At 64.0% G+C, this 57,671-nt stretch carries 46 protein-coding genes (2 of these 46 cut by a window edge); 24 read left to right on the top strand and 22 right to left on the bottom strand.

The window, feature by feature from the left end:
- Positions 1-62 carry the 3' end of a D-alanyl-D-alanine carboxypeptidase/D-alanyl-D-alanine endopeptidase gene (gene dacB / locus GIB19_RS18170; RefSeq protein ID WP_027596661.1) on the top strand. The gene continues 1,396 nt to the left of window position 1, outside the view, so only the last 62 of its 1,458 coding nucleotides appear in the window; the start codon falls outside the window, past its left edge; the stop codon is at positions 60-62.
- Between the two features lie 123 nt (positions 63-185).
- Here the strand turns inward: dacB and GIB19_RS18165 are convergent, their stop codons facing one another.
- Together GIB19_RS18165 and rlmKL are read right to left on the bottom strand one after the other, a co-directional pair.
- Positions 186-2,591 (bottom strand): sensor domain-containing diguanylate cyclase, encoded by a 2,406-nt coding sequence (locus GIB19_RS18165; protein ID WP_274887441.1) that lies wholly within the window; start codon positions 2,589-2,591, stop codon positions 186-188.
- Between the two features lie 94 nt (positions 2,592-2,685).
- Positions 2,686-4,878: a bifunctional 23S rRNA (guanine(2069)-N(7))-methyltransferase RlmK/23S rRNA (guanine(2445)-N(2))-methyltransferase RlmL gene (gene rlmKL, locus GIB19_RS18160; protein WP_099430058.1), complete on the bottom strand. Its 2,193-nt coding sequence runs from the start codon at positions 4,876-4,878 to the stop codon at positions 2,686-2,688.
- 561 nt (positions 4,879-5,439) lie between these two features.
- On the opposite strand from rlmKL, the gene rmf reads away from it, so the two are divergent.
- Positions 5,440-5,655 carry a ribosome modulation factor gene (gene rmf, locus GIB19_RS18155; protein ID WP_003248687.1) on the top strand — a complete coding sequence of 72 codons (216 nt, stop codon included), beginning with the start codon at positions 5,440-5,442 and terminating at the stop codon, positions 5,653-5,655.
- Between the two features lie 96 nt (positions 5,656-5,751).
- Here rmf and GIB19_RS18150 read toward each other — a convergent pair whose 3' ends face one another.
- Positions 5,752-6,777: a quinone-dependent dihydroorotate dehydrogenase gene (locus tag GIB19_RS18150; RefSeq protein ID WP_274887427.1), complete on the bottom strand. Its 1,026-nt coding sequence runs from the start codon at positions 6,775-6,777 to the stop codon at positions 5,752-5,754.
- A gap of 139 nt (positions 6,778-6,916) precedes the next feature.
- On the opposite strand from GIB19_RS18150, the gene GIB19_RS18145 reads away from it, so the two are divergent.
- From GIB19_RS18145 to cobA, 5 genes are all read left to right on the top strand, one after another.
- Positions 6,917-8,131: a CmpA/NrtA family ABC transporter substrate-binding protein gene (locus GIB19_RS18145; RefSeq protein WP_274887426.1), complete on the top strand. Its 1,215-nt coding sequence runs from the start codon at positions 6,917-6,919 to the stop codon at positions 8,129-8,131.
- An 11-nt stretch (positions 8,132-8,142) separates the two neighbouring features.
- Positions 8,143-8,718 (top strand): ANTAR domain-containing response regulator, encoded by a 576-nt coding sequence (locus tag GIB19_RS18140; RefSeq protein ID WP_027596666.1) that lies wholly within the window; start codon positions 8,143-8,145, stop codon positions 8,716-8,718.
- Between the two features lie 252 nt (positions 8,719-8,970).
- Positions 8,971-10,182: a nitrate/nitrite transporter gene (locus GIB19_RS18135; RefSeq protein ID WP_186704086.1), complete on the top strand. Its 1,212-nt coding sequence runs from the start codon at positions 8,971-8,973 to the stop codon at positions 10,180-10,182.
- A 9-nt stretch (positions 10,183-10,191) separates the two neighbouring features.
- Positions 10,192-11,862, top strand: coding sequence for a bifunctional protein-serine/threonine kinase/phosphatase (locus tag GIB19_RS18130; protein WP_274887425.1), 1,671 nt, complete (start codon positions 10,192-10,194; stop codon positions 11,860-11,862).
- A gap of 26 nt (positions 11,863-11,888) precedes the next feature.
- Entirely contained in the window at positions 11,889-12,632 is a 744-nt protein-coding gene (cobA, locus tag GIB19_RS18125) for a uroporphyrinogen-III C-methyltransferase (protein ID WP_274887424.1), read from the top strand.
- Between the two features lie 107 nt (positions 12,633-12,739).
- Here the strand turns inward: cobA and GIB19_RS18120 are convergent, their stop codons facing one another.
- From GIB19_RS18120 to ppsA, 8 genes are all read right to left on the bottom strand, one after another.
- Positions 12,740-13,777: an OmpA family protein gene (locus tag GIB19_RS18120; protein WP_027596670.1), complete on the bottom strand. Its 1,038-nt coding sequence runs from the start codon at positions 13,775-13,777 to the stop codon at positions 12,740-12,742.
- 111 nt (positions 13,778-13,888) lie between these two features.
- Entirely contained in the window at positions 13,889-14,455 is a 567-nt protein-coding gene (sigX, locus tag GIB19_RS18115) for an RNA polymerase sigma factor SigX (protein ID WP_033694384.1), read from the bottom strand.
- A 113-nt stretch (positions 14,456-14,568) separates the two neighbouring features.
- Complete coding sequence (locus GIB19_RS18110; protein ID WP_274887423.1) at positions 14,569-15,393, bottom strand: mechanosensitive ion channel family protein; 825 nt, start codon at positions 15,391-15,393, stop codon at positions 14,569-14,571.
- Positions 15,394-15,395: 2 nt separating this feature from the next.
- Entirely contained in the window at positions 15,396-15,659 is a 264-nt protein-coding gene (locus tag GIB19_RS18105; RefSeq protein WP_027596673.1) for a hypothetical protein, read from the bottom strand.
- Between the two features lie 73 nt (positions 15,660-15,732).
- Positions 15,733-16,728, bottom strand: coding sequence for a zinc transporter ZntB (locus GIB19_RS18100; protein ID WP_274887422.1), 996 nt, complete (start codon positions 16,726-16,728; stop codon positions 15,733-15,735).
- Positions 16,729-16,755: 27 nt separating this feature from the next.
- Positions 16,756-17,247 carry a ribonuclease E activity regulator RraA gene (gene rraA, locus GIB19_RS18095; RefSeq protein ID WP_274887421.1) on the bottom strand — a complete coding sequence of 164 codons (492 nt, stop codon included), beginning with the start codon at positions 17,245-17,247 and terminating at the stop codon, positions 16,756-16,758.
- A gap of 214 nt (positions 17,248-17,461) precedes the next feature.
- A complete protein-coding gene (locus GIB19_RS18090; RefSeq protein WP_274887420.1) occupies positions 17,462-18,454 on the bottom strand; it encodes an alpha/beta fold hydrolase in 993 nt (330 codons plus the stop codon).
- Positions 18,455-18,556: 102 nt separating this feature from the next.
- Complete coding sequence (gene ppsA, locus GIB19_RS18085; protein WP_265969985.1) at positions 18,557-20,932, bottom strand: phosphoenolpyruvate synthase; 2,376 nt, start codon at positions 20,930-20,932, stop codon at positions 18,557-18,559.
- A gap of 177 nt (positions 20,933-21,109) precedes the next feature.
- On the opposite strand from ppsA, the gene ppsR reads away from it, so the two are divergent.
- Positions 21,110-21,928 carry a posphoenolpyruvate synthetase regulatory kinase/phosphorylase PpsR gene (ppsR, locus tag GIB19_RS18080; protein ID WP_027596678.1) on the top strand — a complete coding sequence of 273 codons (819 nt, stop codon included), beginning with the start codon at positions 21,110-21,112 and terminating at the stop codon, positions 21,926-21,928.
- 188 nt (positions 21,929-22,116) lie between these two features.
- Here the strand turns inward: ppsR and GIB19_RS18075 are convergent, their stop codons facing one another.
- Positions 22,117-27,000 (bottom strand): NAD-glutamate dehydrogenase, encoded by a 4,884-nt coding sequence (locus GIB19_RS18075; protein ID WP_274887418.1) that lies wholly within the window; start codon positions 26,998-27,000, stop codon positions 22,117-22,119.
- A 274-nt stretch (positions 27,001-27,274) separates the two neighbouring features.
- Between GIB19_RS18075 and GIB19_RS18070 the strand changes: the two genes are divergently transcribed.
- Entirely contained in the window at positions 27,275-27,628 is a 354-nt protein-coding gene (locus GIB19_RS18070; RefSeq protein ID WP_274887417.1) for a hypothetical protein, read from the top strand.
- Between the two features lie 56 nt (positions 27,629-27,684).
- Here GIB19_RS18070 and GIB19_RS18065 read toward each other — a convergent pair whose 3' ends face one another.
- From GIB19_RS18065 to GIB19_RS18055, 3 genes are all read right to left on the bottom strand, one after another.
- The gene (locus GIB19_RS18065) at positions 27,685-27,969 is read right to left on the bottom strand and encodes a type II toxin-antitoxin system RelE family toxin (RefSeq protein WP_274887415.1); all 285 of its coding nucleotides are present in this window, start codon (positions 27,967-27,969) and stop codon (positions 27,685-27,687) included.
- A gap of 7 nt (positions 27,970-27,976) precedes the next feature.
- Positions 27,977-28,210 carry a type II toxin-antitoxin system Phd/YefM family antitoxin gene (locus GIB19_RS18060; RefSeq protein ID WP_027596682.1) on the bottom strand — a complete coding sequence of 78 codons (234 nt, stop codon included), beginning with the start codon at positions 28,208-28,210 and terminating at the stop codon, positions 27,977-27,979.
- A 336-nt stretch (positions 28,211-28,546) separates the two neighbouring features.
- A complete protein-coding gene (locus tag GIB19_RS18055) occupies positions 28,547-29,479 on the bottom strand; it encodes a LysR substrate-binding domain-containing protein (protein WP_274887414.1) in 933 nt (310 codons plus the stop codon).
- A gap of 133 nt (positions 29,480-29,612) precedes the next feature.
- Here GIB19_RS18055 and GIB19_RS18050 point away from each other — a divergent pair, with 133 nt between their 5' ends.
- Both GIB19_RS18050 and GIB19_RS18045 read left to right on the top strand, forming a co-directional pair.
- On the top strand, positions 29,613-30,911 hold the full coding sequence (locus GIB19_RS18050; RefSeq protein ID WP_274887455.1) for an NAD(P)/FAD-dependent oxidoreductase: 1,299 nt from the start codon (positions 29,613-29,615) through the stop codon (positions 30,909-30,911).
- Between the two features lie 43 nt (positions 30,912-30,954).
- Entirely contained in the window at positions 30,955-32,043 is a 1,089-nt protein-coding gene (locus tag GIB19_RS18045) for a polyamine ABC transporter substrate-binding protein (protein WP_274887413.1), read from the top strand.
- Positions 32,044-32,063: 20 nt separating this feature from the next.
- On the opposite strand, the gene GIB19_RS18040 is transcribed toward GIB19_RS18045, so the two are convergent.
- The 3 genes from GIB19_RS18040 to GIB19_RS18030 all read right to left on the bottom strand — a co-directional run bounded on the left by GIB19_RS18040 (position 32,064) and on the right by GIB19_RS18030 (position 36,941).
- Complete coding sequence (locus GIB19_RS18040) at positions 32,064-32,429, bottom strand: hypothetical protein (protein WP_027596684.1); 366 nt, start codon at positions 32,427-32,429, stop codon at positions 32,064-32,066.
- A gap of 328 nt (positions 32,430-32,757) precedes the next feature.
- Positions 32,758-35,847 (bottom strand): MexW/MexI family multidrug efflux RND transporter permease subunit, encoded by a 3,090-nt coding sequence (locus tag GIB19_RS18035; RefSeq protein WP_274887412.1) that lies wholly within the window; start codon positions 35,845-35,847, stop codon positions 32,758-32,760.
- Positions 35,844-36,941: an efflux RND transporter periplasmic adaptor subunit gene (locus GIB19_RS18030; protein WP_274887411.1), complete on the bottom strand. Its 1,098-nt coding sequence runs from the start codon at positions 36,939-36,941 to the stop codon at positions 35,844-35,846. The genes GIB19_RS18035 and GIB19_RS18030 overlap by 4 nt, the downstream gene beginning before the upstream one ends.
- Before the next feature lie 114 nt (positions 36,942-37,055).
- Between GIB19_RS18030 and soxR the strand changes: the two genes are divergently transcribed.
- The 4 genes from soxR to GIB19_RS18010 all read left to right on the top strand — a co-directional run bounded on the left by soxR (position 37,056) and on the right by GIB19_RS18010 (position 40,777).
- A complete protein-coding gene (gene soxR, locus GIB19_RS18025; protein ID WP_099430951.1) occupies positions 37,056-37,502 on the top strand; it encodes a redox-sensitive transcriptional activator SoxR in 447 nt (148 codons plus the stop codon).
- A gap of 164 nt (positions 37,503-37,666) precedes the next feature.
- On the top strand, positions 37,667-38,437 hold the full coding sequence (locus tag GIB19_RS18020; RefSeq protein ID WP_189662755.1) for an aldolase: 771 nt from the start codon (positions 37,667-37,669) through the stop codon (positions 38,435-38,437).
- A 44-nt stretch (positions 38,438-38,481) separates the two neighbouring features.
- Positions 38,482-39,375 (top strand): dihydrodipicolinate synthase family protein, encoded by an 894-nt coding sequence (locus GIB19_RS18015; protein ID WP_274887410.1) that lies wholly within the window; start codon positions 38,482-38,484, stop codon positions 39,373-39,375.
- Between the two features lie 187 nt (positions 39,376-39,562).
- Positions 39,563-40,777, top strand: coding sequence for a benzoate/H(+) symporter BenE family transporter (locus tag GIB19_RS18010; RefSeq protein ID WP_274887409.1), 1,215 nt, complete (start codon positions 39,563-39,565; stop codon positions 40,775-40,777).
- On the opposite strand, the gene GIB19_RS18005 is transcribed toward GIB19_RS18010, so the two are convergent.
- A complete protein-coding gene (locus GIB19_RS18005) occupies positions 40,778-42,094 on the bottom strand; it encodes a T6SS phospholipase effector Tle1-like catalytic domain-containing protein (protein WP_274887408.1) in 1,317 nt (438 codons plus the stop codon).
- A gap of 229 nt (positions 42,095-42,323) precedes the next feature.
- On the opposite strand from GIB19_RS18005, the gene GIB19_RS18000 reads away from it, so the two are divergent.
- The 9 genes from GIB19_RS18000 to GIB19_RS17960 all read left to right on the top strand — a co-directional run bounded on the left by GIB19_RS18000 (position 42,324) and on the right by GIB19_RS17960 (position 55,048).
- The gene (locus GIB19_RS18000) at positions 42,324-43,283 is read left to right on the top strand and encodes an AAA family ATPase (RefSeq protein ID WP_027596692.1); all 960 of its coding nucleotides are present in this window, start codon (positions 42,324-42,326) and stop codon (positions 43,281-43,283) included.
- 4 nt (positions 43,284-43,287) lie between these two features.
- On the top strand, positions 43,288-44,232 hold the full coding sequence (locus GIB19_RS17995; RefSeq protein WP_027596693.1) for a DUF58 domain-containing protein: 945 nt from the start codon (positions 43,288-43,290) through the stop codon (positions 44,230-44,232).
- A complete protein-coding gene (locus GIB19_RS17990) occupies positions 44,229-44,723 on the top strand; it encodes a DUF4381 domain-containing protein (RefSeq protein ID WP_027596694.1) in 495 nt (164 codons plus the stop codon). The genes GIB19_RS17995 and GIB19_RS17990 overlap by 4 nt, the downstream gene beginning before the upstream one ends.
- Positions 44,716-45,792: a vWA domain-containing protein gene (locus tag GIB19_RS17985; RefSeq protein WP_027596695.1), complete on the top strand. Its 1,077-nt coding sequence runs from the start codon at positions 44,716-44,718 to the stop codon at positions 45,790-45,792. The genes GIB19_RS17990 and GIB19_RS17985 overlap by 8 nt, the downstream gene beginning before the upstream one ends.
- A complete protein-coding gene (locus GIB19_RS17980; RefSeq protein ID WP_274887406.1) occupies positions 45,789-47,507 on the top strand; it encodes a vWA domain-containing protein in 1,719 nt (572 codons plus the stop codon). Before GIB19_RS17985 ends, GIB19_RS17980 begins: the two co-directional genes overlap by 4 nt.
- Positions 47,504-49,138: a BatD family protein gene (locus GIB19_RS17975; RefSeq protein ID WP_274887405.1), complete on the top strand. Its 1,635-nt coding sequence runs from the start codon at positions 47,504-47,506 to the stop codon at positions 49,136-49,138. Before GIB19_RS17980 ends, GIB19_RS17975 begins: the two co-directional genes overlap by 4 nt.
- Before the next feature lie 440 nt (positions 49,139-49,578).
- The gene (locus GIB19_RS17970; RefSeq protein WP_027596698.1) at positions 49,579-50,817 is read left to right on the top strand and encodes an exonuclease SbcCD subunit D C-terminal domain-containing protein; all 1,239 of its coding nucleotides are present in this window, start codon (positions 49,579-49,581) and stop codon (positions 50,815-50,817) included.
- Entirely contained in the window at positions 50,814-54,458 is a 3,645-nt protein-coding gene (locus GIB19_RS17965) for an AAA family ATPase (RefSeq protein ID WP_099430075.1), read from the top strand. The genes GIB19_RS17970 and GIB19_RS17965 overlap by 4 nt, the downstream gene beginning before the upstream one ends.
- Entirely contained in the window at positions 54,455-55,048 is a 594-nt protein-coding gene (locus tag GIB19_RS17960; RefSeq protein WP_274887404.1) for a glutathione S-transferase, read from the top strand. Before GIB19_RS17965 ends, GIB19_RS17960 begins: the two co-directional genes overlap by 4 nt.
- Positions 55,049-55,266: 218 nt before the next feature.
- On the opposite strand, the gene GIB19_RS17955 is transcribed toward GIB19_RS17960, so the two are convergent.
- The 3 genes from GIB19_RS17955 to GIB19_RS17945 form a co-directional block, all read right to left on the bottom strand.
- A complete protein-coding gene (locus tag GIB19_RS17955) occupies positions 55,267-56,397 on the bottom strand; it encodes a lactonase family protein (protein WP_274887403.1) in 1,131 nt (376 codons plus the stop codon).
- On the bottom strand, positions 56,363-56,653 hold the full coding sequence (locus GIB19_RS17950) for a DUF5629 family protein (protein ID WP_027596702.1): 291 nt from the start codon (positions 56,651-56,653) through the stop codon (positions 56,363-56,365). Before GIB19_RS17950 ends, GIB19_RS17955 begins: the two co-directional genes overlap by 35 nt.
- Before the next feature lie 139 nt (positions 56,654-56,792).
- On the bottom strand, positions 56,793-57,671 hold the 3' portion of the coding sequence (locus tag GIB19_RS17945) for an efflux RND transporter permease subunit (protein ID WP_027596703.1). The gene runs 1,497 nt beyond the window's last position; only the last 879 of its 2,376 coding nucleotides appear in the window; its start codon lies off the right edge, out of view; its stop codon occupies positions 56,793-56,795.

Genomic DNA, 57,671 nt, shown 5'->3' with positions numbered 1-57,671 from the left:
ACCAGGTGCTGCTGGACCTGTATCGCCAACCGAAGCTGGGTGCTAGCGCTGCGGCCAACTGAGGGTAGGAGCGGCCTTGCGTCGCGAAAGGGCTGCGCAGCGGCCCCCTGATTTCAGTGTTAACGCATAAAGTGCGGGGCCGCGTTGCGGCCCTTTCGCGACGCAAGGCCGCTCCTACACGAGGCTCAGGTCAACTCCGCTTCGACCCGGTCCCGTCCTGCCTGCTTGGCCGCATACACCCCGGCATCCGCCCGCAACAACAACGCGTCAGCCCCCTCCCCTGGCCGCCAGCCCGCCACACCAAAGCTCGCCGTCACCTCGCCCACGCCCTCGATCGGGACGTTGCGCACGCTTTGCCACAGCTCAAGCGCCAGCAACCGCGCCTGCTCGGCATCGCTGCCTGGGCACAGCACCATGAACTCTTCCCCACCCAACCGGCAGAACACGTCGGTTCGCCGCAGGCGATGGCCGATGCGCTGGCACAAGCTGCGCAGCACCAGGTCGCCCACCGCATGGCCGAACTGGTCGTTGATGCGCTTGAAGTGATCGATATCAAGCATGATCACCGCCAGCGCCAGGCCATCGCGCTGGGCGCGGTCCAGCTCGGCCTTGAGCCGCTCCTGGAAATAGCGCCGATTATGGATACCGGTCAGTGAATCGGTCACCGACAGGGCACGCAACTCCTCCTCCACCCCCTTGAGGTCGGAGATGTCGGTCAGGTAGCCATGCCACAAGGTACATCCCGCCTCACCCACTTCCGGGGTCGCCTCGCCACGCACCCAGCGCATCCCCGCCCGCGGCAGGCATACCCGGTATTCTTCGCGCCACGGCGTAAGGTGGTCGGCGGAATAGCCCACCGAACGGCGCACGCGCTCCAGGTCATCGGGATGAATGCGCTCGAACACCACCGTGGCATCCTCGCGCAACTGCTGCAGGTCGACCTCATAAATGTCGTAAAGGCCTTTGCTGGCATACGGGAAACAGGAATGGCCATTGGAATCCAAGCGGTACTGGTAGATGCCGCCCGGCACTTCGGCACTGAGTTTTTCCAGCAGCCGGTCACGCGCGGCCAGCGCCTCGTGCACCCGGCGCCGCTCGGTGACGTCAATGCAGATGGCCAGGTAGCCAACCCACAACCCTTGTTCATCGAGCATGGCGGTAACCAGCATGTTGGCGACAAGGTGACTGCCATCGGTGCGTACCAAGGTCCACTCGCCAGGCTCTTCACCCCTTTCCTGCACCGTTTCGGCAAACATGGCCTGGCCGCCGGCGATGTGGCGCCCGTAGCGCAGGCTCAAGGCGTGGGCGCGCTGGCTGAGCTCGTCGGGCAACACCAGGTCCTCGAGGCGCAAATGGCCGATCGCCTCGTTGGCCGAATAGCCGAGCATGCGCTCGGCACCGGCATTGAAGGTGCTGACCACCCCCTTGAGGTTGGTGGCGATGATCGCCACCTGGGTCGCTGCATCCAGCACGCTGCGCAGCTGGTTATGGGTGCCGCGCAAGGACTGCTCGCTGACCCGCAGCTCGGCCGTGCGCTGCTCGACCAGGGTCAAGGCGCGCTGGCGCTGGCTGAACAGGTTGTAGAGCAAGGCACTGAGCAGCACGCTCAACAGCCCACCCAACAGGCCGACGGTCAGTGCAGCCGAAGAGTGATTGGCCTTCAGAAAAGCCTGGCTCGGCCGAATGAGCAACTGGAAAGGGTGATCAGCCAAGTACAACAACTGGCTGCTGGCCAGGGCCAGGGGCGCGGCCTCATTCCGTGAGTCGAACACCACTTCAGGTCCTTTCAGCCCGGAAGGGTCTTCGATACGCACGACCAGGTTGTCATCGGCCGCCGCCGGCAGGCCATCGCTGATGAGATCGCGCAGGTTGAGCAACGCCATCACATAGCCCACCGCCGCGCCTTGGGGGGCGGCGTCGGAGAACACCGGTGCCACCATCAACAGGCCGCGTGCATCCGCTGCTGGCCGAACAGCGCCAGTCTCCAATATGGCCAGAGGTTCCGACACCGCCATGCTGCCAGGTTCCAACGCACGCGCCAGGGTGGCCTGCCGCGCACCTTTGCCAGCCAGGTCAAGCCCGTAAGGAAGCGCAGGCGCGTCTGTCGACTGGGTGAAGCGCACAGGAAAGTAGTGATCACGCAGGGGCGCAGGTTGCCAAGCGCCCTGTGCATCCTGATCGCGGATCACATAGTCCTGGCCCAACCAGGTAGCGGTGCTGTGCTCGAATGCGGCGCGCTGCGCGGCCTCGACCCGCGGCGCCCAAGCGTAAGCCAGGGTGCGGCGCAACAAAGGCCGTGCATAGCCCTCGAATTCGCGAGGGGTAACCTCGTTGGAGAAACTGAAGAACCGCCGCAGCCCGTCCAGGCGCTGCTGCTGATCGTCAAAGCGCTCAGCGATGCGGCTGAAGCGCTCGCTGGCCAGCAACTCGAAGCGCTGGCGCAACTGCTGCTTGTAGAACGCCTGCGCGGCAAGGGCCAGAACGGCCGACAACAGGCAGCCGGCCACCAATGCCACCAGCGCCACTGCCCACGCGGACACGCCTTCCGTGCACAGGCCAAGTAACCTCGCACGCACGCCAAACTTGGACATACACCCATCTCGTCACGTCAGCGTCCTGCGGATTATCTTGCCCTGGCATCAGTTATAGCTATTGGCCACTAGCTGCGCAATGTACCTCGTCGCCTCAACGCAATTGCAGGCGCCACGCCCGGTGGATGCGGTTGTTGCGGGCGAAGTCCGGGTCCAGGGTCTGGGCGCTGATTTCCTCCACCGCATAACGTGCCATCAAGTGCTCATCGAGCTGGAACTTGCGGAAGTTGTTGGAGAAATACAGCACGCCACCCGGCGCCAGGCGCGCCATCGCCAGGTCGAGCAGTTGCACATGGTCACGCTGAACGTCGAACACCCCTTCCATACGCTTGGAGTTGGAGAAGGTCGGCGGGTCGATGAAGATCAAGTCATAGCTGTCACGGTTGGCTTCCAGCCAGGCCATCACATCGCCCTGCTCCAGGCGGTTACGCTCAGAGAAGCCATTGAGCGCAAGGTTGCGCCGCGCCCAGTCCAGGTAGGTTTTCGACAGGTCGACGCTGGTGGTGCTGCGAGCACCGCCCTTGGCCGCATGCACGGTGGCCGTGGCGGTGTAGCAGAACAGGTTGAGGAAGTGCTTGCCGGCGGCCTCGCGCTGGATGCGCATGCGCATCGGGCGATGGTCGAGGAACAAGCCGGTGTCGAGGTAGTCAGTGAGGTTGACCAGCAGCTTGACGCCGCCTTCGTTGACTTCCTGGAAGCGCCCTTCAGTGGCTTGGCGCTCGTACTGGCGGGTGCCGCTCTGCCGCTCACGGCGTTTGAGCACCACGCGCTGAGGGGAAATACCCAACGCCTGCGGGATCGCCGCCAGTGCATCGAGCAGGCGCGCCTGGGCCTTTTCCGGGTCGATCGAGCGTGGCGCGGCGTACTCCTGCACGTGCACCCAGTCGTGGTAAAGGTCGACGGCCAGGGCGTACTCGGGCATGTCGGCATCGTACAGGCGGTAGCAGTCGACCTGCTCGCGACGGGCCCACTTGCCCAGTTGCTTGAGGTTCTTCTGCAGGCGGTTGGCGAACATCTGCGCGCCTTCCGACAAACGCGCCGGTTCGCTGGCCTGCGGCTCCTGACGACGGGCATCGGTGGGTTCAGCCTGGGCGTCACGGCGCTCGCCAGTCACGAACTGGTCAGGCTGCACCTTGAACAACAGCAGCTTGCACGGCAATGCACCGTTCCAGAAGGCGTATTGCTTGTGGCTACGAATGCCCATGCGCTTGCCCAGCTCCGGTGCCCCGGTGAACACCGCGGCTTCCCAGCCCATGCACGCCTGGCGCAGACGCTCGCCAAGGTTCTGGTAGAGGTACAACAGGCTGGCTTCGTCACCCAGACGCTCGCCGTACGGCGGGTTGCTGATCACCAGGCCTTTCTGGTTCTGGTCAGGCCGCGGCTCGAAGGTGCTGACCTCGCCCTGGTAGATCTTGACCCAGTCGCTCAGGCCCGCACGCTCGACGTTGTTGCGCCCCGGCTGGATCAGCCTCGGGTCGGCCTCGTAGCCACGGATCCACAGCGGTGGCTTGGCCAAACCGGCCTGCGCACGCGCTTGCCCCTCGTCGTGAACCTTGCGCCACAGGGCCGGCACATGGCCAAGCCAGGCGCTGAAGCCCCAGCGTTCGCGCTTGAGGTTAGGGGCGATGTCGGCGGCGATCATGGCGGCTTCGACCAGGAAGGTACCCACACCGCACATCGGGTCGGCCAGAGCGCCGCCTTCGGCAGCGATGCGTGGCCAGCCGGCGCGGATCAGCACGGCTGCCGCGAGGTTTTCCTTGAGCGGCGCGGCGCCTTGCTGCAGGCGATAGCCGCGCTGGTGCAGGCTGTGGCCGGACAGGTCGAGCGAGAGAATCGCCTCGCCACGGTCCAGACGCAGGTGCACGCGCACATCCGGGTCGATCTTTTCCACCGACGGGCGCAGGCCTTCGCGGTTGCGCAGCTTGTCGACGATGGCGTCCTTGACCTTGAGCGCACCGAAATGGGTGTTGTCGATGCCCGAGCCATGGCCACTGAATTCCACCGCAAGGGTGCCGTCGGCCGCCAGGTGGTCTGCCCAGTCAACCGCGTTGACGCCGTCGTAGAGGTCGTCGGCGTTCTTCATGTTGAAACGCTTGAGAACCAGCAACACCCGGTTCGCCAGGCGCGACCACAGGCACAGGCGGTAGGCGGTTTCCATGTCGGCGGCGCCGCGAATGGCCGAGGTGTGCTCACGCACTTCATCGAGGCCGAGGCCCTTGGCCTCTTCAGCGAGCAGGCCTTCCAGGCCTTTGGGGCAGGTGAGGTAAATTTCGAAACGGTCCGACATGAGTATTCCAGAGCCTTGGGCTATTTGACTGACGAGGCGACGCATCGCCCCGCGATGTTTGCCCGAACACCCTTCCAGCAGGCATCCGAGTGGCCATTGCCTGCGCGCAATTGTGCAGCGCAACAACCGGGCCGCCTGACCGACCAGCACTTCACCAGGGGCAAAGACAGCTTAGATCATCAGGCAGTATTAAAAATTCGAGCGATGCAGGGGCCGATGTGACCCTTCGTCGCATTTCAAAATAATTCTGTCATGGCGCAGCGACGCTGGCGAAATGACGTCAATGATTGGCAAACCCCAATCATTGCGGGCTCAGCGATAAATAAGGTTGAGTCGCATTTATTTACTTATCCCTTCACCCTTAGAAACGTTACGTCCTTATGACAAATTGATCATTCACACTGTGACGCGCATTCGTTAGAAATGGTCTCAGGCCGCTTCGCAACGAGGCGGCACCTTCAGCTCGCCACGCCGGCAGCGAGCGCAAACCGGCAGAAAGACTCTGCCCGGCCTCGGAGAGGCCGACGGGACATTACAGTCAACAAGTGAGGGCAACACCCTATGAGAAGACTTAAGCGTGATCCGTTGGAAAGAGCATATTCACGTGGCTACCAATACGGGGTCACCGGCAAATCCCGCGAACTTTGCCCTTTCAATCTTCCTTCTGTTCGCCAAGCCTGGATCAACGGCTGGCGCGAAGGTCGCGGTGATAACTGGGACGGCATGACTGGCACCGCTGGCATCCATAGACTCAACGAAAATCACGCCGTTGGCTGATCGAGGACACTGAATTCGATTTACCAAGCACGCCCCATCCGGGCGGCGGGCGAAGGCCCAGGGGCCCCTTGATGGGGCCCTTTTTATGCCCGCGATTTATGCGCGTGGCAGAGCGGCAATCGCATCGACCGATTCGCGAATCAGCGCCGGCCCCTTATAAATGAAGCCCGAGTAAATCTGTACCAGGCTGGCACCCGCAGCGATTTTCTCAGCGGCGTGGCGCCCCTCGGTAATGCCACCCGCCGCAATGATCGGCAGCTTGCCGCTCAGCTCACCGGCCAACACCTTCACCGTGTGGGTGCTCTTCTCAAGCACCGGCGCCCCCGACAAACCACCGGCTTCGCCGCCATAAGGCAAGTGCTCGACGCCTTCGCGGCTCAGGGTGGTGTTGGTGGCGATCACCGCGTCCATGCCCGATTCCATCAGCGCAGCAGCCACCAGTGCGATTTCTTCGTCGCTCATGTCTGGGGCGATTTTGATCGCCAAGGGCACGCGCTTGCCGTGCGTCACTGCCAACTGCTCACGGCGCTCGGCCAAGGCATCGAGCAACTGCTTCAGCGAGTCACCAAACTGCAGGCTGCGCAGGCCCGGTGTGTTCGGCGAGCTGACATTGACGGTGATGTAGGTGGCTTCGGTGTAGACCTTGTCCAGGCAGATCAGGTAGTCATCGACCGCCCGCTCGACCGGAGTGTCGAAGTTCTTGCCGATGTTGATGCCCAGTACGCCGTTGTAGCGCGATGCCCGCACGCGTTCGAGCAGGTGATCGACGCCCAGGTTGTTGAAGCCCATGCGGTTGATGATCGCCGTTGCCTCTGGCAGACGGAAGATCCGCGGCTTCGGGTTGCCGGGTTGCGGGCGCGGTGTGACGGTACCGATCTCGACGAAGCCGAAGCCCAGTTGGGCGAAGCCGTCGATTGCCGCGCCGTTCTTGTCCAGGCCAGCGGCGAGGCCCACCGGGTTGGCAAAGTTCAAGCCCATGACCGACACCGGCAACGCCGCCGGCTGTTTGCACAGCATGCCGTTGAGGCCGAGACGGCCACCGGCACCGATCAGGTCCAGGGACAGGTCGTGGGAGGTTTCCGGGGAAAGCTTGAACAGCAGCTGGCGGGCCAGGGTATACATGGGCGGGCAAGGCTCGGGGTGAATGAGGGGGCGATTATAGCCAGCGCACGGCTGGCATGACAGTAAATCCTCGGGCCGCTTGGCACATGCGTTGCTTCGCTCACCACACACTGCCTTTTCAGTACGGGCGAGGATCCTTGTGAACACAGCACTCCGAGCAACGCCCCTGGCCTGGGTCAACGGCAGCGACGCACCGGAAAAAACCAGCCTGAACATTGGCTTCATGGCCCTGACCGACTGCGCCTCGGTGGTGGTCGCCGCCACCCAGGGCTTTGCCCAGCAACACGGCCTGACCCTCAACCTCAAGCGCCAGGGCTCTTGGGCGGGGCTGCGCGACAAACTGGTCAGCGGCGAACTGGATGCCGCGCACTGCCTGTATGGCCTGGCCTATGCCGTGCACCTGGGCATTGGCGGTGTGCCTGCCAGCGACATGGCTGTGCTCATGGGGCTGAACCAGAATGCCCAGGCCATCAACCTGTCCCCGGCGCTGCAACGCAAAGGCGTGACCAGCCCTGAGGCATTGGCGCGCCTGGTGCACCAGCAGGGCGCACGCCTGACCTTTGCCCAGACCTTCCCCACCGGCACCCACGCCATGTGGTTGTACTACTGGCTGGCGAGCCAGGGCATCCACCCGCTGCGCGATGTCGACAGCGTGGTGGTGCCGCCCGCGCAGATGGCCGCGCATATCCAGGCTGGCCGCATCGACGGGTTTTGTGCAGGCGAACCTTGGGCGGCGGATGCCGTCGCCAAGGGCCAGGGCTTTACCCTGGCAACCAGCCAGTCGATCTGGCCAGACCACCCGGAAAAGGTGCTCGCTTGCGCCCGCGCCTTCGCCGAGCAGTACCCCAACAGCGCCCGCGCCCTGATCAAGGCGATCCTCGCAGCCAGCCGCTTCATCGAGCAAAGCCCAGAGAACCGCCGCAGCACCGCGCAGTTGCTCAGCGGCAGTGCTTACCTGGACACGCCGACGAGCACTATCGAGCCCCGCCTGCTGGGTGACTACCAAGACGGGCTGGGCAACCAGTGGCAAGACCCCCACGCTTTGCGCCTGTTCGACCAGGGCCGGGCCAACCTGCCGTATTTGTCCGACGGCATGTGGTTCATGACCCAGTTCCGCCGCTGGGGGTTACTGCGAGACGACCCCGACTACCTCGGCGTGGCCAGCCAGGTTCAGCAACTGGCGCTTTACCAGGAAGCGGCAGACGCCCTAGGCATAGCGTGCCTTGAGCAACCGATGCGAAGCAGCCTGCTGATCGACGGTACCCGCTGGGACGGCAGCGACCCCTACGGCTACGCCCGCAGCTTCAGCCTGCACGCCTTGGGCGACACACCCGAAGCCCGCGTTGGCCTGTGAGGGGGATGAACATGCTGCGTATCCTGCTGATTGACGACACTCAAAACAAACTGGGCCGGCTCAAGGCCGCCTTGAGCGAGGCCGGTTTCGACGTGATCGAAGCCCCTGGCCTGACCATCGATTTGCCCGCCTGCGTCGAAACGGTGCATCCGGACGTCGTGTTGATCGATACCGACTCACCGGACCGCGACGTGATGGAACACGTGGTACTGGTCAGCCGCGACCGACCGCGGCCTATCGTGCTGTTTACCGACGAGCACGACCCCGGCGTGATGCGCCAGGCGATCCAGGCGGGGGTCAGCGCCTATATCGTCGAGGGCATCCATGCTGCGCGTTTGCAGCCGATTCTGGATGTGGCCATGGCCCGCTTCGAGAGCGACCAGGCCCTCAGGGCGCAGTTGCTGGCGCGTGACCAGCAACTGGCCGAACGCAAGCGGATCGAACAGGCCAAGGGCCTGCTGATGAAGATGAAAGACTGCAACGAAGAGCAGGCCTACACCCTGATGCGCCGCCAGGCCATGAGCCGCCAGCAGAAGCTGATCCAGGTGGCCGAGCAGATCATCGCCATGCACGAGATGCTGGGCTGATGTGCTCGACATGAGATTTTTGGGGCCTGTCAGATCGAGCGCCGCGCGGGCGGCGCTCGATCTGACAGGCCCCAAAAATCTAAAGACAGTCCCAGCCAATTCTTGGCCCATCTCTTGCTGAACAAACATCACCGGTAGCCAACGGCGGTTGCCCCACTTAAATCCCGACAAAGACGTCGCTCACCCTTCCACAGCCGTGGACCGGGTAGCGGCGTCTTTTTCGTTCCGTTGCTTTGCCGAGTGAGGTGTTCAATGAGTACCAGCTTCTGGAAATCCGGGCATGTGCCCACGCTGTTCGCCGCGTTCCTGTATTTCGACCTGAGCTTCATGGTCTGGTACCTGCTCGGCCCGCTGGCGGTGCAAATCGCTGCCGACCTGCAGTTGAGTGCACAGCAACGGGGCCTGATGGTGGCCACGCCGATCCTGGCCGGCGCAATACTGCGCTTTGCGATGGGGCTGCTGGTTGACCGCCTTTCGCCCAAGACCGCCGGCCTGATCGGCCAGGTGATCGTCATCATCGCCCTGGCTGGCGCTTGGTACCTGGGCGTGCACAGTTATGAGCAGGCCTTGCTGCTAGGGGTGTTCCTCGGCTTTGCCGGCGCCTCGTTCGCGGTTTCGCTGCCGCTGGCCTCGCAGTGGTACCCGCCGCAGCACCAAGGCAAGGCCATGGGCATCGCCGGGGCCGGCAACTCCGGCACGGTGTTCGCCGCTTTGCTGGCTCCCGCCTTGGCTGCAGGCTTTGGCTGGAACAACGTGTTCGGCTTCGCCCTGATCCCGCTGTCGCTGACCCTGGTGGTGTTCGCGCTGCTGGCACGCAACGCGCCCGAGCGGCCCAAGCGCAAAGCCATGGCCGACTACCTCAAGGCCCTCGGTGACCGCGACAGCTGGTGGTTCATGTTCTTCTACAGCGTTACCTTCGGCGGCTTCATCGGCCTGGCCAGTGCCCTGCCCGGCTACTTCAGCGACCAGTATGGCCTGAGCCCGGTTACCGCCGGCTACTACACAGCCGCCTGCGTGTTTGCCGGTAGCCTGATGCGTCCGCTCGGCGGCGCTCTGGCCGATCGCTTTGGCGGCATTCGCACCCTGTTGGGCATGTACAGCGTGGCCGCCATCTGCATCGCGGCCGTAGGCTTCAACTTGCCCAGCGCGGCGGCGGCGCTGGCGCTGTTCGTCAGCGCCATGCTCGGCCTCGGCGCTGGCAATGGCGCCGTGTTCCAGTTGGTGCCACAACGTTTCCGCCAGGAAATCGGGGTAATGACCGGGCTGATCGGCATGGCCGGTGGCATCGGCGGCTTCCTGCTGGCCGCGGGCCTTGGCACCATCAAGCAACACACCGGCGACTATCAGTTGGGGCTGTGGTTGTTCGCCAGCCTCGGCTTGCTGGCCTGGTTCGGCCTGCATGGCGTCAAGCAGCGCTGGCGCACCACTTGGGGCTCGGCTGCCGTGACCGCGGCGCGGGTCTGAGGCGCCCCCATGAGCCTGCAACTGAGCTTTGCCCACGCCAGCGCCACCGGCCCCCGCGCGGAAAACCAGGATGCCCTGCGCCTGGTCACCCCGGCGCCGGAGCTGGCCGCCAGCAAGGGCTACCTGTTCGCCCTCGCCGACGGTGTCAGCCAATGCGCCGATGGCGGCCTGGCCGCACGGGCCAGCCTGCAGGCGCTGGCCCTGGACTACTACGCCACCCCCGCCACCTGGAGCGTGGCACAGGCGCTGGACCGCCTGTTGCTGGCGCAGAACCGCTGGCTGCGCGCCCAGGGCAGCGGCCAGCCGCTGTTGACCACCCTCAGCGCACTGGTGCTGCGCGGTCGGCGCTTTACCCTGGCGCATGTCGGCGACTGCCGCGTCTACCGCTGGCACCACGGCCACCTGCAGTGCATGAGCGAAGACCACGTGTGGGATCAACCGGGCATGCAGCATGTGCTCAAACGCGCACTAGGGCTGGACCAGCACCTGTTGGTCGATTACCTGGAAGGCGAACTGCAGGCAGGCGAGTGCTTCGTGCTCTTGAGCGATGGGGTCTGGGCCAGCCTGGGTGACCAGCACATCCAGTCGGTCTTGCGCGAGCAGCCCGACCTGCAACAGGCGGCCGACACCCTGGTTGCCAGCGCCCACCTCAATGGCAGCCAGGACAACGCCAGCGCCTTGTTGGTGCAGGTTGAACAACTGGGGCCGACCAACCTGGGCGATACCTTGGCACAGCTGCAGCAGTGGCCTGTGCCTGGCCCCCTTCGCGAAGGCCAGGTGATCGATGGCTGGCAGATCGAGACGCTGCTCTCGCACAGCCGCCAATCCCTGCTGTACCGGGCACGCGACGGCCACGGCCACGCATGGCTGCTCAAGACCCTGCCCGCTGCCCGCGAGCAGGAGCCCGGGGCGGCGCAAGGGCTGCTGATGGAAGAGTGGTTCCTGCGCCGGGTGGCCGGGCGGCACTTCCCTGAACTGCACGTCGCCAGCCAGCGCCAGCACCTGTACTACGTGATGCGCGAATACCCCGGCCAAAGCCTTTCGGCGCTGCTCAACGAGCACGGGCCGCTGCCGCTGGCGCAGTGGCTGGAAATGGCCCGTCAACTGCTGCAAGCCGTCGGCGTGCTGCATCGGCGCAACTTGCTGCACCGCGACATCAAGCCAGAAAACCTGCACCTGGGCGCCGATGGCCAACTGCGCCTGCTGGACTTCGGTTTGGCCTACTGCCCTGGCCTGTCCGAAGACCCGCAGCACGAGCTGCCCGGCACGCCCTCCTTCATCGCCCCGGAAGCCTTCGAAGGCCAGCCCCCCAGCCCGCGGCAAGACCTCTATGCCGCCGGCGTGACGCTCTACCACCTGCTGACCGGGCACTACCCCTATGGCGAAGTGGAGCCGTTCCAGCGGCCACGCTTCGGCCAGCCGGTCAATGCCTCGCGCTATCGCCCTGACCTGCCGGAATGGTTGCAGCACAACCTGCTGCAAGCGGTGGCGGCCGACCCGGCGCACCGCTTTGAAACCGCTGAACACTGGTTGCTGCTGCTCGAACGCGGCGACCGCCAGGATGCGCCCAATCGCCCCCGGCCGCTGCTGGAGCGCGAACCGCTGAAAGTCTGGCGCACCCTGGCCCTGCTGTCCCTGCTGTGTAACCTGATACTGCTGCTCACCCTGCTCAAAGGCTGAGCCGCCTTGCCGATGAGGAAACGTTGATGAATGCAAAAGTCTGGCTGGTCGGTGCTGGCCCTGGTGACCCCGAACTGCTGACCCTCAAGGCCGTGCGTGCACTGCAGCACGCCCAGGTGGTGATGATCGACGACCTGGTGAACCCCGCCGTGCTGGAGCATTGCCCACAGGCACGGGTGATTGCCGTGGGCAAGCGCGGTGGCTGCCGCTCCACGCCGCAGGCCTTCATCCAGCGCCTGATGTTGCGCCATGCGCGCCAGGGGCGCTGCGTGGTACGCCTCAAGGGCGGCGACCCGTGCATCTTCGGCCGGGGTGGCGAAGAAGCCGCCTGGCTGCAAGGCCATGGCATCGAGGTCGAGCTGGTCAACGGCATCACGGCAGGCCTGGCGGGGGCGACGCAATGCGGCATATCACTGACGTCTCGCGGGGTGAGCCGCGGTGTGACGCTGGTAACCGCACATACCCAGGATGACAGCGACCTGAACTGGGCGGCGCTGGCGCAGGGTGGTACGACGCTGGTGGTGTACATGGGTGTAGCGCGGCTGGAGCAGATTCGCCAAGGGCTGCTGCACGGTGGCATGGCGCCCCATATGCCGGTGGCGATGATCGAGAATGCGTCACTGCCGCAGCAGCGTGAGTGCCGCAGTGATGTGCAGGGGATGGTTGACGATGCGCGGGCATTCGGGCTCTGCAGCCCGGCAATTCTGGTGATTGGCGAGGTGGTTGGGGTTGCTCAGGCACAGCTGACGGAATGGTCAGCCGCTGGCTAGCGGCGTGTTGCTTGTGCTGGCCTCTTCGCTGGCAAGCCAGCACCCATGAAATCGCAGGCAAAGAAAAACCCGGCCGAGGCCGGGTTTTTCATGAAGCATCGAACCAATTACTTGGCTTGGGCTTCTACTTGCGCTTCAACGCGACGGTTAACAGCGCGACCTTCTTCGGTGGCGTTGTCAGCAACCGGACGGGTCTCACCGTAGCCAACCGAGTCAACACGGCTCGATTCTACGCCGTACTGCTGGGTCAGGACTTGCTTAACAGCGTTGGCACGACGCTCGGACAGCTTCTGGTTGTAAGCGTCTGGACCTACGGAGTCAGTGTGACCTTCAACCACGGTGGTGGTTTGTGGGTACTGCTTCATGAAGTCAGCCAGGTTCTTGATGTCGCCGTAGCTGTTTGGCTTGACGACCGACTTGTCGAAGTCGAACTTGACGTCCAGCTCAACACGAACGACTTCGGCAACAGCCGGGCAGCCGTCGGCGTCAACGGTAACGTTGGCCGGGGTGTCTGGGCACTTGTCGACGTTGTCGCACACGCCGTCGTTGTCGCTGTCGGAGCAGACTTCAGCTACTGGAGCCGGAGCTGGAGCAACTTTGCCACCGCTGCCACCGAAGTTCAGACCAACACCAACGGATGGGCCCCACTCGGTGTTGCCGTTGTCGATGTTGTACATGGCTTCAACGCCAGCACGGGCGAAGAACATGTCGGTGATGTACCACTTGGCGCCAGCGCCAACGTTGGCGAAGGTGGAGTGGTCGCGGCCGCTACGGGTAGCTTGGCCCAGGCTCTCGTGAGCGAAACCAGCGGAAACGTACGGACGCAGAGCATCGCCTACGGTACCGAAGTGGTAGGTAGCGTCGAGCTTGGCTTTCGAACCTTTGATGTCTTTGTTGAAGACTTCACCACGAGCGTTGTGAGTCTCGTTGTAGCCCAGGTCCAGGGAGACGTCGTCGGTCAGGAAGTAACCGAGGCGAACACCAGGATTGGTGCCGTCGTTCTTGAAGTTACGCTCGCTGTCGTAGTACTGCTTGGTAACGTTACCTTCGATTTCGACTGCGCCTTGGCCTTGAGCCAGAACGCCGAACGAAGTAGCGGCTACGAGCGAGCCAATGGCCAAGCCCAAGGTGTTTTTCAATTTCATCCGTTAAATCCCCATCTGGTGATAGTTAAGCAGTCCCACCAACAACAAGGGGGACAACTCGACGGCTAGTCTAGCAGAACTCGCCGATTCGTTAGAGATTATTGCACGCGCTTAAGTTTCATCCAGCCCGTGAAATTTCTCTCGAAGCTTGTCTAGCGCGCGCTTGTAACGCATTTTCGTCGCGCTCAGGCCCATGTGCATGATATCCGCGATTTCCTGAAATTCCAGCTCTGCGACAAATCGCAGCACCAGGATTTCCCGATCGATCGGGTTCACATGCACGAGCCATTTGTCCAGCCCGCCTTTTTCTTCGGGTTTGGGTGCCTTGTCTTCGGACGCCTCTTCAATAGGGTCCAGACTCAAGGCATCCATCAACCGACGTTTGCGTCGCTCCTTGCGGTACTGGGTAATGCACTCGTTGTAGGTGATGCTGTAGAGCCAGGTTTTGAACTTCGATTTACCTTCGAAGTTCTTCAGCCCGTACAGCACTTTCAGCATCACTTCCTGACAGACATCGTCGGCATCCCGGTCGTTCCCCAAATAACGTGCACAGACGTTGAACAGGGTCCGCTGGTAGCGCCGCATGAGCTCCTCATAGGCGCGGGTAACGTGGTACAGCTCCTCATGCGAACGCGCCACCAACTCTTCGTCGGTGAGCTCGCGGGGGTCATAACGCATGGGCGGCGAATGAACTTTATTCAAAACGGATCTGGCCGACAGTCAGGTCAATGTCGCCGCTCGACCCCGTGGGGTCGATTTCGCGGCGGCATACATTAACAGCTTTTGTGCGGTTAGCGGCTATTGACACGCTGCTCAAGCAACACGCGGTTAGACAGCGACACCAGTTCGCCATCATCGGTCAACAGCGTCGTCTTCACCGTGCCGATTTCCTCGATATGCCCTTCGACCTCTCCAATCCGCACCTGCTGGCCGACTTGGTACAGCTCGCGCACGTAGATGCCGGCCAGAATTTGCCCAGCGATTTCGCGGCTGCCGAGGCCCATGGCCAAGGCAACGGCCAGACCAACGGTAATCAGCCCGATGACGATCACGTGGTTCAGCAGGTCGGTCTTGACCTCGAGCTGGCTGATGGCCACCGAGATGCTGATGATGATCACCAGGCCTTGGGTGATACGCCCAATACCGGCGGAATACTCAAGGCCAATGCCTTCGGCTGCACCGCGCACCAGGCCATTAGCCACCTGCGCCAGCAGCACGCCGGCCAGCAACACCAACGCCGCGCCGAACACCTTAGGCAGGTACAGGGCAAGCATGTCGAGGGTCGCCGACACCCGCTCAAGGCCCAGCGATTCAGCGGCCGAGACGAGGAAGATCAGCAACACGAACCAGTAGACGATCTTGCCGATCAGGGTCGATATCGGCATCTGAATGCCACCCCGGCTCAACATCTTGGTCAGCCCGGTGCCGGCCATCAGGCGGTCCAGGCCAAGCTTGGCGAGCAATTTGGAGAGCAGCGCATCGAGCAGCTTGGCCACCACGAAACCGAGCAGCACCACCACCAGCGCGCCGAACAGGTTAGGGATGAAGTTCGCCACCTTGGTCCAAAGGGCCGTCATGGCAGTGACCAGGCTTTGGGTCCAGAGATCCAGTTCCATATTCAATCGGCCTTATCTGCTTTGCTGCCGCTGGCAGCGTTGCGGGTAGAGTTTCTACGCACGGGCGCAACATGCGCCGAGCCATTGTTGACGGCAATCAGCAGCGCCTGGCTCCAACGGCCAAGCAGGCTGAACAGATCACCCGCACCGACCTGGCGGTTGGCGGTTTTCAGCACACGACCCAAGCAGGCGGCGTCATCTCGGTCCTGGCCGGACGGTGACGCCTTGAGCAGGTCGCGCAGGGATTCTTCAAACGGATCGTGCATGGGCACCTCGCGCAGTATCAGCAAGAGACGAGATGGCACAGCGATGGGTCACACAGTACAGGTCAATAGCCATTCACACCCACCGCAACCGCCGGAACAGCCACCACTGCCCCACCGCCAAGCCCAGCACCAGCAGGCTGGCGAACAGGAAGCCATACGGGCTGTTCGACCCCGGAATACCGCCGACGTTGATGCCGAGCAGCCCGGTGACGAAGCTCATGGGCAGGAAAATACAGGTGATGATGCCGAAGCGGTACATGGTCCGGTTCATCCGCTCGCTGCGGCGCCGGTCCTCGCTCTCAAGCACCAGCGCGGCCCGCTCGCGGGTCAGCTCGAGCTCTTCGAGGTAGCGGATCAGGCTGTTGTTCAACTCGTTCCAGTAGTCGGCATCGGCATCGGCAAACCAGCTCCACTTGCTGCGTGACAGCTGGGCGTAGATTTCACGCTGCGGCGCCAGAAAACGCCGCAGGCCAGCGGCCCGACGGCGGATCTGCTGCAGGCTGCCCTGCTCTGGAGTGTACCGTTCGTCGGATTCGACCTTTTCTTCTTCGAGATCGACCAGTTCGGACAGGTCGCTGACCAGGCCCTGGACCTTTTCGGTCAGCAGTTCCCCCATCAACAGCAACAACTCGGAAGCCGACTTAGGCCCCCTGCCCTCGCTGAGCAACCGCAGAATTTCGTCGCTGGCCCGCAGCGGCCGCAGGCGCAGCGAGATGACCCGCTGCGCCTCGGCGAAAATGCGTACCGAAACCATGTCTTCAGGCTCGGCGCCCGGGTTGAGGTTGACCCCGCGCAAAAACAGCAACAACTGTTCATCCACCAGCGGCAGCAAGCGCGGCCGGGTGTTTTCTTCCAGCAGCAAATCGCAGGCAAACTCGCTCAGGCCGCTGTCGCGCAGCAGCCAGGTACGGGTTTGCGGGTGGCTGCGGTCCCAGTGCAGCCAGAGGCTTTCCTGGGGGTGCAGTTGCAGGTCGTCCAGTTCGGTACGGGCAATTGAGCGCGCGCCGCCTTTGCCATCGAGCACCAGGGCATGCACCAGCCCCCACTGCGCGTTGTCTTCCTCGAACATCAAAGCTCCATCAGCGCGTGCGGCGCATCACTCCGGCATTTTCAGCGGGCTTGGCGAGACCAGCACGCCATTGTTGTCGGCATATACGTATTCACCCGAGCGGAAGGTCACGCCGGCGAAGGTCACTGGCACGCCGAGCTCGCCGATGCCGCGCTTGTTGCTCTTCTTCGGGTGGCTGGCCAGGGCCTGCACGCCGACGTCGGTCTGGATCAGGATGTCCACGTCGCGTACGCAGCCGTAGATCACCAAGCCTTCCCAGCCATTTTTGGCAGCCTTCTCGGCCAGCATGTCGCCCAGCAGCGCACAGCGCAGCGAACCGCCGCCGTCGACCACCAGCACCTTGCCCTTGCCGTCGAGATCGACCTGCTCCTTGACCAGCGAGTTGTCTTCGAAGCATTTGAGGGTGACGATTTGGCCGCCGAACGAATCGCGGCCGCCGAAGTTGCTGAACATGGGTTCGAGCACCTGGACCAGGTCAGGGTAGGCGTCGCAGAGGTCGGGCGTTACGTAATGCTGCATGGGAAGCTCCTGTCAGTCACAACGAAAGCGGGTGTGGGCCAAGGCTACACCGGAGAGGCTGTCGCAGTCATCCAGGACTGAGTGGTCAGCTTGTGCCTGTACCGGCCCTTTCGCGGGCAAGCCCGCGCCTACAGGAATACCACTGGCCTAGGAGCTGCGGTGATCCTGTGGGAGCGGGCTTGCCCGCGAAAGGGCCAGTAAAGGCCGCACAGAATCAGCTGGCCAACACAGGCTCCGCCATCACAATCGAAGCATGCACGGGCACCAAGGGGTCCCTCAACCAGCGCTCCACCAACGGCCAGACCTGAGCCTGGGCCGCCTTGCTGACCAGCATGTCGACATGCCCGAACGCCTCGAAACCTTCCTCGCGCCCCAGCCGCAGAAACTGCTTGCGCGCCCCGCCCAACTGCTCGAACAGCTTGCGGCAAGCCCATACAGGGTCCTGGAAGTCGCCAGCGCCGGCCACGGCCAGCACCGGCACATCGACCCGCGCAAGCCCAACCCACCAATCATTGTCCTTGTCGCCAAAGCGCCCGAACAGGCCATGCCAGCGCATGCTTTCGAGGGCCAGGCCGATCGGCTCGTCCTCGGGGCCACGCTTTAAGCGCTGCCCCGGAATCTGCCGCCAGCGCTTGAGCAAAAACTTCGCCCCCCATACTACCGGCGGCACTTTCAAGGGCCAGTACACGCGGCTGACCTGGGTGCCGAAGAACGCCGCGCTGGCAACTTGCTCAGGTGGCAAATACCCGCCACCCAGTGCGGCGGCCAGGGTGGTACCGCCCAGGGAATGGCCAACCCAGTGCGGCGCCTGGCCGGCCTGCTCCTGAACGAATGCAGCAATCAAGGGCAAGTCATCGCGGGCATAGTCGGCGACACGGTTGTGCTGCCACTGGCGATTGCGCGGCGACAGGCCATGGCCACGCATTTCTGGGATCCACACATCAAAACCTGCGCGGGCGAGAAACGCACCCAGGCCGATGCCTTTGGGCGAATACCAGAAGCGGCGGTTGGAGAAACTGCCGTGCAGAAGAATGACCGGTACGCCCTGGGCGCCTGGCTGGTCAGCCAACCCAAGGCGGGTCACGGCCAGCTCGACGCTCGGGTCGGGGCTGTTGCCAGCCTTGATCCGGTACACATCCTCGCTCAGGTCGCCTCGGCGCTCTGCGCTGAGCAAGGCCACGGGAAATAAAGTGCTGCTGCTATGCATAAGGTTGCTTGGTGCACAAAAAAGGGCGGGAACCATTACTGGAACTCGCCCTGGATAAAACCAGGCGGGAGCGCGCCAGACGCGCCCCCGCAATTCACTGCATCAGGCTGCGCCCTGGCCCTCGGCCAGGAAGAACCAAGTCTCGAGCACCGAGTCCGGGTTCAGCGACACGCTTTCGATGCCCTGCTCCATCAGCCATTTGGCCAGGTCTGGGTGGTCCGATGGGCCCTGGCCGCAGATGCCGATGTACTTGCCGGCCTTGTTGCACGCCTGGATGGCGTTGGCCAGCAGCTTCTTGACGGCAGGGTTACGCTCATCGAACAGGTGCGCAATGATACCCGAGTCACGGTCCAGGCCCAGGGTCAGCTGGGTCAGGTCGTTGGAGCCGATCGAGAAGCCGTCGAAGTATTCCAGGAACTCTTCGGCCAGAATCGCGTTGGACGGCAGCTCGCACATCATGATCACGCGCAGGCCATTGTCGCCGCGGGCCAGGCCGTTTTCGGCCAACAGGTCGATGACCTGGCTGGCTTCGCCCAAGGTGCGCACGAACGGCACCATGATTTCGACGTTGGTCAGGCCCATTTCGTTGCGCACGCGCTTAAGCGCGCGGCATTCGAGCTCGAAGCAGTCACGGAACGATTCGCTGATGTAACGCGAAGCGCCACGGAAGCCCAGCATCGGGTTTTCTTCTTCCGGCTCGTACAGCTTGCCGCCGATCAGGTTGGCGTATTCGTTGGACTTGAAGTCCGACAGGCGCACGATGACCTTCTTCGGGTAGAAGGCTGCCGCCAGGGTGCTGATGCCTTCGACCAGCTTCTCGACATAGAAGCCGACCGGGTCGTCGTAACCGGCGATGCGCTTGTCGACGCTGTCCTTGAGCTCTGCCGGCAGGCCGGCATAGTTCAGCAGCGCCTTGGGGTGCACGCCGATCATGCGGTTGATGATGAACTCCAGGCGCGCCAGGCCGACACCGGCGTTGGGCAGCTGGGCGAAGTCGAAGGCACGGTCCGGGTTGCCGACGTTCATCATGATCTTGAACGGCAGGTCCGGCATGGCGTCGACCGAGTTCTGCTTGATGTCGAAGCCCAGCTCGCCTTCGAAGATGAAGCCGGTGTCGCCTTCGGCGCAGGAGACAGTCACGCCCTGGCCGTCCTTGAGCAGTTGGGTGGCGTTTCCGCAACCGACAACGGCCGGAATACCCAGCTCACGGGCAATGATCGCCGCGTGGCAGGTACGCCCGCCACGGTTGGTGACGATGGCGCTGGCGCGCTTCATGACCGGTTCCCAGTCCGGGTCGGTCATGTCGGAGACCAGCACGTCGCCCGGCTGGACCTTGTCCATTTCCGACACGTCGTTGATCACGCGGACCTTGCCGGCGCCGATGCGCTGGCCGATGGCGCGGCCTTCGACCAGTACGGTGCCTTTCTCTTTGAGCAGGTAGCGTTCCATGACATTGGCGCTGGAACGGCTTTTTACTGTTTCAGGGCGGGCCTGAACGATGTACAGCTTGCCGTCGTCACCGTCTTTGGCCCACTCGATGTCCATCGGGCGCTGATAGTGCTGCTCGATGATCATGGCCTGCTTGGCCAGTTCGTTGACTTCGGCGTCGCTCAGGCAGAAGCGGGCGCGTTCGGCGCGGTCGACTTCGACGGTCTTGACCGAACGACCGGCCTTGGCCTCGTCGCCGTAGATCATCTTGATCGCCTTGCTGCCCAAGTTGCGGCGCAGAATGGCCGGGCGGCCGGCCTGCAAGGTTTGCTTGTGTACGTAGAACTCGTCAGGGTTGACCGCACCCTGCACGACGGTTTCACCCAGGCCATAGGCGCCGGTGATGAACACCACGTCGCGGAAGCCCGACTCGGTGTCGAGGGTGAACATCACACCGGCGGTGCCGGTCTCGGAGCGGACCATGCGCTGCACGCCGGCCGACAGGGCCACCAGCTTGTGGTCGAAGCCCTGGTGCACGCGGTAGGCAATGGCGCGGTCGTTGAACAGCGAGGCGAACACTTCCTTGGCCGCGCGGATCACGTTGTCGACGCCGCGGATGTTGAGGAAGGTTTCTTGCTGACCGGCAAACGAGGCGTCCGGCAGGTCTTCGGCGGTGGCCGAAGAACGCACGGCAACGGCCATGTTGTCGTTGCCAGCGGCCATTTCGGCGAAGGCCGTACGGATTTCCGCATCCAGACGCGCCGGGAATTCAGCTTCCATGACCCACTGGCGAATCTGCGCGCCGGTTTTGGTCAGGGCGTTGATGTCATCCACGTCCAGCGCATCGAGTGCGGCATGGATCCGGTCGTTGAGACCACTCTGTTCGAGAAAATCGCGGTACGCCTGCGCCGTAGTGGCAAAGCCGCCCGGCACCGATACACCAGCACCCGCAAGGTTGCTGATCATCTCGCCCAGGGATGCGTTCTTGCCCCCCACATGCTCCACATCATGGACGCCGAGCTTATCGAGGGAAACTACGTACTCTACCAAGGTGATCTCTCCACTAACTGTGTTGGAAAAGCTCAAAGGCGCCCGCCTGTCTGCTTTGACTTGGCCGGGCGTTTGTGGCCTGTACCTGGAAAATAAGTGAGAATGCCGACAGCCGCATTCGGCAAACCGAACTTATCATATCCAAGAAACGTCATCAGCTTAAGGCCCAGGGTGCAAATGAAAAGAACCGCGTTCTTCATCTCCGACGGCACCGGCATCACCGCCGAGACCCTGGGGCAAAGCTTGCTCGCTCAATTCGAAAGCATTCCGTTCAACAAATTCACCCGTCCCTACATCGATACGCCGGACAAAGCGCGCACCATGGTGCAGCAAATCAACGCTGCCGCCGAGCGCGATGGTGTGCGCCCGATCATCTTCGACACCATCGTCAATCAGGACATCCGCGAGATCCTGGCGACCTCGAATGGCTTCATGATCGACATCTTTTCGTCGTTTTTATCCCCGCTCGAGCAAGAATTGACCGCCCATTCGTCGTATTCCGTCGGCAAATCCCACTCGATTGGCGGCAACTCCAACTACATGGAGCGTATCGAGGCGGTCAACTTCGCCCTGGACAACGATGATGGCGCGCGCACGCACTACTACGACAAGGCCGACCTGATTCTGGTCGGCGTCTCGCGCTGCGGCAAGACGCCAACCTGCCTGTACATGGCCATGCAATTCGGTATTCGTGCGGCCAACTACCCGCTGACCGAAGATGACATGGAGCGTCTGCAACTGCCGGCGGTGCTGAAAAAGCACCACAGCAAGCTGTTTGGCCTGACCATCGACCCGGACCGCCTGACGGCCATCCGCCACGAGCGCAAGCCCAACAGCCGCTATTCCAGCTTTGCCCAGTGCGAGTTCGAGGTGCGCGAGGTAGAGAGCCTGTTCCGGCGGGAGAACATTCCCAATATCAATTCCACGCATTTTTCGGTGGAAGAGATTTCGGCAAAGATTCTGGTGGAGAAAGGCGTGGAGCGGCGGTTCAAGTAAGCCTGTAGGAGCGGCCTTGTGTCGCGAAAGGGGTGCGAAGCGCCCCCACGATTTGCGCATCAGGCTGATATTGCCGGGGCCGCTATGCGGCCCTTTCGCGACACAAGGCCGCTCCTACAGGGACCGCGATCACCTGCTAGGTGGGACAATTACAAATAGAAAGCCCCGGCATCGCTGCCGGGGCTTTTTCATTTCAGACCACCGATCAAGGACGGCACCACCACCGCCTGCCCGCTCATGGCCAGGTCGACCAGCTCGCGGTTGGCCACCGCGTACATCGCATAGTCAGTCCCGGTGGCATTGCGCAGGTCATCCAGCATCGCGCGCCAGCGCTCGACCATCACCCGGTGCTGCTCGGCCCACAGCGCCACACGGGCATCCATGTCCTGCGGTGCATCGACCATTTGCAGCACAGAAATGGTGATCGCCCGCTGCTGCAGGTCGATATCGTCGCGGAACGCCTCGCGGGCCAAGGCCTGCCAGTTGTTTTCCACCGGCAGGTTGCTGATCTCCTGCAGGTACCAGGTCAGGTCTAGCGAGCTGCCCACGGCGAAGAACGCCTTGGCCACCTGCGCCGGGTCATGGCCGGTCACATCCGCCGCCTCGATGATCGGCAACAAGGTGTACAGGTGGCTGGTACCGGCCACCATGCGCGCCAGCAGCTCCGGCACACCGGCGTCGACGAAGCCCTGGTAGCGCACCATCCAGCGCTCGCGGGTCGGGCCTTCCAGCAGTTCGTCGAGCTTGAGCCCCAGTTGCGCGATTTTCGGCCCGAAATGCGCGGTATCACGCCCGGCATCCTGCTCGTTGCGGCGGCTGCGCAGGAACCAGCGCGTGGCACGGCGGCCCAGGCGCATCAACTCGTCCATCAGGGTCAGCTGGATTTCGGCCGGCACCTGATAGTCCAGCGCTTCGATCTGACGGAACCAGTGCGGCAGGTGGAAGATGTCGCGCACGATCACATAGGCGCCCGCCACGTTGGCCGGGCTCATGCCGGTCGATTCCTTCAGGCGCTGGACGAAGGTGATGCCCATGTTGTTGACCAGGTCGTTGGCGATCTGGGTGCTGACGATCTCGCGTTTCAGGCGATGACGGCGCATGGACTCGGCAAACTTGCTGACCAGTGACGGCGGGAACGCGGTCTCCATGTCGCGGGTCAGGTAATCGTCGTCCGGCACCAGCGACTTCAGCAGTTGCTCCTTGAGGTCGATCTTGCTGTACGAGATCAGCACTGACAGCTCGGCACGGGTCAGGCCCTGGCCAGCCGCCAGGCGCTCGGCCAGTTGCTCTTCGGACGGCAGGAACTCGATGGCACGGTCGAGCTTGCCACGCCCTTCCAGGTCCGCCATCAGGCGCTTGTATTCGGCAATCCGCTCGCGGGCGCGGCGGGCCGCCAGGGACAACGCCTGGGTCTGCTTGTAGTTGTTGCCCAGCACCAGCGCGCCGACTTCTTCGGTCATGCTGCCGAGCAGCTGGTTGCGCTGCTTCTCGGTCATGTCGCCACCCTGCACCACTTCATTGAGCAGGATCTTGATATTGACCTCGTGGTCCGAGCAGTCCACGCCGCCGGCGTTGTCGATGAAGTCGGTGTTGGTCGCGCCGCCATTGAGGCCGAACTCGACGCGGCCAAGCTGGGTCATGCCCAGGTTGCCGCCCTCGCCCACCACCTTGCAGCGCAGCTCGTTGCCGTTGACGCGCAGGGCGTCGTTGGCCTTGTCGCCGACATCGGCGTGGCTCTCGCTGCTGGCCTTGACATAAGTGCCGATGCCGCCGTTCCACAGCAGGTCGACTGGCGCCTTGAGCAGTGCATTGAGCAGCTCGGTCGGGGTCAGGCGGTCGGCTTCGATGGCAAAGCGTTCTTTCATCTGCGGGCTGATGGCAATGCTCTTGGCACTGCGCGGGAAGATCCCGCCGCCTTCGGACATGATGCTGGTGTCGTAGTCGCTCCAGGCCGAACGCGGCAGGTCGAACAGGCGCTTGCGCTCGGCGAAGCTGTTGGCCGGCTCCGGGTTCGGGTCGATGAAGATGTGCAGGTGGTTGAACGCCGCCACCAGCTTGAGTTTGTCGGACATCAGCAAGCCATTGCCGAACACGTCGCCGGCCATGTCGCCGACGCCGATCACGGTAATCGGGTCTTCCTGCACGTTGATGCCGCGCTCGCGGAAGTGGCGCTGCACGCCCACCCAGGCACCACGGGCAGTGATGCCCATCTTCTTGTGGTCATAGCCGGCCGAGCCGCCCGAGGCAAAGGCGTCGCCCAGCCAGAAGCCGTAGTCGATGGCGATGCCGTTGGCGATGTCCGAGAACGTCGCGGTGCCCTTGTCGGCGGCCACCACCAGGTACGGATCGTCTTCATCGTGCCGCACCACGTTGGCCGGCGGCACCACGCCCCCGTCCTTGAGGTTGTCGGTGATGTCGAGCAGGCCAGAAATGAAGATGCGATAGCAGGCAATGCCTTCGGCAGCGATCTCGTCACGGCTGCCACCCAGGGGCAGGCGGCGCGGCAGGAAGCCGCCTTTGGCGCCGACTGGCACGATGACCGAGTTCTTCACCTGCTGGGCCTTGACCAGGCCGAGCACCTCGGTGCGGAAGTCTTCCTCGCGGTCCGACCAGCGCAGGCCGCCACGGGCGACGTTGCCGAAGCGCAGGTGCACACCTTCGACCCGTGGCGAATAAACGAAGATCTCGAACTTGGGTACCGGCTTTGGCAGCTCGGGGATCAGCTTGGGGTTGAACTTGAAGCTGAAGTACGACTTGTTCTGGCCGTTGGCATCGGGCTGGTAGAAGTTGGTGCGCAGGGTGGCCTTGATCAGGTCCAGGTAGCGACGCAGGATGCGGTCTTCGTTGAGCACCTGAACATCGTCCAGCGCCGCCAAGATCGCCTGCTCCAGACGCTGCTGCTTGTCGTCCAGGTCGTCTTGGGTCAGTTTGCGCGCCAGGTAGAAGCGGGTCTTGAACAACCGGGTCAGTTCACGGGCGATACCGGTGTGGTTGTTCAAGGTGCTGGCGATATAGCCCAGGTCGAAGCCCAGGCGGATCTGCTTGAGGTAACGGGCATACGCACGCAGCAGCGCCACATCGCGCCACGGCAGGCCGGCGGTCAGCACCAGGCGGTTGAAGGCGTCGTTCTCGGCATCGCCGCGGACGATGTGGATGAAGGCGTCCTGCAGGGTGTCGTTGAGCTGCTGGATATCCAGGCTCAGGCCTTCGCTGTAGGTGAAGGCGAAGTCATGGATCCAGTACTCACGGCCATTGGCGTGGCGCAGGCGATACGGGAACTCGCCAAGCACGCGCAAACCGAGGTTTTCCAGAATCGGCAAGACATCGGACAGCGCCAGCGGGGTGTCGGCGTGGTACAGCTTGCAATGCAGGGTACGCTCGCCGACCTGGGTCAGCGGCTGGTAGAAGCTCATGGCCAGCGGCTTGCTTTCAGACAGCCCCAGCACATGCTGCAGGTCGACCACGGCCGAGTGCGCCGCGAAGCGCTCGCGGTAGCCCGCCGGGAAGCCTTTGGGGAAGTCGGCCAGGATGTTGGTGCCTTGGGCTTCGCCGAAGTTTTCTACCACCAGGGTCGAGTAATCGTCCTGCCACGAGCGGCAAGCCTGGATCACTTCGTTTTCCAGCTGCTGCGGGTCGATGTCGATGCGGTTCTTCGGGTCGACCCGCAAAATCAGCTGCACGCGCGCCAGTACCGATTCGGAGAAGAAGGTCCAGAACTCGCAGTCGCTGGCTTTGAGGCGCTCCATCAGCACCTGCTGGATCTTCTGCCGCACTTCGGTGGAGTAGACCTCGCGCGGCACGTAGGCCAGGCAGTAGCAGAAGCGGCCGTAAGGGTCTTTGCGCAGGAACACGCGAATCTTGTTGCGCTCCTGGATCTGCACGATGGCCATGACCGTGCTGAACAGCTCGTCGATCGGGGTCTGGAACAGGTCGTCGCGCGGCAGCACTTCGAGCACCTGGGCCAGTTCCTTGCCCAAGTGGGCCTTGGGGTCGAAGCCCGAACGGCGCTCGACTTCGGCCACCTTGACCCGAATGTACGGGATGGCATGCACGCTCTCGCCATACACCGAGGAGGTGTACAAGCCCATGAAGCGGTGTTCCTTGACCACCTTGCCATCCGCGTCCAGCTGGCGGATCGACACGTAGTCCGGGTAGGCCGGGCGGTGCACGCGGCTGGGCAGCGCGGCCTTGGCGAAGGACAGCAGCAGCGGCTCGTTGAGGTAGGCTACGGCGTAATCTTCGATACGCAGCTCTTCAGGCGTCAGCCCCACGCGCAGGCGCCGTGGCAGGCCGAGGAACGACTGTTCGTCGTAGACCATCTGGCCGCCATCGCTGCCGCCCTGGACGGTGAATTCTTCGTAGCCGAGGAAGGTGAAATGGTTGTCCAGCAGCCACTCGAGAAACGCCTTCACCTCGCCTTTGTCATGCTGCGCCGGGCCGAACGCAGTCTGTTCCACCAGCGCCACGACTTCGCGCAGCTTGGCCTTCATCGGTTCGAAATCGGCGACCGCCACCCGCACTTCGGCCAGCACTTGTTCGATTTCACGGGCCAGCACCGTCAGTTCAGCGGCGTTGGCGCAGCGGTCGATCTCCAGGTACATCAGCGACTCATGGCGCACGCCTTCGCCGTGGGTACCCTTGGGCAGCAGCTCCAGCAGCTCGCCCTTGGCACCGCGGCGTACGCTCAGTACCGTGGTTTGCAGGGTGTGGATGCTGTAGCCCCGGCGGTTGAGCTCGGTGCGCACCGAGTCGACCAGGAAGGGCAGGTCGTGGTGCAGCACCTCGACCACGGTGTGGGTCGACTGCCAGCCGTTGCGTTCGTAATCAGGGTTGTACACCCGCACTTGAGGTTGTTCGGCGTCGAAGCGCTCGATGATGCGCCAGGCAGAAAGGGTACAGCCAGCCAGGTCGGAAAGCCTGCGCTGGGTGAGTTCGTCCATAGAGATGATGCCGAAGAACTGTTCGGCGAACAGCGCCACTTGTGGCAGTGCCTGTTCGCTGATGTGCTGCGCCAGAGCCGCTTGCAGTTGATGCTGGAAGTCGGCCTTGCTGGCTGCGGTGAAAAACGCCATCTGTGGTACTCCGCTTGGGCTTTGTAATAATTGAAGCGTCGCTCGCGTGCGCCGTGTACGGATCAACGATAGCCAACCCGTGGCATGGCGGACGGTTATAACCAGGCGTTGGACGTGCACAGCACGCCCAGGGCTCGCCGAAGCTTAACGACTGAGTAGTCACCAACGCTTGCAGCGCTGCGACAATTTCGGTCAAGGGGGGGTAACTTTACGTTTATGGATACGTGCAAGACTGTCAGAATTCCCTTCCGTTTCCTTTGACCCGAGCCTGTCCATGCAAATCAAGACCGCCCTGCTCTTCGCCACCCCTTGCGATGACGAGGAAGACAACATGGCAACCCTCTGCTGCCACAGCGACAAGGGTCAGATGTTCCTGCTTACCCGCTATCCGGATGAAGACACGGTCGACCTGACCCTGGATGACGAGCCGTCGACGCTTGACGGGCTGAAAGTGACCCTGAGCGCGCAGCGCCTGCTGATCGAAGTGGCGGCCGGGGACCGCGATGCGCTGAGGGGGGATGAAGCGCTGGAGATCATCCTGACCAGCGAACTGAGCGACATGGACGAGGTGAAGGAGACGCTGCAGAACATTCTTGAGGGGACGGGGACGTTTGTCTGCGAGGTTTGAGGGCTGTCATTTCCCAAGCAGGAAACCCTAAACCCCGCCGAAGCGGGACTTAGGGTTTACACACGTTTGTAGGCAGCTTCGTACACTTCATCGTCGCGCCTGGCACCTATGCAGAGAACCAAAACGATCTCGGTGCCGTTAATTCGATAGACAATGCGCACATCGCCTGTGCGAATTCTGCGGCAACCCGCCAGCACGCCCCTAAGGGGCTTGCCTAGCTTGTCAGGCTCGCCTCCTGCGATACGCTCACGCACCACTCTGAGGACTCTTTGTGCCTCCGCGCGCCCAAGCTGCTGAAGGTCATTTTCTACCTCAGGGTGAAACCTGACAGTCCAGATCATCGCGTTCCTACCTGAAGCGAGCCTCCATGTCTTCAAGGCTCACGCTATTTTCCTCTTTCAGGCTGAGTAGGCGCTCGGCAGCCAGCCGTTCGGCGCGTAGATCTTCGAGCTCGTCCTGCATGGCTTGGTAGGCCTCAACACCTATCAGCACAGCAGCCGGCTCATTGTCCTTGAAAATAACGAGGTGGGTTGCATCCCCGCTCGTCACTTCCTTTAAACGCGCTCCAAACGTTCTAGCCATTGCCGTAGCAGACACCGCCTGCTCAGCTCTGGTCATTAGTCCAGCCATCGCATGCTTGCTCCCATCGGTTTGCTGCATTGCCTCCAGAGAGTAAGGGAGACGGGAGGAGATGCAGCGGCTCCCCCGAATCGACAACACACAATATTGCGTAAAATCACACGCAAATCAACACACACAAACGCCATCCTGATGCGTGGTATGTGCTGTGCGACGCGACGCGGAAAGAGCGAGACTAAATTCCCAACGTGCAGCGTGCAACGGGATAAAGGGAATCGGAGCGTGTTTCGGAAATGACCTACATAGCCTGACTATGGGTGCATGCAGAGCCATAAGCTTTCACCCCTGACGATCCTGCAATCCGTAATTAGCTCGTCGTGTCCGCTCCAACTGCGCCTCAAACCACTGCAACACCGCCGTGCAAGCCGGGTGCGCCGCCCCGCTATCGCGCAACCACAGTGCATACACGCCGCCAGTCTTCAGCGGCTCGCCAAACGGCACGATCAAATCCCCCCGGGCCAGCGCGTCGTGCGCCAGCACCTGGTCCGTCATGGCCACGCCCAAGCCGCGGGCAGCGGCATCCAACGCCAGGTCGTCAAGGTTGAACATCAGGTGTTTGTAACTGCGCTCGGGGCGATCCTGATGCGCTTGCAACCACAGGTTCCACTCGTGGCGCGCGGTCGAGCCATGGATCAAGGCATGATCACCCAGCGTTTCCAGCGAGCGTGGCGGTAACTGTCCGTCGCTCAGGCGCGGCGCGCAGACCGGGACCAGGTACTCATCGAACAACACCGTCAGCGGCCGATCATCAAGGCCATCGCGCAAATACAGTACATAGGCATCGCAATCGCCGCTGGTTTCCACCACCTCCCCGCTAACCGTTTCGATGGACAGGCACAACGCCGGGTTCAGCGCATAAAAGCTGCTCAACCTCGGCAGCAACCAGCGCACCGCCAGTGACACGAAGATGCGAATGCGAAACGGCCGGTCCACGGGCGCTGGCGAAAGCCGCTGCGCCAGGGCGCGCAGATCGTTCAGCGTTTCGCACGCCACCGCATAGACATCACGGCCGTGCTCCGTCAGCGCCACCTTGCGGCTGGTGCGGTCGAACAGCGCCACCCCGTAATGCTCCTCCAACTGCTGAACCTGGCGGCTGATCGCGCTCTGGGTCAGGTGCAACTGCCGGGCAGCCTCGGTAAAGCTGCTGCTGTCCGCCACGTGAATGAGCGCCTGGAGTGCATGAAGCGAGGGCACACGAAAGATTTTATCCATGCGTTTAAAGAATAGCTGAATGAAATATTAGCGTTAGAAACACGGCCACAGCCCTCGTAGATTAAGCCTTGAACGCGCACTGACAACGAACACCGATAACCCGTGCGCATTGATTGTGGAGAAGCTGATGGCAATCGACAACCGCTGTGGATGGATCGCGCTGGCAGGCGAGTCTGCCCCCCACCCGCGCCTCGAAGGCCAGCACACCTGCGACTGGCTGATCATCGGCGGTGGCATCACCGGCCTCGCCGCGGCCCACACACTGGCGGCACGCTTCCCGGGGCAACGTATCGTCCTGCTTGACCGGCAGCGGGTAGCCCAGGGGGCTTCGGCACGCAACTCGGGCTTTGCCGTCAGCCATGAACTGCCCTCACCCAACGAACTGCTCGGCAACCCTGGGTTTGCAGGTTTTGAAGTGGCGTCGCGCATTGGCGTGGCCGCTGCTCGGGAAGTGCGCCAGCGCATTGGCGAGCTGGGCATCGCCTGCGAGTACGACGACGGTGGCTATCACTTCGCCGTGCATCGACCCGCGCACCTGCAGCAGGCCGAGGCCGTGATGCACACACTGGAGGCCGTAGGCGCCCAAGCACGCTATCTGGAAGGCCAAGCGCTGCAGCAGCGCCTTGGCAGCGGCTTTTATACCCGCGCCATCCATTGCGCTGGGGGCAACGCCTTGCTGCAACCGGCGAAGTATGTACGGGGCCTTGCAGACAGCCTGCCCAAGGCGGTGGAGGTGTACGAGCACAGTGCGGTACTGAGCCTGCGCCGTGCCGGGCGTGGCTGGCAAGCCAAAACCGAAGCCGGCGTGATCAATGCCCCCCAGGTACTGGCCTGCGTCGGCGCATTCTTGCCCAGAGTGGGCGTGCACCACAGCGGCACCTTCCCGCTGGAACTGAGCGCCAGCATCACCCGCCCACTGACCGAGGCGCGTTGGCAAAGCCAGTTCGGCGACCACACCTGGGGCGTGCTGTCGACCTTGCCGGGCGGCGCTACCCTGCGCCTGCTGCCAGGTCGACGGCTGCTGATTCGCAACACGGTGGAATACCGCCAGCGCGACCTCAATGGCGCGCAGTTGCAGGCCCGCCGACAGCAGCATCTGCAAGGCCTGGAAAAGCGCTTCCCCGGGCTGTCCGCCAAGGACCTCGAATTCACCTGGACCGGCCACCTGAGCGGCACCCGTTCTGGCGAGCCGTGCTTCGCGCGGATCGACGAAGGGCTGCATGCCGTGGCCGGCTGCAACGGCTCGGGGGTCGCCCGCGGCACCTTGTGGGGCAGGCTGCTGGTCGACATGGCCAGCGCATCGTCGTCAACGCTGCTCAGCGACGTGCTTGGCCAGGCCCAACCCGGTTACCTGCCGCCACGCCCGTTCTTCGATATCGGCGCGTCCCTGCGCATGGCCTGGGAAGTACGCCGCGCGCGGCTAGAACGTTGACCGCCATGAGCACTTGCGCACACTTACAACAACAGAGGGCAAGATGATGAAACGTACCTGCATGGCCGTGCTGTCCGCGGCGCTGTTCAGCCTGACGGCCCAGGCCGCCGAATCGGTGAACATCGCCAACTGGAGCGGCTACATTGCCGATGACACCTTGGCAGAGTTCGCCCGCCGCACAGGCATCCAGCCCACCTACGACCTTATCGACAGCAACGAGACGACCGAGGCCAAGCTGATGACCGGCGGCAGCGGCTATGACCTGGTCAGCCCGTCCAACCATTTTCTGCCCAGGCTGATCAAGGCCGGTGCCATCCAGGAACTCGATCGCAGCAAGCTGCCCAACTGGCACAACCTTGACCCCAAGCTGATGCAGTTGCTGGAAACCAGCGACCCCGGCAACCGCCATGCCATCCCCTACATGTGGGTGACCACGGGTATCGGCTACAACGTCGACAAGATCAAGGCCATCTTCGGCACTGCCGATGTCACTCAGTCCTGGCAGATGCTGTTCAACCCGGACAACATCCGTAAGCTGAGCGCCTGTGGCGTGGCGTTCCTCGACAACCCGACGCAGGTGTTGCCGATCACCCTCAAGGTGCTAGGGCTCGACCCCCACAGCCAGCGCCCTGAAGACCTGAAAAAAGCCGAGGCGGCGCTGATGGCTATCCGCCCTTCCATCAGCTACTTCCACCAATCCAAGTACGTCAGCGACCTGGCCAACGGCAACATCTGCGTTGCGATCGGTTTCAGCGGCGATGTGCTGCAAGCGATGAACAGCGCGCAACAGGCGAACAACGGCGTGCACCTGGGCTACAGCATTCCCCGTGAAGGCTCGACGGTGGCGGTGGACATGGTGGTGATTCCCAAAGCTGCGCCACACTTGGACGCGGCCTATGCCTACCTGAACTACCTGCTCGACCCCCAGGTCATGGCGCATATCAGCAACGCGGTGAAGTACCCGAATGGCAATGCGGCGTCATTACCCTTTGTAGACGCGGCGCTGCGTGACAACCCGGCGGTGTACCCACCCCAGGCCGTGCTGGATACGCTGTTCCCGATCCAGACCCTGTCACCGGCAGGCATGCGCTTGAGCACCCGGCTGTGGACCCGGGTGATCAGCGGCAAGTGAGTGCTGCGGGGGGGCTGCTGCTACTCGACGAGCTCGACGTAGCGGGATTCGCCACCCCCCGTCGCCCCCGACAACCAGCCCCAAACGAAGTGCAGCGTGGTGCGACCGGCTTGATCGAGCCCCACCGTACCGCGCGACCAGCCGGCCAGCATTTCACCTTCGGTGGTCAAACACTGAAAAAGAAGCTCGATCGTGTCGGGGCCTGTAACACGGCCTACCTGATTGCCAATCCGGATCCTGCCGCCCTGATAGTGGCTGGTTATGGCGCTTCCATCGACAACGTAATGAAAGACCGTGCCGGCACCGGAGAGCCCTTGTGCATTGTTCGCTACCGCGAATCGGCGATTGTGCAGGCGCTCGGCGACGGGTGAAAAAGCAGTGTCCATCAGTGTCGTGTCCTTCCAGTGAGAGTCCATTTTGGCCTACGCGCACCTTAAACCAGAACGCGCCTTAGCGGGCATCTGCGCGACTGTTCCTCTGGGCTGGGCTGTCACGCAGAGAACAAACATCGCAAGCGAGCCCACAATCCTGTGGGAGCCGGCTTGCCGGCGATGCAGGCACCGCGGTGTAGGGCACCGGCTTTGCCGGTGATCGCCGGCAAGCCAGCTCCCACAGGTCCCTACTAAATCAATTAGTTATGTGTTGGATGAGAGCGGGATTGCCCCGCAAGCACCGGCGAAGCCGGTGCCATGCAATGCGGCGCCGGATGATCACTCAAGGCACACTCACCCCAACGCTCCGCTCGGCGTCTGCCAGTTGCTGTTTACGCAGGGTGGTCAGCCGGTGATCTCGCGCCAGCCAGGTGTAAATCGCCGGCAGCACGAACAAGGTGAACAGCGTGCCGATCAACATGCCGCAGACGATCACCACACCCAGCCCAAAGCGGCTGTTCGCCCCTGCGCCACTGGCAAATAACAGCGGTATCACACCGAAGGTCATCGCCGCCGTGGTCATCAACACCGGGCGCAGGCGAATTTGCGCGGCGCGCATAATGGCCGCCGCACGGTCAAGGTTGTCTCGCACCTGAATCTCGTTGGCGAACTCCACCATCAGGATGCCGTGCTTGCTGATCAGCCCGATCAGCGTGACCAAGCCAATCTGCGTGTAGATGTTCAACGTAGCCCAGCCCAGCGCCAGCGGCAGCAACGCGCCGCAGATCGACAACGGTACGGTCACCAAGATGATCAGCGGGTCCACCAGGCTTTCATACTGCGCGGCCAGCACCAGGTAGATCACCACCAAGGCCGCAAGAAAGGCCCACATCAGGGCAAAGCCTTCCTGCACATACTGGCGCGACTCCGATTGCCAATCATGGCTGAAACCGGGCGGCAGCTCGGCGGCAAGCTGCTGCAGAAATGCCACCGCCTTGCCCATCGAGACACCGGGCGCGGGGATGGCCTGCAGGGTGCTTGCGTTCTGCTGGTCGAATTGCAAAAGGCGGTTAGGCGCGACCTGCAGGTCCAGGCGCACCACCGTGGACAACGGCACCAGGCTGCCATCTTCGGCCCGCACGTACTGGCGGTTCAGGGCCGACGGGGTCAGGCGCTGGTCCTGGATGCTTTGCGGGATCACGTCATAGGCGCGGCCGAACAGGGCAAAGCGGTTCAGGTACTGCTCGCCCACCAGCACGCCCAGCGACTCGCCGATGTCCTGCATGCTGATCCCCAGGCTGGCGGCCTTGGCGCGGTCGATGCTGACCTTGACCACCGGGTTGTTGTAGTCCAGGTCGCTGTCCACCACGCTGAACAAACCGCTCTCGCGGGCGCGCTGCTTGAGCACTTCCATGGTCTGGTACAGCACTGGGTAATCCTGGGCACTGCGCAACACCATCTGTACCGGCAAGCCACCACTGGAACCTGGTAACGACGCCACCTGGAAGGCGAAAATGCTGCTGCCCTCGATGTCCGCGACCGCCTGTTGCAGCTGCGCTTGGATTTGCGCGGCAGAGCGCTCGCGCTGCTGCCATGCACTGAGGTTGATGCCAGCGAAGCTGGCCGCCGTCCCGTCGGTGCCGTTGATGATCCAGGTGTCGGTGGTTTCGGGAATCGATTTCATCACCTGATCGAGTTTGCTGGCAAAGCGCTCGACGTAGTCCAGGCTCGCCTGTTGCGGCGACTTGATTGCCGTCAGCACGGCCGCCTGGTCCTCCGGCGGTGCGAGCTCGCGCTGCGGCAACAGGTACAGCCAGGGCAGGCTCAGGCAAACCAGCAGGGCCACACCAGCACTGAGCCAGCGCCGCGCCAAGGTAAACGCCAAGGCCCGGGCATAGGCCGCTGTGAGCGCAGCGAACACCCTTTCGGCGAGATAGGCCATGGCCCCATCCTGCTGCCCGGGTTTGAGCAGCAACGAACTCATCACCGGCGACAAGGTCAGTGCAACGACACCCGAAACGATCACCGCCCCCGCCAAGGTCAAGGCAAATTCACGGAACAACGTGCCGGTCAGGCCACCCATCAAGCCGATGGGTGCGTACACGGCGGCCAGGGTCAGCGTCATGGCGATCACCGGCCCTGCGATTTCGCGTGCACCGGCCAACGCCGCCGCCACCGGTGTTTGCCCTTCTTCAATGTGACGGTGCACGTTCTCCACCACCACGATGGCATCGTCCACCACCAGGCCGATGGCCAGCACCATCGCCAGCAAGGTCAACAGGTTGAGGCTGAAGCCGAACGCCAGCATCAACCCCGCTGCACCCAGCATCGATAACGGAATGGCCACCACCGCGATCGCCACGCTGCGCAGTGACCCCAGGCACACCCAGATCACCAGCACGACGATCAGCATCGCTTCCACCAGCGTGCGCAACACTTCTTCGATCGAAGCCTCGATGAAACGCGCAGTCTCATAGGCCAGCGCCACCTTCACGCCGGGCGGGAGCGTTTGCTGGATCTGCGGCAACAATTCGCGAATGCCGTCGACGATGACCAGCGGGTTACCCGATGGCGTGGGGAACAACCCCAAGTGCACAGCGGGTTTGCCATCCAGGGTGGCACTGGTGCGGGTGGCCGCCGCGCTCAGTTCGACAGTGCCCACATCACGCAGGCGCACAAGGTCGGTGCCGTCGTTGCGGATGATCAGGTCACGGAAGTCCTCGACGCGGGTCAGGTCGGTGTCGACCTGGATATCGGCCAGCACGAACTGCCCGCGCACCTGCCCTGGGGTGGCCTGGTAATTATTGGCCCGCACCGCTTGTGCGACGTCGGCAGCCGTCACCCCGCGCCCGGCCATCTGCTCGCTGTCGAGCCACAGGCGCATGGCCAGGCTCTGCCCGCCGAAGGTCTGCACCTTGGCCACGCCGTCGATCCCCGAAAGCAGCGGCTCAACCACCCGCGACAGGTAGTCACTGAGTTCTGGGATGGACAGGGTCTGGCTGGAGAAGCCGACATACGCCACCGCCGTGGAGTCACCTGCAGACAGCTCCACCACCGGGTCGTAGGCTTTTTCGGGCAAGCGGTAGCGCACCTGGTTGACCTTGGCCATGGTCTCGGCCAGCGCCTGGGTCGAGTCTCGGTTGAGCAGCATGCGCAGGGTAATCAGGCTGCGCCCCTGCAACGATGATGACGACATGAAGTCAACGCCCTCAACCGAAGAAACCGCCTGGCTGATCGGCTGGGTCACAAAGCCTTGCATGAGTTCGGCGGAGGCGCCGGGGTAGTCGGTACTGATGGTGATCGTCGCGCTCTCCAGCAAGGGGTACTGGCGCACCGGCAACTTGCCCAGGGCGAACAGCCCCATCAGCACGATCAGGCTGCTGACCACCAGCGCCAGCACGGGACGACGCACGAAGGTATCGGTGAAGTTCACGGTTGCTGCCCCCCTGCCACGTCCAGCAGGCTGTCTTCTGCGACCTGCTCGACCTGCATGCCATCACTCAATTTCAGCTGGCCGGAAACCACCACCCTGTCGCCCGGCGCGAGGCCCGAGGTGACTTCCACACGCCCCTGCCAGCGCTCACCGGTCGTTACCGGTACCCGGTTGACGCTGATGACGCCCTGCTGATCCTGCCTGGCAATGAACACCGTCTGCCCGTAGGCGGTGTAGGTGATCGCCGTTTCCGGCACGGCCAGCACCCTCGACGGCTGCGCGGCAGGCAGACGGACCCCGGCATACATGCCCGGCTGCAGCTGCCCATCCAGGTTCGGCAGGGCAGCCTGCACCTGGACGAGGCGTGACTTGCTGACCAGCGGATCGACCGCCACTACCCGTGCCTGAAACGCCCGCCCGCGCACAGCATCGACGGTCAGTTCCAGCAGCTGCCCGACAGTCACTTCGGGGGCCGCCTGTTCGCTGAGGGAAAAATTGACGTGCAACTGGCGTGTATCCGTCAGGCTGGCAATCGCCTCGCCAGCGCCCAGGTACTGGCCCTGGTGAACACGGCGGATACCCACATTGCCTGCAAACGGCGCGCGTATGGCTTTTTGCGCGATCAGCGCTTCGACATGCTGCAGCTCACCCGCGGCCACATCCACCGCTGTGCTCGCGTTATCCAGCAGCTCTTGCGAAACGGCATTCAGCGCGCGCAACTTACTGGCCCGCTGCGCCGCGACCTGGGCATTGCGCAGCTTCGCCCGCAGTTGCACGCGCTGGGCCTGTTCGGGCGCATCGTTGAGCTGTACCAGCAACTGCCCGGCACGCACAGCCTGCCCCGACGCGAAGGCGATGTGGGTGATGCGCCCTGCCACCTCGGCCGCGACCTGCACCTGATTGACCGCCTCCAGCTCCCCCGATGCAAAACGTTGCCGCGCCAGGTCGACCGGCTCGGCAGTGGCCAGCGCAACTTTGGTGACCGGCCATGCCGCGGCCTGTTGGGCCGCTACCCTACTGCCCGTCAATGCGTAGGCGCCGACCAAGGCACCGACAGCGGCGACAGTCATGGCCAGTAACATCCTTTTGTTCATGCCTTGCTCCGATCAGCGGGGTGGTTGCAGGAAAGATCGGGCAGGACTATAAGAGCTCAACTTAACTTGAGGTCAACAGGTGTGACAGCCAAATCATCCACCAACAGCACGCGGCTGCTGACTGTCGGCGAAGTCGCCAAGCGCAGTGGCGTTGCGGTATCCGCCCTGCACTTCTACGAATCCAAGGGGCTGATCGCCGGCACGCGCACCGCCGGCAACCAGCGGCGTTACCCCGCGCTGGTGTTGCGCACCATTGCCATCATCAAGGTGGCGCAGCGCACGGGTATCCCCCTCGAGGTCATCAAGCGTGCCCTGGGCCGCTACCCGCCGAACAGCAAACTCACGGCAGCGCAGTGGGGTGAGATGTCATCGGCCTGGCGAGAAGACCTGAACGCACGCATCCGCACCTTGGAAGCGTTGCGCGACAGCCTGGACAACTGCATTGGCTGCGGCTGCCTGTCGCTGGAAGACTGCCCGCTGCGCAACCCCGAGGATGTGCTGGGCAAGGACGGTGCAGGGGCGAGGATTCTGGAAAAAGAGGCCACCGCCAAGCACGTGTAAGGGATACCTGCGCAGGTCGTCATGGGGTGAGCCATGGCGCGATGACACTTCGCTTGCATATGACACAAAGTGTCATTAAGATCGGCGTGTGTCCTCAAGCCAGCCACGGCAACCAGGACGTCATCGCCCTTATCCCGTGCAGGTACCCCACTGTGACCACGACCATGCAGACCCCCAAGGACCAGCTCGTCAAACGTGCCCAACAGCAAATGCTGACTGCGCTGGCCGACAACACCTACACCCCGCGGCAGAAGCTCGCACTGACCTGCCGGATTCTGTTCGACGGCGGCCACGATTCGGGCCTGGCCGGGCAGATCACCGCACGCGCTGCAGAACCTGGCACCTATTACACGCAACAGCTTGGCCTGGGCTTCGACGAGATCTCGGCCTCCAACCTGCTGGTCGTGGACGAAGACCTGACGGTGCTGCAAGGCCAGGGCATGGCCAACCCCGCCAACCGCTTCCACAGCTGGCTGTACCGCGCACGCCCTGACGTCAACTGCATCATCCATACCCACCCGCTGCACAGCGCCGCCTTGTCGATGCTCGAAGTGCCGCTGGCCATCTCGCACATGGACCTCTGCCCGCTGTTCGACGATTGCGCCTTCCTCAAGGAATGGCCAGGCGTGCCGGTGGGCAACGAAGAAGGCGAGATCATCGCCAGTGCCATCGGCGACAAGCGGGCGATTCTGCTTTCCCACCATGGCCTGCTGATCGCCGGCCGCTCGATCGAAGAAGCCTGCGTGCTCGCCCTGCTGTTCGAACGTGCGGCGAGGATGCAGTTGCTGGCCATGGGCGCCGGTGAAATCCGCCCCATCCCCGAAGCACTTGGCAAAGAAGCCCATGACTGGATTTCCACGCCAAAACGCCATGGCGCCGCGTTCAGCTATTACGCGCGCCGAGCCTTGCGTGCCCATGGCGAATGCCTGGGCTGATTGCAGCTGTCCCCCTTCCTGAACAACGGCAAAGGTGCCTGGTCATGTCTACACCTGTAATTCGCGGCGTCATCGGCTACACCATCACTCCCTTCGCGGCAGACGGCTCGGTCGATCTAGCCGCCCTGGGCACATCCATCGACAGCCTGATCCAGGCCGGCGTGCACGCCATCGCCCCGCTGGGCAGCACGGGCGAAGGTGCCTACCTGTCCGAGGCCGAGTGGGAAGCGGTGGTGCGCTACAGCCTCGAGAAAATCGCTGGCCGCGTACCCAGCGTGGTCAGCGTCTCTGACCTGACTACCGCACGTACCGTGCAGCGCGCCCGCCTGGCCCAGGCGTGCGGGGCCACGGCGGTGATGGTGTTGCCCATCTCCTACTGGAAGTTGACCGAGACTGAGGTGGTCGACCACTACAAGGCGGTCGGCGCGGCAATCGACATCCCGATCATGCTGTACAACAACCCGGGCACCAGCGGCACCGACCTGTCGGTGGAGCTGATCCTGCGCATCCTCGACGAGGTGGCCAATGTGACCATGGTCAAGGAAAGCACCGGCGACATTCAGCGCATGCACCGCCTGTACACCGCGACCGATGGCAAGGTGGCGTTCTACAACGGCTGCAACCCGCTCACCCTGGAAGCCCTGGTTGCCGGCGCCGCCGGCTGGTGCACCGCAGCGCCGAACCTGATCCCCGCACTGAACCTGGCGTTGTGGGACGCCGTGCAGAAGGGCGAGCTGGCTGAAGCACGGGCACTGTTCTACCAACAGTACGCGTTGCTGGCGTACATCACCCAGCGCGGCCTGCCCACCACCATCAAGGCCGGGCTGAAAATGCTTGGCCTGGACGTGGGGGCGCCGCGCCTGCCGCTGCAACCGCTGGATGCTGAAGGCAGTGCCTACCTGAAAGGCTTGCTGGACGCTTCAGCTGCCCGCACCTAGCAGCACCGTGTAGGAGCAGCCTTGCGCTGCGAAGAGGGCCGTAATAGCTGCGACTATTCACGGTGTTGTCACCGGCCTCTTCGCAGCACAAGGCTGCTCCTACACGGCGTGCGCCACGCTGGCGACCATCGTTCTGCGCGAACACGCGCAGAGGGACCCCTCAATCACATAAGCACGGAGGCCACTTGTGACAACGCCTGCTCAACACCCATCGGCATCGCTTGGGCTGACCGACATCCTGCACCCCGCCATCGCCGGGTTGGTTTCGGTCATCGTCAACTACGGCGGCACGTTCATCCTGGTGTTCCAGGCAGCCAAGGTCGCCGGGCTAAGCCCGGAGCTGACCTCGTCATGGGTCTGGGCGGTGTCGATCGGGGTAGGTATCACCGGGCTTGTCTTGTCCTGGTACAGCCGTGAACCCTTGATAACGGCCTGGTCCACCCCGGCTGCCGCGTTTCTGGTCACGGCACTGGCCGGCGTGCCCTATGCCGAGGCCATTGGCGCGTACCTGCTGTCCGCTGCCGGCTTCGTAGTGCTGGGCCTGACCGGGTACTTCGAAAGGCTGGTCCGGATCATCCCTGGCGGGGTCGCGGCAGGGCTGCTGGCCGGCATTCTTTTACAGTTCGGCATTGGCGCGTTTGCCGGCCTGTCGGTCGACCCGGTGCTGGCCGGGTTGCTCATCGTGGCGTACGCGGTGTTCAAACGCTTTACTGCCCGTTACGCAGTCGTAGGCATCCTCGTCCTTGGCCTTGCTTACCTGCTGATCCAGGGGCAGGCCGGCCTTTCGCAACTGACGCTGGAAATCGCGACACCGGTGTTCACTGCCCCGGCCTTTACCCTCAATGCGGCCCTCAGCGTCGCGCTGCCGTTGTTCCTGATCACCCTGACCGGGCAATACATGCCCGGCATGCTGGTGCTGCGCAACGACGGTTTCAAGACCAGCGCCAACCCGATTGTCGCAGTCACCGGCCTGGGCTCCTTGCTCATGGCGCCGTTCGGCTCGCACGCGTTCAACCTCGCGGCCATCACCGCCGCCATCTGCACCGGCAAGGAAGCCCATGAAGACCCGGCCAAACGCTGGATCGCGGGGATCGCCGCAGGGGTCTGCTACATCCTTGTGGGGGTATTCGGCGTCACGCTTGCCAGCGTGTTCATGGCACTCCCTGCCACCTTCATCACCACCCTCGCCGGCCTTGCGCTGCTGGGTACCATTGGCACCAGCCTGGCCAGTGCAATGGCCGACGCGAAGTCACGCGAAGCCGCGCTGATCACCTTTCTTGCAGCCGCCGCCAACATCACCCTGTTGGGTATCGGCGGGGCCTTCTGGGGCTTGCTCATCGGCCTGCTGGCCTACGCGATACTGAACGGGCGCGCCCCAGGGTTCAAACGTACTCAGCCGTAATCACACCATCGGGTCTGCATGCTCCACCCGCCCCGCTTCGCCAGGCCGATTGACGAACAGCACGTCCAGCGTGCTGTTGCGCAGGCCCTTCACGGGGTTCCAGTGCGCCGAGGTGTGGATGTACTTGTCGCGCAGCAGGCGCTGCTCGTCCTCGGTCAGGCCAACATCAGGGCGGGAACCCAAGGCAAAGCCATGCAGCTTGCGGCTGATGTCCAGCAAGTCATCGGGCAGCCGATGGGCTTCATCGCCGCCCAACTCGGCAAACGGCACCCCACCACGCACTGCCAGTTCACGCATGATGCTCAGGTACACCCGGGAAAGATGGCCGGCCACGCCCCTCTCCCGATAAACCGCTGCATACACCTGCTTTTGCGCCTCGTCCGGCTTGCCGCCGGCAATCGGCCGCTCCCAGGTCAGCACCCGCGGCCGTGGTTCCCCCAGCTCAGCAAACGCCGATGTCAGCAAGGCGCTGGCCGCCGAGTAGGCACGGGTGCATTCGGCTTTTGTGCGCACAGGCACCCGCTGCGACTGCGGTTTGCACAGCAGCACCTGCTCCTGCATGCACGGCAGGTAGCCCCCGCCAATGTTCGAGTGCACGCCCGGCACGACAATGTCACCCTCGCTGCGCACCAGCGGGAAGTTATGCCGGCGCTCGTCACCGGCCACCAATTGCACCACGTGCCGCGCAATGCCCTTGCCCAGGCCCAGGCGCAAGCCGCCGTGGCGAGCGTCAGCGGGGTCGAAGTCCCCCTGCAACGGCGCGACGATGGCCGCCACGGTGTCGAACAGGCCAATGAAGTTGATGCACACAGCACACGAGGTGCCCAACAGGTTGCTCGCATCATCACACAGCACATTGGCCAGGTGCCTGGCGGCAGCGGCGCCACGGCTGAACCCGAACAGGTCGAGCTCGACCCGCGCGAGCCGCGACTGCGGATACGCCGAGCACCAGCCGCGCAACTGGTCGGCAATCATTGTCACGGCCTCGGCGACGCGCGCCTTGACGCCGGTACGCCCACGCCCGGTGGCCGAGGCAAAACTGGAGTCCGCCGCCCCCGCGGTGGTGCCGATGCCCTCGACATACAGCTTGAGAAAGGCCATCGCCCCCGGCGCAGGGCTGCCGGGGGCTGGGTACAGCGCATGCAGCAAGGCCACATTGCTCCAGGCATTGCCATAGCTGGTACCTGCCAGCGGCCCAGCAGCCTGGCCCGCCGCCGTGGCATTGCCCAGGTTGTTGCCGGTGCCATCAAAGAACACGCCAACGCGCAAAGTCGTTGGCACAGGGGTATCGAAGGTACTGCGGTGGGTTTGCATCATCCTGCGTCCTGCTTGCTCAAAGAGCATCAGCAAGCGCCAGGGCACAGCGGCCGACTATCAGCCGACGCCGAAGGTTGCGCAGGACTTGTCGACAAGCCCACGCCCGACGGCCTGGATAAATTTGCCAGCCGCCATTGGTCGCCACCCCCCCGGATAGATTAAAGTATCACCCCTTGCCGAGGCAGCTGTTCCCAGCGCGCCTGCGGCCCAATACCAGGAACCGTCGCCGATGGAACACCGTGAAGCGCTGATCGCGCTGCGCACCTTTCTTTCCACCCAGATCCTAGGCCAGGAAAAGCTGGTCGAGCGGCTGTTGATCGTGCTTTTGGCCGACGGCCATATGCTGGTCGAAGGTGCCCCCGGGCTGGCAAAGACCAAAGCCATCAAAGAACTCGCCGAAGGCATCGAGGCGCAGTTCCATCGCATCCAGTTCACCCCCGACCTGCTGCCGGCCGACATTACCGGCACCGAAATCTACCGCCCGGAAACCGGCAGCTTTGTCTTCCAGCAGGGGCCGATCTTCCATAACCTGGTGCTGGCCGACGAAATCAACCGCGCCCCGGCCAAAGTCCAGTCGGCGCTGCTCGAAGCCATGGCCGAGCGCCAGGTCAGCGTGGGCCGCAGCACGTACGACCTGTCACCGCTGTTCCTGGTCATGGCCACCCAGAACCCCATCGAGCAGGAGGGTACCTACCCGCTGCCCGAAGCCCAGCTCGACCGCTTCCTGATGCACGTAAAAATCGGCTTCCCCGACGCTGCGGTGGAACGGCGCATCCTGCTGCAGGCCCGCGGCGAGGCACTGGGCGGCGAGACCAAGCCCGAGCGCCGGGTCAGCCAGCAGGCCATTTTTGCCGCGCGCAAGGAAATCCTCGGCCTGTACATGGCCGATGCCGTGGAGGAATACCTGGTGCAACTGGTCATGGCCACGCGCACGCCGGCCAAGTTCGACGCCGAACTGGCCGACTGGATCGCCTACGGCGCCAGCCCGCGTGGCTCGATCTCGCTGGACCGCTGCGCGCGTGCGCACGCCTGGCTGGCCGGGCGCGACTTCGTCAGCCCCGAGGACATCCAGGCAGTGCTGTTCGATGTGCTGCGCCACCGCATCATCCTGTCGTTCGAGGCCGAGGCTGCGGGGATCGACCAGGACCGCGTGGTCCAGCGCATCCTCGACGTCGTCGCCGTTGCCTGACCCCATGCCCACCGCGCAGCTGGCCGAACCCGGCATCCGCATCGGCCTTGCCGAGCTGATCGACATGCGCCACCGCGTGCGCGAAATCCAGCTGTTTTCCCGGCCCGGCCAGCGCAGCCCGCTGGTGGGCCTGCACCACTCCAAGCTACGCGGGCGCGGCGTGGACTTCGACCAAGTGCGCGTGTACCAGGCTGGCGACGATGTGCGCAACATCGACTGGCGGGTCACTGCCCGCACCCAGGAGCCGCACACCAAGCTGTTCCATGAAGAACGCGAGCGGCCGATCTTTATCCTGGTCGAACAGAGCCAGCGGCTGTTCTTCGGCTCGGGGCTGATGTTCAAGTCGGTGCTGGCGGCCCAGGCTGCGGCCCTGTTCGGCTGGGCGGCACTGGGCCACAACGACCGCATCGGCGGGCTGGTGTTTGGCGACAACGAACACCACGAAATCAAACCCCGGCGCAGCAAGCAAAGCCTGCTGCAGCTGCTTAACCGCATGGCCAAGGTCAACCAGGCGCTGCACACCGAAGCCACGCCCCAGGCCGACAGCCTGGGCCTGGCCTTGCGCCGGGCGCGTGAAGTGCTGCGCCCTGGCAGCCTGGCGATCGTCATCTGCGACGAGCGCTCGCTGACCGACCAGGTCGAACAGCACCTGGCCATGCTCTCGCGCCACTGCGACCTGCTGCTGCTGCCGGTCTCCGACCCGCTCGATCATGCCCTGCCCGCAGCCGGCCTGCTGCGCTTCGCCCAGCGCAGCGCGCAACTGGAGCTCGACACCCTCGACGCCAGCTTGCGCCAGGCTTACCGCCAGCAGGCCGAGTCACGTATCGCCCGCTGGGAACTGATGGCACAGAAGCTGCGCGTAGTGCTGATGCCGCTGAGTACGCAAAGCGAGATGATCGAGCAACTGCGCGAATACCTGAACGCCCAGCGCCCGGGGAGCAGCAAATGACCCCGCTGGACCAGTTGCAACCGCTGATTGCCCCGCCGGCAGTCGGCCTGTGGCCACCGGCACCGGGTTGGTGGGTATTGCTGGCCTTGCTGCCGCTGCTTGCCTGGGGCCTGTGGCGCGTACGCCATTGGCGCCCGCGCAAACGCCGCATCGTGCGCGCCGAGCAACCGCTCGACCCGGTACGCGTGGCCGCCCTGGCCGAACTTGCCCAGCTGCCACGCCCGTATGACGGCGCCCCAGCCGGCGCCTGGCTGCAACAGATCAATGCCCTGCTCAAGCGCCTGTGCCGCAGCCACTACCCGGGCGCCAACAGCCATACCCTCAACGGCCGCCAGTGGCTGGCGTTTCTCGACAACCGCTGCCCGGCCGCCGGCCTCACGCGTTGGATGGTGCTGGTCGAAGGCGCCTACAAGCCTGAGTGCAAGCTCGACGACAAAGCCATCGTCGGGCTTAGCCAGGCCGTCGAAACCTGGATCCGCAAGCATGTTTGAACTTGCCTGGCCGTGGATGTTCGCCCTGCTGCCGCTGCCGTGGCTGGCACGCCTGGTGTTGCCAGCCGCCGACAGTGGCGAGCCGGTGCTCAAAGTGGGCTTCCTGAACGAGCTGGAAGGCCTGGCCGGGCGCCGGGCACGGCTCAACCTGCCCACCTGGCGCCAGCAGGCGCCCTTTGTCATCATCTGGCTGTTGCTGCTGTTGGCCGCGGCCCGCCCGCAATGGCTCGGCGACCCGGTACCAGTGGCCGCCAGCGGCCGCGACCTGCTGGTGGCGGTGGACGTGTCCGGCTCCATGGACTTCCCCGACATGCAGTGGAAGAACGACGAAATCAGCCGCCTCGACCTGGTCAAGGCGCTGCTGGGCGACTTTCTGCAGGACCGCGAAGGCGACCGGGTTGGGCTGATCCTGTTTGGCAGCCAGGCCTACCTGCAGGCGCCGCTGACCTTCGACCGGCGTACCGTGCGCACCTTCCTTGACGAAGCGCAGATCGGCATCGCCGGCAAGAACACCGCCATCGGCGATGCCATCGGCCTTGCGGTCAAGCGCCTGCGCCAACGCCCGGCACAAAGCCGCGTGCTGGTGCTGGTCACCGACGGCGCCAACAACGGCGGGCAGATCCACCCGCTGACCGCTGCCCGCCTGGCCGCCCAGGAAGGCGTGCGCATCTATACCATCGGCATCGGCGCCAACCCCGAGGCCAGCGGCACGCCCGGCCTGCTGGGCCTCAACCCGAGCCTGGACCTGGACGAAGCCTCGCTCAAGGAAATTGCCGAGCTGACCCACGGCGCCTACTTCCGCGCCCACGACGGCGCCGAACTGAACGCCATCGGCGACGCCCTCGACCAGTTGGAGCCAGTGGCCCAGCAGCCAACCCAGGCGCGCACCGCCAAGGCCTTGTACGCCTGGCCATTGGCCCTGGCACTGTTGCTCAGCGTGCTGCTGGTGGTGGCCGTGCAGTGGCCAGACAATCGCTTGCAGCGCCTGCTGCGCAAACCGCGCTTTCTGCAGCCGCACCCGGAATGGCGCCAGCGCCTCAAACGCCTGCGCCTGAGGAAACGGCGATGATCGACCTATGGCCACAATGGTTGCGCCCGCTCTGGCTGTTGGTAGTGCCACTGCTCGGCTGGTTGCTGTTCAAGCTGTGGCACCGACGCAAACGCGCCGGGCGTTGGCAGATGATCCTGCCGCCCGCGTTCCACGCCGTGCTGCTCGGGGGCGGCAGTGGCAGCACCAGCAAACTGCCTTGGGTGGCGCTGGGCCTGGCGTGGACGCTGGTGGTGCTGGCCCTGCTCGGGCCCAGCTGGCAGCGCGTGGAAGAGAGCCGGCAGCGCCCTGCCGACCCGCTGGTCATCCTGCTCGAACTGACCCCACAGATGCTCGCCGAAGACAGCCCGCCCAACCGGCTGGAGCAGGCCCGGCGCAAGGTTCTCGACCTGCTCGAACGCCGCCACGACAGCCAGACCGCGCTGATCGTCTACGCAGGGTCCGCCCACACCCTGGTGCCACTGTCCGATGACCTAGGCACCACCCGCAACCTGCTGGAGGCGATCGACCCTTCGATCATGCCCAAACCCGGCCAGCGCGCCGACTTGGCCGTGCAAAAAGGCCTGGCCCTGCTGGCCCAGAGCGGCCTGGGGCAAGGGCGCCTGCTGCTGATCGGTTCCTCGCTCAGCGCAGCGGAGCGCGAGGGCATCACGCAGGCCCTCGGCCGCCAGGGCCCGAGCCTGCTGATGCTGGGCATCGGCAGCCGAGACGGGGCACCGGTGCGACAAGCCAATGGCGAATTCCTTAAAGACGACCAAGGCGGAATTCTGCTGCCGCGCCTGGACAGCGCCAGCCTCAAGGCATTTGTCAGCGGCACCGGCGGGCGCTACCGCAATGCCCGGGTCGACGACCTCGACCTGCGCGGCCTGGGCCTGTTCGACACCCCGCGCACCGCACGCAGCGACGGCCAGACCCTGCAATTGGACAGCTGGGCCGACCAGGGTTACTGGCTGCTGATTCCGCTGTTACTGCTGGCGGCCTGCGCCGGTCGTCGCGGCTGGCTGTTCTGCCTGCCCCTGTTACTGGCCTTGCCGCAGCCAAGCCAGGCCTTCGAGTTCAACGACCTGTGGCTGCGCCCCGACCAGCAGGGCCAGCGCATGCTCGAACAGAACCGCCCGGCCAGCGCCGCACGGCATTTCCAAAATCCACAGTGGCGCGGCATGGCGCTGTACCAGGCCGGCGATTACGCCGGAGCCGCCCAGGCATTCTCACAAGGCAACACGGCAGCGGACCACTACAATCGAGGCAATGCCCTGGCCCGCAGTGGCGAGCTGGAAGCCGCCCTGGACGCCTACGAGCAGGCCCTGGAGCGCCAACCCGACCTGCAACCGGCACTGGACAACCAGGCACTGGTCCAGCAGTTGCTGCAACAGCGCGAGGCCAAGGCCGAAGAACAACCCGCCAGCAGCGAGACCCAAGGCACACCCGGCAGCGAAACCGAAGGCAACAGCAGTTCGGCCAGCAGCCCGGCCCAGGGCACCCCTGGCAATGACGAACCCGCCAACGCCGAAGAACCCGGCGAAGGCAGCACCAACAGCCAGGCCACACCCGGCAACCAGGGGGGCGCCGACGACAGCGTCACCGTGCCACCCCAGCGGCCGGTGTCGACCAACCTCGACGCCGAACAGCGTCAGGCCCTTGAACAATGGCTGCGGGAGATCCCCGACAACCCGGCGGAGCTGCTGCGGCGCAAATTCTGGTATGAACAGCAATTGCATCAGGACAATCCACGATGAGTCGCTTCGGCGTCTTTCTGCTCGGTGTCTCATGGGCCTTGATGGCCCAGGCCGAGCCCATGCTGCAAGCCAGCGTCGACCGCACCCGCCTGGAGGCCGGCGAAAGCCTGGAACTGACCCTCGAAAGCCAGGACGTGACCCAGTTCGGCAAACCCGACCTGCGTGCCCTTGAAGGCGACTTCGAAGTGCGTGGCACACGCCAGCTGAACAGCCTGCACACCCTCGATGGCGAGACCCGCGCCAGCACCCGCTGGATCATCACCCTGCTGCCACGGCGCAGCGGCAGCCTGCGCATCCCGGAGCTGCAACTGGGCCAGTCGCGCAGCCAGGCCATCGACCTGCAAGTGCTGCAAGCCGATGCCAGCCGCCAGGAAAGCGCCTCCCAGGTGTTCATCGAAGCGACCCTGGACAGCAACGAGGTCTATGTTCAGGCCCAGGCCGTGCTGACCTTGCGCATCTACCATTCGGTGGCGCTGTATGACGACAGCAGCCTCAGCCCACTGCAGCTGGAAAACGCCAAGGTCGAGCCACTGGGCGAGTCGCGCACCTACGAGAAAGAAATCAACGGCGTGCGCCACGGGGTGATCGAAACCCGCTATGCCGTCTACCCGCAGCAAAGTGGCAGCCTCGAAGTGCCGGCGCTGACCTTCACCGCCACCGCGGCTGCCAGCGCCGACAACGAACAATCCGCCACGGCCGCCCCGCGTGCCGGCCGCCAGATCCAGGTCAGCTCGCTGCCCCTGCGCCTGGACGTGCGCCCGATTCCAGCAGCCTGGCCAGCCGGTGCGCCCTGGCTGCCGGCACGCAGCCTGACCCTTGAAGAACACTGGAACCCCGACCCGGGCAGCCAGCAGACGCAGATCGGTGATTCGCTCACCCGCAACATCACCTTGCGCGCCGACGGCTTGTCCAGCACCCAGCTGCCACCGCTGCCGGCCACCGAAATCACCGGCCTGCGCCGCTACCCCGACCAGCCGCTGCTGCGCAACGAAATCAACGAGCGCGGCATGACCGCCAACCGCGAAGAGCGCGAAGCGCTGGTGCCAACCCACAGCGGCGAACTGGCCTTGCCAGCGCTGGAGGTGGCCTGGTGGAACACCCGCGAAGACCACCTGGAGCACACCAGCCTGCCGGCGCGCACCCTGAACGTGCAGGACAACCCGGCCCTGAGCGCCGACACGCCGGTCGGCGACACCCGTGCGGGCAATAGCCTGTTGTGGCCATGGCAGTTGGCCACGCTGGTGTTTGCCCTGACCACATTGCTGGGCTTCGCCTTGTGGTGGCGTGCCCGTTCACAACCCGCGGTACTGCGCGCCGCGCAACAAGGCCCAAGCCCCCGCACGCTGCTGGACGACCTCAAGCGCGCCTGCCAAGCCAACGACCCGCAGACCACACGCCAAGCGCTGGACGCCTGGGCGCGGCAGCAGCCGGAGACACTGGCGGAGATGGCTGCGCGGTTCGTGCCGTTGTCCGATGCGCTGGATGGGTTGAACGGGGCGTTGTACAGCGAGAGTGGGCAGTATTGGCAGGGTGAGGATTTGTGGCGCGCGATCGGGACGATTCCGCCGGCTGAGCAGGTGTTGCTGCCGTCAGGGGAGACCGGGAGCTTGCCGCCGTTGTATCCGAAATGAGGGGTGGGGGTGAGGTTGGGGTGCATGACATGGGTATTTTTAGCGCCTATCAGATCGAGCGCCGCCCGCGCGGCGCTTCGCAGCACAAGGCTGCTCCCACATCTGTTTCGGGCCAATTAATCCTGTGGCATGGGCGCGCGGCCCCGTGGTGCTCACGTTGATATCGAGACGGACAAACAAGGCGGTCGCGCGCAGATTTCCCAGGCCTCACTGGCCCGAAACAAATGTGGGAGCAGCCTTGTGCTGCGATGCGCCGCGCGGGCGGCGCTCGATCTCATAGGCACTGCAAAACTCAAGACATGCGCCCCCACACGCAATCCGCCAACATCCCCCCAGCCATGCCCCCTCCCCCCACCATTGAGTTACCATACCCCCCTGCGCAACGCCCATCATCCAAGCCAAGCCCCCCGCTTGCTCGACTCGACACCAACAGGTCATCCATGCGTCTGTTTCATACCTCCGACTGGCACCTGGGCCAAAGCCTGCACGGCCAGGAACGCGACTTCGAACACGCCTGCTTCCTCGACTGGCTGCTCGGCCAGCTGCACCTGCGCCAGCCGGATGCGCTGCTGATCGCTGGCGACATCTTCGACACGGTCAACCCACCGGTCAAAGCCCAGGAGCGCCTCTACGACTTCATCGTCCAAGCGCATGAGCAACAGCCCAAGCTGGACATCGTGATGATCGCCGGCAACCACGACTCCGGCTCACGCATCGAACTGCCCGCCGCGCTCATGCGCCGCCTGCGCACCCACGCCTTGGGCCGTGTGCACTGGCTCGATGAAGGCCAGCTGGATGCCGAGCGCCTGCTGATCCCGCTGACCAACGCCCGCGGCAAGGTCAGCGCCTGGTGCCTGGCCCTGCCCTTCCTGCGCCCGGCAGAAGTGACCGGCCCGCAGTTGGGTGACGATTACCTGCACGGCATCACCCAGGTGCACCAGCAACTGATTGCCGCTGCCCAGCAAAAGCGCAAGAAGGACCAGGCGCTGGTCGCCATCAGCCATGCCCACATGGCCGGGGGTGCGGTGTCCGAGGACTCTGAGCGCAGCCTGATCATCGGCAACGCAGAGGCCCTGCCGGCCAAGCTGTTCGACAAGGCCATCAGCTATGTCGCCCTGGGCCACCTGCACAAGCCGCAGAAGGTCAACCGCGAAGCGCGCATTCGCTACAGCGGCTCGCCGATCCCGCTGTCGTTTGCCGAAATCAACTACCCGCACCAGGTGCTGGAGGTGGAGCTGGACGGCGCCGAGCTGGTCAGCGTCGAGCCGCGCCTGGTGCCCCGCGCCGTGGCCCTGCAACGCATTGGCCCGGCGCCGCTCGGCGAGTTGCTGGTACAGCTGGCTGAGCTGCCGGTGATCGACTTGCTCGAAGACCCCAATCGTCAGCCCTGGCTCGAAGTGCGTGTGGTGCTGGACGAACCGCAACCCGACCTGCGTCAGCAAGTCGAGGGGGCGCTGCAAGGCAAGGCCGTGCGGCTGATCCGCATCAGCGCCGAATACGCCGGGCGCACGAGTGCCGAGGACGACGACCTGGCCTTCGTCGAACTGTCCCAGATGACCCCGCAGGATCTGTTCAGCCGCGCCTGGGAACAGGCCTACGGCAACCCCGCCGATGAGCAGGCCCTGGCCGATTTCGCCCTGCTCTTGCAGGACGTCCAGCTGGAAGAGGAACAGCCATGAAGATTCTCGCCATCCGCCTGAAGAACCTGGCATCCCTGGCCGGCCCAATCGACATCGACTTCACCGCCGAGCCCCTGGCCAGCGCCGGCCTGTTCGCCATCACCGGGCCAACCGGCGCCGGCAAGAGCACGCTGCTCGATGCCCTGTGCCTGGCCCTGTTCGGCACCGTGCCGCGGCTCAACGACATCGGCCGCGAAGCCAAGGTACCGGACGCCGACGGCGAGATCCCGACCTCGGACCCGCGCAACCTGGTGCGCCGCGGCACGGGCAGCGGTTTTGCCGAAGTCGACTTCGTCGGCATCGATGGCCGTCGCTACCGCGCCCGCTGGGAGGCCAACCGCGCCCGCGACAAGGCCAATGGCAAGCTGCAACACAGCCGCCAGAGCTTCTATGACCTGGACAGCGAGCAGGTGCTGGCCAGCGGCAAGAACGAATACAAGCAACTGGTCGAAGCACGCCTGGGCCTGAATTTCGAGCAGTTCACCCGCGCAGTGATGCTGGCCCAGAGCGAGTTCGGTGCGTTCCTCAAGGCCGACGACAAGGAACGCAGCGAGCTGCTGGAAAAGCTCACCAATACGGCGATCTACACCCGCCTTGGCCAACGCGCCTTCAGCAAGGCCCGCGAGGCCGGTGAAACGCACAACGCCCTGAAAGACCGTGCCAGCCACCTGCTGCCGCTGCTGGCCGAAGCCCGCGCCGAGCTCGACCAACGCCTGGAGCAGGCGCAGCAGCAATTCAAGGCCGACCAGGCGCGTGAGCGCCAGTTGGAGCAGCAGCGTGGCTGGCTCAATGAGCAGCGCCTGCTGCAGGTACAGCAGGCCGAAGCCCATGCAACCCTGCAGGCCGCCGAACAGGCCTGGCAGCAGCTGGCCGAACAGCGCCTGGACCTGCAACGCCTGGAGCGCCTGGCGCCACAGCGCCACCAGTTCCACCGGCAGCAGGCCTTGGCCGCGCAACGCGCGCCACTGGCCAGCGAGCTCGACGCACAACAGCGCCAGCAAAGCGACCTGCAAAACCACACCGGCGAACTGGAGCAGGCCCTCGAATCAGCCCGCCAGGCGCTGAGCCAGGCCCAGGCCAGCCAAGGCGAAAACGCCCCACGCTTGCGCCAGGCGTTCGCCGAGCAAGACACCCTCACCCGCCTGGAACAGGAACTGGTCAAGGCGCGCGAAACCGGCCAGCAGGCCGACCTGGCCGCAGCCGAGCTGCAGCAACAATTGCAGCAACTGGCCGAGCACCAGCAGCGCGGCCAGCAGCAACTGGCCCACATTGAAGCAGCCCTGGCTGACAGTGCGCCCCTGGCCGCCCTGACCAACGCCTGGCAGGCCTATCGCCCGCAGCTGCAACAGTTGCTGCAAATCGGCAACCGCCTGAACCAGGGCCGCGAAGAGCTGCCCGGCCTGCAGGCCCAGGCCAGCCAGGCCAATGCGCAACTGCAGGAACAGCGCGACGCCCTCGACGTGTTGTTCCGCGAAGCCGCAGCAGAGCCTCAGGCCCTGGCCGAGCAGCTCGACCTGCTGGGTGGCATGCTGCAAGAAAACCGCAAGCAACAACGCGCCGTGGAAGAACTGTCGCGCCTGCACGCCCGCGAGCAGGAGCTGCAACAAGGTATTCAGTCGCTGCGCGAACGCCAGCAACAGGCCCTGCAGCAACGCCAGCAACTGATTGGCGAAGGCACTGCCGCCAAGGCCGAGCTGGAAGCCGCCGAGCAGGCGCTGGCACTGACCCGGCAACTGCTGGAACGCCAGCGTCTGGCACGCAACACCAGCGTCGAAGAACTGCGTGCGCAGTTGCACGATGGCGAACCGTGCCCGGTTTGCGGCAGCGCCGAACACCCCTTCCACCAGCCTGAAGCGCTGCTGCAGAGCCTTGGCCGGCATGACCAGGCCGAAGAAGCCACGGCCCTGGCTCAGGTTGAGCAATTCAATACCCGCCTGATCGAACTGCGTACCCAGGTGGGTGTGGTCAACGGCCAGATCAAGGAGTACCAGCACCAACAGGCGCAACTGAACGAGCAATTGCAGCCATTGGCCGGCCAACTCGCCGCCCATGCCTTGTGGCCCGCCCTCAGCGCCCATGAAGGCAAGGCCCGCAGTGGTTGGCTGGACAGCCAGTTGCAGCGCCTCGACCAAGAGATTGCCCGGGACGAAAAACGCCAGGCCACCCTGCTGACCCTGCAACGCGATGCCGCCCGCCTGAACCAGCAGTTGCAGGCTGCCAGCGAAGCCCAACAGCAGGCCCAGCGCCGCCTGGACCAACAGCATCAAGCCCTGGCCGCCGACCAGGAACGCCTCGAACAGGCCCTGGCTGATTTCGCCACCCTGCTGCCAGCGCCTGTGTTGCAGGCACTGCACGACGAGCCAGCGCACGCCTTCCTCAGCCTTGACCAGCAGATCGCCCAGCGCCAGCAACAGCTGGACCAGCAAAAGGACGAACTGCAGGAACAACAGCAACGCCAGCAACAGCTGGAGCGCCTGCTCGATCAGCAACACACCCGCGTGCAGCGCCAGCAAGACCTGCAGCAGCAGATCAACGGGCTGGCCGAGCAGATGGAAAAAGCCCGCGCCGCATTGGCCGAGTTGCTCGGTGACCACCCGCGCGCCGAAGACTGGCAGCGCCATCTGGAACAGCAGGTGGAGCAGGCCCGCACAAGCGAGGCCGAAACGGCCGAGCGCCTGCAACACGCCCGCACCCAAGCCCTGCAACTGGCCGGCGAACTCAAGGCCAACATCGCCCGCCAACAGGCGCTCGAACAGGAGCACCAGCAGTTGCAGGGGGAAATCGCCCACTGGCGCGCCGAACACCCCGAGCTGGACGACAGTGGCCTGGACCGCTTGCTGGGCATGGACGACGCGCAAATGGCTGAACTGCGCCAGCACCTGCAGGCGGCGGAAAAGGCTATCGAACAAGGCCGCGTACTGTTGCAGGAGCGTGAACAGCGGCTGCAGCAACATGCCGCGCAAGCCAGTGTCGAAGCCACGGCCGAAGACCTGGAGCAGTCGTTGCTCGAGCTACGCGAAGTGCTGGCCAACCATGAACAGCAGTGCGCCGAGCTGCGCGCCGCCCAAGCCGAAGACCAGCGCCGTCAACAGGCGTACCAGGCCCTGGCCACGGAAATCGAGCACGCCCATCAGCAGTGGCAGCGCTGGGCGCGGCTCAATGCGCTGATCGGCTCGGCCTCTGGCGATGTGTTCCGCAAGATCGCCCAGGGTTACAACCTCGACCTGCTGCTGCACCATGCCAACAGCCAATTGCGCCAGCTGGCGCGTCGTTACCGCCTGAAACGTGGCGGCAGCGCCCTCGGCCTGCTGGTGCTGGACACCGAGATGGGCGACGAGCTGCGCTCGGTGCATTCGCTGTCGGGCGGTGAAACCTTCCTGGTCTCGCTGGCCCTGGCCCTTGGCCTGGCGTCGATGGCGTCGAGCACCTTGCGCATCGAATCATTGTTCATCGACGAAGGCTTCGGCAGCCTCGACCCAGAGTCGCTGCAACTGGCCATGGATGCCCTCGACGGCCTGCAGGCGCAAGGCCGCAAGGTGGCGGTGATCTCCCACGTGCAGGAGATGCATGAGCGGATCCCGGTGCAGATCCAGGTACGCCGCCAGGGCAACGGCCTGAGTGACGTCGAGGTGTGCGGGTGATCCTCTACTCGTTCCGCCGCTGCCCTTGGGCCATGCGCGCGCGCCTGGCCTTGCGCTACGCCGGGTGCGAGGTGCAGATCGAAGAAGTGGCGATGAAGCACAAGCCCGCCGCGCTGCTGGCCTTGTCGCCCAAGGGCACGGTGCCGGTGCTGGACACCGGGGCAGGTGTGCTGGAAGAAAGCCTGGACATCATGCGCTGGGCACTGCAACGCAACGACCCGCAAGACTGGCAGCTACTGACCGACCCTGCGGCGGCGCAACAGGCTGAGGCGCTGATCGCCCGAAACGACAGCACGTTCAAGGCGCAGGTGAACCTGTACAAGTACGCCGAGCGCTACCCCGAACATAGCCGCGAGCACTACCGCCAGCAGGCCGAAGCCTGGTTGGTGGAGCTCGAGGCTTTGCTCGAAGGGCGTGCGTACCTGCTGGCCGATCACCCGAGCCTTGCCGATGCCGCCTTGCTGCCCCTGATGCGCCAGTTTGCCGGGGTCGAACCGCAGTGGTTCGCCGAGGCGGCTTATCCGTGGGTGCGGAGCTGGCTGGAGGGCTGGCTGGGGTCGGATCTGTTCAAGGCAGTGATGGCGCGATAGCTGGCAGTGTCCGGCGGGCATGCTTGAGTAGTTTTGAGGTCGAGCGCCGCCCGCGCGGCGCTTCGCAATACAAGGCTGCTCCTACAGGGCGGTCGCGCGCCGCCTTCACAGGCGTGACTGGCCCGAAACAAATGTAGGAGCAGCCTTGTGCTGCGAAGCGCCGCGCGGGCGGCGCTCGATCTCAAGAACGCCCAAAAACGAACGCCGAACACCTGGCGTCACTCGATGAACTTCAGGTCCGACGGCGCAGCCTGCGCCAGCGTCTGTACTGTCTCACCGAGCTTGCCGCTACGCGGGTCACGGCGCATGACCACGATCTGGTCACTCTTCTGGTTGGCCACCAACAGGAAGTTGTCGCTAGGGTCGAGGGTAAATTCCCGAGGGTGATCGCCCTCCACCGAACGGCGTTGCAAGAACGCCAACTGGCCATCGTCCTTGCCCACGCTGAAGGCCACGATCTCGTTGGCCGTGCCGCGATTGCTCACGTACAAGAAGCGCCCATCCGCCGACAGGTGCAGGCCGCCAGCGGCCTTGGCCGCAGCGTCCTGGTGGTCCGTCAGGGGCAGACGCTGGCGCTCGACCAGGTTGCCTTCCTGGACGTCGAACACCACCACCTCGGCGCTCATTTCCAGTGTCAGGTAGGCGTGTCGCCCCTTGGCGTCGAACAGCAGGTGACGCGGGCCGCTGCCCGGCGGCAGGGCCACCGACGCCGGTATCGCCGGCGTGAGCGGGTGGTCTGTGCTGGCACCGTCGTAACGGTAGATGAACACCTTGTCGGCGCCCAGGTCGCAGGCATACAGGTGCTGGCCGTCCGGCGACAGCACCAGCGAGTGCACATGGGCGCCGGCCTGGCGTTCGGGGTTTACGCCGCTTGGTTTATGGCGGGCTTGCTGCACCACGTCCTTGAGCTTGCCGTCCTTGGCCACCGGGATCACCACCAGGCTGCCGCCGGGGTCTGGCTTGACGGCGTAGTTGGCAACGAACAGGAAGCGCTGGTCGCGACTGAGGCTGGCGTGGGTCGGCTCATCGCCTCGGGTGGCCACCTGGTTGAGCGGTTTGATCTCGCCTTTGCGGCTCACGCTGAAACTGCTGACGTGGCCTTGCGCGGTTTCGTTGACTGCGAACAGTTGCCGTTGGTCGGCCGAGAGCACCAGCCAGGAAGGGTTCTCGCTCTTGACCACCTGTTGCGGCGTCGGCGCGATCTGGCCTGTCTTACTGTCGAACAGGTAGCGGTAGATGCCTTGGCTCTGGCCATCGGTGTAGCTGCCCACCAGCAGCGTGGCGGCGTGGGCGTTGATTGTCAGGCTCATCAGGCTAGCGGTCAGCAGGCTCGTCCAGATCCGGTTCATCGTGGTCTTCATCCGGGGCGCGAAAGGCACTCATACAGACTAGACGATGCTCGCCCTGGGCACCGTTGAGCGTCCACTCGTCGCCCGTGGCGGTGGCGGCAGCGATCTGCTCGGGGGTGAAGTTCCAGCGACGCAGCTGGCGGCCGTCCATGCATTCGACGGTCAGGCCGGTCTCGTTGGACGTGAAATCGAAGGCGTGCAGGCCGTCGATCAGCAGCATGTCGCAGGTTTGGAGGGCGGTGGCGAGGGGGGACATGAGGGTACCAATTGGGAAAAGAGCGACAGTATAGCGACATGGCACCTGTGGGAGCGGGTTTACCCGCGAATGCGTCGGCGAATGCACCACCGTATTCGCGGGTGAACCCGCTCCCACAGGCCCTCTACAGCCCCCTCACTTAATGGGCAAAAATGGACCCGCCCTCCTTGCCCACCATCTTCTCAGGCTTGATCAGGAACCGCGCCAGCGCCGGCAACAGCCACAGCGCACCGAACATGTTCCACAGCAGCATGAAGGTCAGCATCAAGCCCATGTCGGCCTGGAACTTGATCGCCGAGAAGATCCAGGTGCACACACCAATGGCCAGGCATAACCCGGTGAACAACACCGCCTTGCCGGTCGAGCGCAGGGTTTCGTAATAGGCTTCCTGCAACGGCAGGCCTGCACGCAGGAAGCTTTCCAGGCGGCTGTAGATGTAGATGCCATAGTCCACGCCGATGCCCACACCCAAGGCCACCACCGGCAACGTCGCAACCTTCACGCCAATGCCCATGTAGGCCATCAGCGCATTGCCCAGCACCGAGGTCAGCACCAGCGGCAGGACGATACACAGGGTTGCGGCAAACGAGCGGAAGGTGATCAGGCACATCACCGCGACGCAGATGTACACCAGCACCAGAATGGTCAGTTCGGCCGACTTGATCACCTCGTTGGTGGCCGCCTCGATCCCGGCGTTACCGGCTGCCAGCAGGAACTGCAGGCCCTCTTTGTTGTGGCTGTCTGCAAAGGCCTTGGCGGCGGCAGTGACGCGCTCCAGGGTCTCGGCCTTGTGGTCGTTGAGGAACACCAGCACCGGTGCCAGTGAGCAGTCGGCGTTGTACAGGCCGTCGGCGCGGGCGATGGAGTTGTTGAGGATGTCCGGGTTGCGCGACAGGGTCTCCCATTTCAGGCTGCCCTCGTTCATGCCCTTGATCACCTGCTTGGACACGGTCACCAGCGAGATCGCCGACTGCACGCCCGGGGTGTTCTCCATGGTCCACATCAGCTCGTCTATCGG

It is taken from the genome of Pseudomonas sp. ITEM 17296, assembly GCF_028895205.1.
In the GTDB taxonomy this organism is placed as follows: Bacteria; Pseudomonadota; Gammaproteobacteria; order Pseudomonadales; family Pseudomonadaceae; genus Aquipseudomonas; species Aquipseudomonas kermanshahensis.
The sequence above is the reverse complement of the archived record's forward strand: the minus strand, read 5'-3'. Positions and strand labels throughout refer to the sequence as shown.

What these genes read in the sequence shown, in the direction of transcription:
- GIB19_RS17970 (WP_027596698.1), top strand. Translation starts at nt 49,579, where the DNA reads ATGCGTCTGTTTCATACCTCCGACTGGCACCTGGGCCAAAGCCTGCAC.
- GIB19_RS17990 (WP_027596694.1), top strand. Translation starts at nt 44,229, where the DNA reads ATGACCCCGCTGGACCAGTTGCAACCGCTGATTGCCCCGCCGGCAGTC.
- GIB19_RS18005 (WP_274887408.1), bottom strand. Translation starts at nt 42,094, where the DNA reads ATGATGCAAACCCACCGCAGTACCTTCGATACCCCTGTGCCAACGACT.
- GIB19_RS18015 (WP_274887410.1), top strand. Translation starts at nt 38,482, where the DNA reads ATGTCTACACCTGTAATTCGCGGCGTCATCGGCTACACCATCACTCCC.
- GIB19_RS18135 (WP_186704086.1), top strand. Translation starts at nt 8,971, where the DNA reads ATGAGTACCAGCTTCTGGAAATCCGGGCATGTGCCCACGCTGTTCGCC.
- GIB19_RS18090 (WP_274887420.1), bottom strand. Translation starts at nt 18,454, where the DNA reads ATGCATAGCAGCAGCACTTTATTTCCCGTGGCCTTGCTCAGCGCAGAG.
- GIB19_RS18020 (WP_189662755.1), top strand. Translation starts at nt 37,667, where the DNA reads ATGCAGACCCCCAAGGACCAGCTCGTCAAACGTGCCCAACAGCAAATG.
- GIB19_RS17995 (WP_027596693.1), top strand. Translation starts at nt 43,288, where the DNA reads ATGCCCACCGCGCAGCTGGCCGAACCCGGCATCCGCATCGGCCTTGCC.
- GIB19_RS18150 (WP_274887427.1), bottom strand. Translation starts at nt 6,777, where the DNA reads ATGTATACCCTGGCCCGCCAGCTGCTGTTCAAGCTTTCCCCGGAAACC.
- GIB19_RS18130 (WP_274887425.1), top strand. Translation starts at nt 10,192, where the DNA reads ATGAGCCTGCAACTGAGCTTTGCCCACGCCAGCGCCACCGGCCCCCGC.
- GIB19_RS17955 (WP_274887403.1), bottom strand. Translation starts at nt 56,397, where the DNA reads ATGAACCGGATCTGGACGAGCCTGCTGACCGCTAGCCTGATGAGCCTG.
- GIB19_RS18110 (WP_274887423.1), bottom strand. Translation starts at nt 15,393, where the DNA reads ATGGAACTGGATCTCTGGACCCAAAGCCTGGTCACTGCCATGACGGCC.
- rmf (WP_003248687.1), top strand. Translation starts at nt 5,440, where the DNA reads ATGAGAAGACTTAAGCGTGATCCGTTGGAAAGAGCATATTCACGTGGC.
- rraA (WP_274887421.1), bottom strand. Translation starts at nt 17,247, where the DNA reads ATGCAGCATTACGTAACGCCCGACCTCTGCGACGCCTACCCTGACCTG.
- GIB19_RS18120 (WP_027596670.1), bottom strand. Translation starts at nt 13,777, where the DNA reads ATGAAATTGAAAAACACCTTGGGCTTGGCCATTGGCTCGCTCGTAGCC.
- sigX (WP_033694384.1), bottom strand. Translation starts at nt 14,455, where the DNA reads ATGCGTTATGACCCCCGCGAGCTCACCGACGAAGAGTTGGTGGCGCGT.
- GIB19_RS18105 (WP_027596673.1), bottom strand. Translation starts at nt 15,659, where the DNA reads ATGCACGATCCGTTTGAAGAATCCCTGCGCGACCTGCTCAAGGCGTCA.
- GIB19_RS17985 (WP_027596695.1), top strand. Translation starts at nt 44,716, where the DNA reads ATGTTTGAACTTGCCTGGCCGTGGATGTTCGCCCTGCTGCCGCTGCCG.
- ppsR (WP_027596678.1), top strand. Translation starts at nt 21,110, where the DNA reads ATGAAAAGAACCGCGTTCTTCATCTCCGACGGCACCGGCATCACCGCC.
- GIB19_RS18055 (WP_274887414.1), bottom strand. Translation starts at nt 29,479, where the DNA reads ATGGATAAAATCTTTCGTGTGCCCTCGCTTCATGCACTCCAGGCGCTC.
- GIB19_RS17980 (WP_274887406.1), top strand. Translation starts at nt 45,789, where the DNA reads ATGATCGACCTATGGCCACAATGGTTGCGCCCGCTCTGGCTGTTGGTA.
- GIB19_RS17965 (WP_099430075.1), top strand. Translation starts at nt 50,814, where the DNA reads ATGAAGATTCTCGCCATCCGCCTGAAGAACCTGGCATCCCTGGCCGGC.
- GIB19_RS18060 (WP_027596682.1), bottom strand. Translation starts at nt 28,210, where the DNA reads ATGGCTAGAACGTTTGGAGCGCGTTTAAAGGAAGTGACGAGCGGGGAT.
- GIB19_RS17950 (WP_027596702.1), bottom strand. Translation starts at nt 56,653, where the DNA reads ATGTCCCCCCTCGCCACCGCCCTCCAAACCTGCGACATGCTGCTGATC.
- GIB19_RS18065 (WP_274887415.1), bottom strand. Translation starts at nt 27,969, where the DNA reads ATGATCTGGACTGTCAGGTTTCACCCTGAGGTAGAAAATGACCTTCAG.
- rlmKL (WP_099430058.1), bottom strand. Translation starts at nt 4,878, where the DNA reads ATGTCGGACCGTTTCGAAATTTACCTCACCTGCCCCAAAGGCCTGGAA.
- cobA (WP_274887424.1), top strand. Translation starts at nt 11,889, where the DNA reads ATGAATGCAAAAGTCTGGCTGGTCGGTGCTGGCCCTGGTGACCCCGAA.
- GIB19_RS18075 (WP_274887418.1), bottom strand. Translation starts at nt 27,000, where the DNA reads ATGGCGTTTTTCACCGCAGCCAGCAAGGCCGACTTCCAGCATCAACTG.
- GIB19_RS18030 (WP_274887411.1), bottom strand. Translation starts at nt 36,941, where the DNA reads ATGAACAAAAGGATGTTACTGGCCATGACTGTCGCCGCTGTCGGTGCC.
- GIB19_RS18100 (WP_274887422.1), bottom strand. Translation starts at nt 16,728, where the DNA reads ATGTTCGAGGAAGACAACGCGCAGTGGGGGCTGGTGCATGCCCTGGTG.
- GIB19_RS18040 (WP_027596684.1), bottom strand. Translation starts at nt 32,429, where the DNA reads ATGGACACTGCTTTTTCACCCGTCGCCGAGCGCCTGCACAATCGCCGA.
- GIB19_RS18165 (WP_274887441.1), bottom strand. Translation starts at nt 2,591, where the DNA reads ATGTCCAAGTTTGGCGTGCGTGCGAGGTTACTTGGCCTGTGCACGGAA.
- GIB19_RS18140 (WP_027596666.1), top strand. Translation starts at nt 8,143, where the DNA reads ATGCTGCGTATCCTGCTGATTGACGACACTCAAAACAAACTGGGCCGG.
- GIB19_RS18045 (WP_274887413.1), top strand. Translation starts at nt 30,955, where the DNA reads ATGATGAAACGTACCTGCATGGCCGTGCTGTCCGCGGCGCTGTTCAGC.
- GIB19_RS18000 (WP_027596692.1), top strand. Translation starts at nt 42,324, where the DNA reads ATGGAACACCGTGAAGCGCTGATCGCGCTGCGCACCTTTCTTTCCACC.
- GIB19_RS18070 (WP_274887417.1), top strand. Translation starts at nt 27,275, where the DNA reads ATGCAAATCAAGACCGCCCTGCTCTTCGCCACCCCTTGCGATGACGAG.
- GIB19_RS17975 (WP_274887405.1), top strand. Translation starts at nt 47,504, where the DNA reads ATGAGTCGCTTCGGCGTCTTTCTGCTCGGTGTCTCATGGGCCTTGATG.